Source organism: Streptomyces sp. NPDC039424, assembly GCF_055639495.1.
In genome coordinates this window covers 1-57,671 of record NZ_JBVKAI010000019.1, presented here as the reverse complement: position 1 = coordinate 57,671, position 57,671 = coordinate 1, and the positions used below count along the sequence as shown (strand labels likewise).

Sequence of the window (57,671 nt, the reverse complement as noted above, 5' to 3'; positions counted from 1 at the left end):
TCTCGACGGGCTCATGCCTCATGAGACACGCCAGAGTCTGGAGAAGGACAGTTGACCGTTGAGTCTCCGCCGGAGTCGGCGTGTGCGGCAGGGAACGAAGTTATCAGGAGGGGAAGGGGCGCACCGAGGTCCTATCGGGTGCAACAGGGATGAACCGGCTACGTGCGGCCGTTGTTGTGTCCTCAGCCTTCGACGCTGTCGGTGCGACTCAATAGGATCTCTGTAGGCTCAGCCCACCCCCCCCGTACCACCCTCCTCCACACACCACCCAGGACACCCGCCATGGCGCGACGCAGCACATCAGGCTCGACGGGAAGCCCTACGGGCGCGCGGAATCGGACGCCGCAGGCGGTGCGCTTGCGGCAGCGGACGTTCGGGGACTTCGTGAAGGCGTTCCTGGCGTTCGTCGCGTTGCTGGTGCTGGTGGTCGGTGTGCCGGGCGCGCTCGCGGTGTCGGTGGGCTGGCCGTTGCCGCACAGTGCGCCGTCCCGGGACTGGCTGATGCAGGACATCAGTACGTCGACGTTCCTCCACATCCTCACCGTGATCGTCTGGCTGGCCTGGGCCCAGTTCACCGCCTGTGTGCTCGTCGAGGTCAAGGCCGCGCTCTCCGGCGTCGGGCTGCCGGGGCGGGTGCCCGGTGCCGGGCCCAGTCAGCTGCTCGCCCGGCAGCTCGTCGCCGCGCTGCTGCTCGTGGGGGCCACGGCGGCCAGCCTCACGCCGGGGCTCTCGCAGCTCGGGCACCAGCTGGAGGGCAACCAGAGGGGCACCGTGGCAGCGGCGCAGCAGACGCCGGGCACCCTGTTCACGCAGCCGCGGGAGCAGGCCGCGAGCGCCGCGGCGGCCCTCGCCGAACAGGCCTCCCACGCCGCCGCCCAGGCCGACGCGGGGGGTGGAACCGCCAAGGACGGCGGCACGAAGTACTACCGGATCCAGCCGCCGGAGGGGCGTCACCACGACTCCCTCTGGGAGATAGCCCAGCGGCATCTCGGTGACGGGCGCCGGTACAAGGAGATCTACGAGCTCAACAAGGACCGCGTCCAGCCCGACGGTTCGCGGCTGTCCGAGGCCAGCCTCATCCGGCCCGGCTGGATCATGGAGATGCCCGCCGACGCGCACGGCGGCGAGCTCGTCGAGATGCCCGACGCCAAGCATGTCTCCCCGGACGTGAAGCAGCAGATCCACGACTACGCCAAGTCCGGGGATCACGCCGAAGGATCCGACACCGGCTCCGGTACCGCGCATGTCTCCCTGCCCCATCAGCGGCCCGCCCCGGACGACAGCGCGGATCAGCATCAGCGGCAGCACGAACGGCAGCATCAGCAGGAGCACGCCGGGCCCGCCGCCGAGGCTCACGACGACTCCTTCGGTCTGCCCGAGGCCCTCATCGGTGCCCCCCTGCTGGCCGCCGGTCTCCTCGGCGCCCTGGGGCGCCGGCGGCGGCAGGCGCTGTGGCAGTCGGCGCTCGGGGCGGTCGGCGGGCGGCGCGGCATGGAGCCGCCGACGCCGACCGGAGACGCCCAGGACGTGCAGGACGCGCTGCTGGTCGGCGCCGACCCCGAGGGCGTACGGCTGCTCGACCGGTCGCTGCGCGGGCTGGCCGCCTCCCTCGCCGCCGAGTCGCGCGCGCTGCCCGTCGTCTACGCCGCCTGGCTCAGCCGCGGCGATCTGCACCTCCAGCTCGCCCAGCCGTCGGGCAAGCCGCCGGCGCCGTGGCGGCTCGGGCAGGACCAGACGTTCTGGATGCTGGCCCGGACCGACGCCGAGCGGTACGAGGACATCGACACCGCCGCCCCCTACCCCGGCCTGGTCAGCCTCGGCACCATGGACGACTCGCGGCTGCTGCTCAACCTGGAGGCGGTGCCCGGCATCGTCTCACTGAGCGGGCGCGAGGCCGACCGGGCCGCCGTGTTCGCCTCCGTCGCCGCCGAACTCGCCACCAACGGCTGGTCGGACCGTATGACCATCACGCTCGTCGGCTTCGGTGAGGACCTCACCGCGCTCGCCCCCAACCGGCTGCGCCACCTCGACGGCATCGAGGCGCTGATCGAGACGATGGAGGCCGAGACTCGGCAGCGGCGGGGCGCCCTGGGCGCTGCCGGGCACGACTCCGTGCTCACCGGCCGCACCGGGCCCGCCCAGCACACCCGTTGGGCCCCGCACCTGGTGCTGCTCGCCGCCCGGCCCTCCGCCGAGGACGCCGTCAAGCTCGCCGAACTCGCCGCCGACGCCAGCCGCCTCGGCATCGGCTACCTGGTCGGCACCGAGACCGACGGCGATCTGCCCGGCGCCGCCTGGGAGATGGAGATCACCGGCCGGGGCAAGCTGCTCGCCCCGCTCCTCGGTCTGGAACTCGACGCCCAGCTCCTGCCCGCGGCCCAGCAGCGCGCGGTGGTCGAGCTGTTCGTCGAGGCCGACCCCGACCGCGACCCGGACGGCCCCACCAACACCCCGCCGTTCCTCGTCGACATCAGCGAACAGGGGCGGCCCGCGGTGTACGCGCGCCTGGTGGGGCCGTACGAGATCATCGGCCTCGACACCCCGGACGGCGACCGCAGCCCGCTGCTCCACGAGGCGCTCGCCCTGCTGCTCCTGCACCGCGAGGGCGTCCACCCGCGGGTGCTGGCCTCCGCGCTGTGGCCGCGCGGCGTCACCGAGGACGTCCGGGACGCGCTGGTGGAGCGGCTGCGGGTCTGGCTCGGCACCGACCCGGACGGCGGCCCCCGCCTCCGCGCCGACGGGACCGGGCGGCTCACGCTCGCCAAGTCGGTCGTCTCCGACCTCGACGTGCTGCGCTCCCTCTACCACGAGGCCACGCAGGGCAAGGGCGTCGACAGCCGGGCCGTACGCGGACGGCTGCTCACCGACGCGCTGGTGCTGGTCCGGGGCCCGCTGCTCGCCGACCGGCCCGAGGGCCGCTACCGCTGGCTCACCCACGAGATCGTGGACGCGCAACTCCCGCTGCTGGTCGCCGACATCGGGCTCGCACTGTCCGCGTTCCACCTGGAGAAGGACCGTGCGGAGAAGGCCATCGAGGCGCTGAACGCGGCCCTGCGGACCGCCCCGGACGACGAGCGGCTGTGGAACGAGCTGCTGCGCGCCACCCATGCCACCGGTGACCCGGCCCGCCTGCGCACCCTCGCCGCCGACCTCCTCGGCCGCAGCGGGGCGCGCGGTCTGCCGCCGCGCACCGAGGCGCTGCTCGACGAGCTGCTCCCGACGTGGCGCGACGGCGCCGCCGCGGCCGGATGACCGACCCGCTGCTCGTGGTCGCCGCCGCGCTGTGGGGCGCGGCGGCGGGCACGCTGCTGCCCCGGGCCGCCTACCGCTTCTCCGTCCCGCCGGAGGAGGAGTGGCGGGACCGCTGCCCGGGCGGGCATCCCGTCGCGGGGTGGATCGGCCGGGCGCGGTGTACGGCCTGCGACCGGTCCGAGCCGGCGTACGGCCCCGGCGCCCCGCTCCTCGCCACCGTCACCGCCGTCGTCTGCGCCGCCCTCGCCGCCGCCACCGGAACCCGGCCCGAACTCGGCGTCTGGCTGCTGCTCGCGCCCCTGGGAGTGCTGCTGGCGGTGGTGGACCTGAGGGTGCAGCGGCTGCCGGACATGGTGACGCTGCCGCTCGCGGGCGCCGCCCTCGGGCTCCTCGCCCTGGTCGCCCTCGTGCCCGAGCACGCCGGCGACTGGCTCACCGCGCTGCTGGGCGCCCTCGCGCTCGGCGCCGGGTACTTCGTGCTGTGGCTGGTCAACCCGGGTGCCATGGGCTTCGGCGACGTGAAGCTGGCGCTCGGGATGGGGGCCGTACTGGGCTGGTACGGCTGGCCGACGGTGATGCTGGGGACCTTCGCCGGGTTCCTGTTCGGGGCGGTGTACGCAGGGGTGCTGGTCGTCGCGCGGCGGGCGGGGCGCAAGACGATGATCCCGTTCGGGCCGTTCCTGATCGCGGGGGCCTTCGCGGGGGTCCTGATCGGCGCGTACACGGCCTGACGTCGGCCCGGCGAAGGCGCTGGCGTAGGCTGGTTCGGTCCGTCCACAACCCTTACGAAAGGGACGCCCCGGTGACCGAGAAGGCCGACCTCCAGTCAGTGCTCGACCGTGCCGCCGCCGGTGGGCGGATCACCCCCGAGGAGGCCCTCGACCTCTACCGCGACGCCTCGCTGCACGCGCTGGGTGCCGCCGCCGACGCGGTACGGCGCCGGAAGTACGCCGGGACCGAGCACATCGCGACGTACATCATCGAGCGGAACATCAACTACACGAACGTGTGCGTCACGGCGTGCAAGTTCTGCGCCTTCTACGCGGCTCCCAAGGACACCGCGAAGGGCTGGACCCGCGACCTCGACGACATCCTGCGCCGGTGCGCCGAGACCGTCGAGCTGGGCGGCACGCAGATCATGTTCCAGGGCGGCCACCACCCGGACTACGGCGTCGAGTACTACGAGAAGCACTTCGCGGCGATCAAGGAAGCCTTCCCCCAGCTGGTCATCCACTCCCTCGGCGCGTCCGAGGTCGAGCACATGGCCCGGATCTCCAAGGTCTCCGTCGAGGAGGCCATCACCCGCATCCACACGGCCGGCCTCGACTCCTTCGCGGGCGCCGGTGCCGAACTCCTGCCGGAGCGCCCGCGCAAGGCGATCGCCCCCCTCAAGGAGTCCGGCGAGCGCTGGCTGGAGATCATGGAGACCGCGCACCGGCTGGGCGTGGAGTCCACCTCGACCATGCTGATGGGCACCGGCGAGACCAACGCCGAGCGCATCGAGCACCTGCGGATGATCCGGGACGTGCAGGACCGTACGGGCGGCTTCCGGGCCTTCATCCCGTACACCTACCAGCCCGAGAACAACCACCTGAAGGGCCGCACCCAGGCCACGCTCTTCGAGTACCTGCGGATGATCGCGATCGCCCGCCTCTTCCTCGACAACGTCCAGCACATCCAGGGCTCCTGGCTGACCACCGGCAAGGAGGTCGGCCAGCTGTCGCTGCACTACGGCGCCGACGACCTCGGCTCGATCATGCTGGAGGAGAACGTCGTCTCCTCCGCCGGCGCCAAGCACCGCTCCAACCGTATGGAGATCATCGACCTGATCCGCAAGGCGGGCCGGGTGCCGGCGCAGCGCTCGACGACGTACGAGCACCTCGTCGTCCATGACGACCCGGCGAACGACCCCGTCGACGAGCGCGTGATGTCGCACATCTCGTCGACGGCGATCGCGGGTGGCACGGCCCACCCGGAGTTGAAGCTGCTGGCTTCCAACTGAGCTCGTCGTGCTGACGATTCACGCGGCGGACCGGGTGCGGTGCGTCTGGGACGAGCAGGAGCCGGTCGAGGACGGTGCCGTCGTCGTGTCGGGGACGCGGGTCGAGGCCGTGGGGACGCTCAGCGAGCTCATGGAGCGGTATCCGGGTGCGCGGGTGCGGCGCTGGCCCGGTGTCCTCGGGCCCGCGCACGTCCACCAGGGCCCGTTGCCGGACGCCCCGACGCCACGTGAACGCGTTCACGAGGTGCTGAAGCTCGGGGCGGTGGCGGTCCTGGCGGAGCACGTCGACTCGCCCGAACTGCGGGCCGCCGCCGAGCGGAACGACGTGGCCGTGCTGACCTGGGCGCGGCCGACCTGGATCGGCGAGACCACCCGCGCCGACTTCGCCGTCTTCGACGACACGGGCGTGTGCATCGCGACCGTCTGCGGGGGGCGGCTCGTCCACCGGCGCCGTTAGGGTCTGCCGGACACGGCCTGGCCCGCGAACGCCTTCCCGAACGTCCCCGAACCCTGCTTCACCCCGCTGCAGTCGGTGGCCGCGTCGTCGGACGCGGAGTCGTCGTCGCACTGCTGGTCCCGGAACGTCGACCACATCGACACCCACGCGACCTCCTTCTCCTCGGCGAACTTCCGTACCTGGGCGGCGTCGGAGAGCGTGAACGTCTCGTTGTCCACGTCGTTGACGCCGATCATCGAGGTCAGCGCCATGCCCCGCCAGGCGTTCGCGTCGGACAGGCCGAAGACCTTCTTCAGCTGGGTGTGGGCGGCCCTGGCCGAGGTGAGGGCGTAGTCGCCCATGTCACCGGCGTACGACTCGCCGTAGTTCATCGTCATGAGGTTGACGGTGGAGACCTGGACGTCGTACTCGTTCGCGGACTGCAGCAGTGCCAGTCCGTCGTCGTCCAGCCCCGAGGGCATCACCGGGAGGGTGAAGGAGACCTCCAGGTCGGGGCGGTCCTGCTGGAGCCGGGCGATCGCCTCGGAGCGCAGGTCGACCGAGTCGGAGTCGGTCAGTTGGTCGCCCTCGATGTCGAAGTCGGCCTGGGTGGAGCCTGCCGCGTCCAGGGCCTCGGCGTAGGCGGCGGCCAGCTTCGACGCGCTGGCGCAGGTCGCGGCCAGCTCCTTGCCGGAGGCCCCGCCGAAGGAGACCCGGACGGTGGCGCCGTCCTGCTTGAGCCGCGAGACGCGGGACTTCACCGCCGAGCCGTCGAGCGCGTCGGCGCCGTTCCACTTCGGCACGCATGCGCTGCCGCTCGCGATCACGAAAGCGAGGTTGTACGTCGTGGGGGAGCCGGCGGAGTCGTTGGCGGAGGCATCGGTGGCGCTGACGTAGGGGGCGTACGAGGTACTCGAACCGGTGGTCTTCCCGGTGTTCTCCGTGGCCTCGGGCGCTGCCGCCGAGGTGCCGCCGGTCCCGCCGGAGCACCCCGTGGCGGCCAGTGCAAACACGCAGACGAGCCCGGCCACCGGTGTCAGGAAACTCCTCATTGCGTGTTACCCGCTCTCGTGATTTGTGTCTCAGGCTCGAAACAAAGTCCCATTCCAAAGGAAAACGTCTCACACGAAGCCGATGTTCAATGGTTTGACGAATGCACAGGAAATCCATGGGGAGTGTGGAACGAATCGGGCCAATCGGGGTTGTCAAAAGGGATGTTCGGCTTGTTTCCCTCTCGGGAGGCTCGCGCAGGCGTTCATAGAAACTCTCAGCAAAAAGACAGGTTGAGCCGTTTCTCATGGGCGCCTCACAAGGAGGCGGATTGTCAACACATAAAGCCTCCCTAATATTCGGGGAATGCAATCCGAGCCTGCCATCGAAAGCCCCGCCGCTGGGCGTGGTCGCCGCCGCAAACGCGGCAACGGGTCCGCCGAGGGGCCCGTGTTCGTTGACACCTCCGGACGCCGGTCGAAGGTGCTGCGCCGCGTCGGCCTCCTCCTCGGTGTCGTCTGCCTCGCGTACGCGGGTGTGCTCGGTGCCGCCTTCATGGGCTGGGGCACCTCGCTCACCCCGTCCTCGCTGCTGCCCTTCGGAGGCGGCCAGAACGGCCGGACACCGGGCGGCTTCCAGCCGCAGGGCGGCATCGGCCGCCCGGCCGGTCTGCCGAGCGACCGCCCGTCGGCCCCGCCCACGGGCACCGCCACCCCGTCCTCGAGCGCGTCCGCGTCAGCGGCCGCCAACTGACCGGAACGGCAGGCCTGCCATGACCACTCCGACGCCCGCACGCCGCCGCCGACGAGCCCCCACCCGCATGGAGCGGGCGGCGGGCCGGGCCGCTGCGCTGCAGAGACCGCGCGTCATCCTCGCTCTGCTGCTCCTGATGGCGCTGACCTGCGTGATGCTGCTCGACGGCTATCTGCGCGCGGAGGTCGGCGGCGACCAGCGGGTGCGCTCCGGCGCCGGCTCGGGCAAGGTGCCCGACAAGATCCTCGACGGCGGCCCGATCCTCACCTTCCGGGGCGGCCGGGCGACCACCGTCTCGGTGCCGGACAAGACCATCGCGCTGACCTTCGACGACGGGCCGAACCCGACCTGGACGCCGCAGGTGCTGAAGATCCTGCGGGAGAACGACGTGCCCGGCACGTTCTTCCTGGTCGGCTCGATGGTGTCGCGCTACCCCGGCATCGTGAAGACCATGGTCGAGCAGGGCAACGAGGTCGGCATCCACACCTTCACGCACGTCGACCTGTCGTACCAGAGCGACGCCCGCGTCGACCGCGAGATGGAGCAGACGCAGCTCGCCCTCGCGGGCGCGGCCGGCATCACGACCACGCTGTTCCGCGCGCCGTACTCCTCGGAGACGGACGCCATCGACAACTACAGCTGGCCCGTCTACAAGAAGCTCGGTGAGGAGGGCTACACCAGCGTCTTCGTCGACACCGACAGCGACGACTGGAAGAAGCCGGGCGTCTCGAAGATCGTGCAGTGGGCCGCCCCGAAGGGCACCAAGGGCGCGTCCGTGCTCTTCCACGACGCGGGCGGCGAGCGGTCGCAGACGATCAAGGCGCTGCCGCAGTACATCAAGAAGATGAGGGCGAAGGGCTACACCTTCACCACCATCAGCGGCGTCATCCAGAAGCAGAACGCGGCGGAGCGGCGGGCGGCGGGCGGACAGCCTGCGGGTGCGGCAGAAGCCGGTGCGACCGGCGCCAGTGCGACCGGCGCCCCGCCCGGCACCGGCACCGCGCCGAACGGCGTGAGCGCCACCGCCCGCCTCCAGGCCGCCCACCGCACGGCCACCGGCATGACCCTCTACGAGGGCAAGGCCCTCATCGTCGCCGTCGCGGTCGCCGAGTGGACGGTGCCCACGCTGTCGGTCGGGCTGGCCGTCGTGGGCGTCGCCGTGATGGGCCGCTTCGGGATGATGCTGATCCTCGCCCGGCGCCACTACAGACAGCGCAACAAACGCCGCTTCAGCTGGGGTGAGCCGGTCACCCGGCCGGTCAGCGTGATCGTCCCGGCGTACAACGAGAAGGAGTGCATCGCCAACACGCTCAAGTCGCTGGCGCAGAGCACCCATCCGATCGAGATCATCGTCGTCGACGACGGTTCCACCGACAACACGTCCGAGATCGCCGAGTCGTTGGGCATGCCGAACGTCCGGGTCATCCGGCAGGAGAACGCGGGCAAGCCCGCCGCCCTGAACAACGGTGTCCGCAACGCCAGTCACGACATCGTCGTGATGATGGACGGCGACACCGTCTTCGAACCGGACACCGTACGGCTGCTGGTGCAGCCGTTCGCCGACCCGGAGGTCGGCGCGGTCGCGGGCAACGCCAAGGTCGGCAACCGCGACACGGTCATCGGCGCCTGGCAGCACATCGAGTACGTGATGGGCTTCAACCTCGACCGGCGCATGTACGACCTGCTGCGCTGCATGCCGACCATCCCCGGCGCGATCGGCGCGTTCCGCAGGGAGGCCGTGCTGGAGGTCGGCGGCATGAGCGAGGACACCCTCGCGGAGGACACCGACATCACCATCGCCATGCACCGCGCGGGCTGGCGGGTCGTCTACCAGGAGCACGCCAGGGCCTGGACGGAGGCGCCCGGTTCGCTCAAGCAGCTGTGGTCGCAGCGCTACCGCTGGTCGTACGGCACCATGCAGGCGCTGTGGAAGCACCGCAAGTCCCTGACCGACAAGGGGCCTTCGGGGCGCTTCGGCCGGGTCGGCATGCCGCTGGTGGTCATCTTCCAGATCGTCACGCCCGTCTTCGCTCCGCTCATCGACGTGTTCACCGTCTACTCGATGATCTTCGTCGACTTCCAGGCGGCGCTCCTCGCCTGGTTCGCGGTGCTCGGCGTCCAGCTGACGTGCGCGGCGTACGCCTTCCGGCTGGACCGCGAGAAGTACCGCTACCTGCTGATGATGCCTCTGCAACAGCTGGCCTACCGCCAGATGATGTACCTCGTCCTCATCCACTCCAGCATCACCGCCCTCACCGGTGGCCGTCTGCGCTGGCAGAAGCTCAAGCGCACGGGTGAGGTCGGGACGCCGGCGGGGGTGAGCTGATGGGCGCGCACAGCAGAGGAGTGATCCGTCCGGTCCCGGCGGCCGACACCGCCACCGCGCGACTGCCCCGGGTGGAATCCCCGTCCCCGGTCCCATCGCCAACCCCGGCCCCGGATCCCGCTCCGTCCTCGTCCCCGCCCCCGGTCCCGTCGCCGAAGGCCGCGGGCGCGGGCCGGGACCGTTACTTCGACACCCTCCGCGCGGTCGCCCTGGTCCGCGTCGTCACGTACCACACCTTCGGCTGGGCCTGGTGCGGCATGGTCTTCCCCTCCATGGGGGTCATGTTCGCCCTGGCCGGCACCCTGATGGCCAAGTCCCTGGAGCGCCCCGCGCTCAAGGTGCTCAGGAGCCGGCTGCGCAGACTCCTGCCGCCCTTCTGGTTCTGGGGCGCCTTCGTGGTGCTGGCGATGCTGGTCCACGACTGGATACCGGGCTGGGAGATCGTCTACTGGATCGTGCCGCTCGGCGACCCGCCGGGCAACGCCTGGGGCGAGCAGGCCTGGGAGATCCTCTGGTACCTGCGCACCTATCTCTGGTTCGTGCTCCTCTCTCCGCTGCTGCTGCGGATCTTCCGGCTCGCCCCCGTCCCGGTGGTGGTGCTGTCCCTCGTGCCGGTCCTGGTGCTGAACTTCGTCTGGTCCGGCCCGGAGGGCCGGCTGGGCAGCGCCCTGTGGGACCTGTCGACGTACCTCTTCTGCTGGATCCTCGGCTTCGCCCACCGCGACGGCGTGCTCCAGCGGATGAAGCCCGTCCTGGTGGCCGCGCTGTCCCTCGCCGCGCTCGGGTACGGCGGCTGGTACGCCCTCTCCCACCAGGCCGACTTCGGCACGTACGACCTGGACGAGAACCCGCTCGCCCAGGCCTTCTGGTCGGCCGGTTTCGTGATGCTGCTGATGTGGGCCAAGGCGTACTTCCGGATCGACTTCGCCTGGCTCACCCGGTTCAAGCGGCTGGACCGGACCGTCACGGTGTTCAACGCGCGCGCGGTGACGATCTACCTCTGGCACGAGATCGCGCTGATCCTGGCCGTCCCGCTGATCGACCAGTTCTGGAACGTGCCCGCCTTCGAGAAGTACCTGCCGCTGGAGAGCCAGTGGTTCATGTTCGGCATCGGCTGGATCCTGATCGGGGTCTTCGTCCTGTCGTGCGGCTGGGTGGAGGACGTGGCGGCGAAGCAGAAGCCGAGGCTCGTCCCGGGAGGGCGTACTGCAAGAATGACGGGGTGACCCGCGCTTCCCTGAACAAGCAGCCGCACGAAGTCGCCTCGATGTTCGACGACGTGGCGGAACGGTACGACCTGACGAACGACGTGCTGTCGCTCGGCCAGGACCGGGTGTGGCGCAAGGAGGTCGCCAAGGCCGTCGACGGCCGCCCGGCGCAGCGGATCCTGGACCTGGCGGCCGGTACGGCCACCTCGTCCCTGCCCTTCACGCGCACGGGTGCGTACGTCGTCCCCTGCGACTTCTCCCTGGGCATGCTCCAGGTCGGCAAGAAGAAGCACCCGTGGCTGCCGCTCACCGCGGGCGACGCCACGCGGCTGCCGTTCCGCGACGACGTCTTCGACGCGGTGACGATCTCCTTCGGGCTGCGCAACGTCCAGGACACGGACGCGGCGCTGCGCGAGTTGTACCGGGTGACGAAGCCGGGCGGCCGGGTGGTGATCTGCGAGTTCTCGCACCCCACCTGGGCTCCGTTCCGCACCGTCTACACCGAGTACCTGATGCGCGCCCTGCCGCCGGTCGCCCGGGCGGTCTCCTCCAACCCCGACGCCTACGTCTACCTCGCCGAGTCCATCCGCGCCTGGCCCGACCAGCCCGCGCTGGCCGAACGGCTGCGCAAGGCGGGCTGGTCGAGGGTGGCGTGGCGCAACCTGACCGGCGGGGTGGTGGCCCTGCACCGAGGCTTCAAGGACAGCTGAACCCGGCGACGGCGTACGGATCGCCCGGTTCGTCCAGCTCGCGTTGCAGTCCGCCCCTGGGCGGCCTGGGGATGCGCGGCTCGCGGACCCCCCCGCCGCCGTCTCCCTCACCGAAGTCGAACCACACGTACACCATCGAGTCCCGCGGCACCTCGGCGCCGGGCTGCGGGTACTGGCGTACGACGTAGTCGACGACGACGCGGGGGAAGTCCGGCCGGTCCGGCGCGTTGAGGAACAACCCCCACGCCTGGGCGGTCTCACGCGCGTCCACGGCCATCAGACCGACGAGACGGGGCACGCGCACTTCGGGTGTTTTGGGTGTTATACGCACAGATGTCACCCCCAGCGGTACTGGAAGGGTAACCCCGCCGCACCCCGCCCGGAAGCGTCAGGTGGCTTTCTGTGACAGTCGACTACTCTCAGTCACCATTTGCGAGGCTGAGCCGGTAGCAGAGCGCGGGCTGGTCCAGTCTGGGGTGGGTGTAGGTCTCGGCGGGTTCCATGCCGAGGCGCCGGGCCACCGCGATGGACCGCTCGTTGCCGGGAACGATCATGGCCACCACACCCGGCACACCCGCCGCGCGCAGCCGGTCCAGGGTCTCGCGCGCCGCCGCGGTGACGTACCCCTTGCCCCAGTGCTCCCGGCCGAGCCGCCAGCCGATCTCTATCTCGCCCTGCGGGCCCCACTCCCGCGGCCACGGCTGGGCCCCCGTGAAGCCGATCACCTCACCGGACTCACCGAGCATGGACCACAGGCAGAAGCCCCGCTCGGCGTCGTGCCGGCGCTGGCGCGCGGTGAGCTCCTCGTAGACCGACAGCGCCGCGGACCTGCCGCCGTAGAACTCCATGACCTCCGGGTCGTCGAAGACCCGGTGCCATGTGAGCGCGTCCTCGTGGGTGGGGACGCGCAGTCGTACCGCGGGGAGAGGTCGGTTCACGGAGGGCAGCCCTTCAGCCGGGTGATCAATTCTGCTGAATAGACTGCCCATGTCCAGTGCCGGTCGGCACGTACATTACGAACCTTGGGGAGAACCCGCCGTGACCGAGCCCCTCTCCGACAACAGCGCCGATGTGATCGTCGTGGGCGCGGGGCCAGCCGGCTCCACCACCGCGTACCACCTCGCCAGGGCCGGACTCCACGTACTCCTGCTGGAGAAGACCGAGTTCCCGAGGGAGAAGGTCTGCGGCGACGGCCTCACCCCGCGCGCCGTGAAGCAGCTCGTGTCGATGGGCATCGACATCTCCGAGGAGGCCGGCTGGCTCCGCAACAAGGGCCTCAGGATCATCGGCGGCGGCAGCCGGCTCCAGCTGGACTGGCCCGATCTTGCCTCGTTCCCCGACTACGGCCTGGTCCGCAAGCGCGACGACTTCGACGAGCAACTCGCCCGCCAGGCCCAGAAGGCGGGCGCGCGGCTGTACGAGCGCTGCAACGTCTCCGGCCCCGTCATCGACGACCGCACCGGCCGCATCACCGGTGTGACGGCCAAACTCGGCGAGGACAAGCGCGAGGTCACCTTCCACGCGCCGCTCGTCGTCGCCGCCGACGGCAACTCCACCCGCCTGTCCCTCGCCATGGGCCTGCACCGCCGCGAGGACCGTCCGATGGGCGTCGCGGTCCGCACGTACTTCACCTCCCCGCGCCACGAGGACGACTACCTGGAGTCCTGGCTGGAGCTCTGGGACCGCCGCGGCCCCCAGGACCGCCTGCTGCCCGGCTACGGCTGGATCTTCGGCATGGGCGACGGCACGTCCAACGTCGGCCTCGGCGTGCTGAACACCTCCGACTCCTTCAAGGAGCTGGACTGGCGCGAGGTCCTCAAGGCCTGGTGCGCCTCCATGCCGGAGGACTGGGGCTACACGCCGGAGAACATGACCGGCCCGATCCGCGGCGCCGCCCTCCCGATGGCCTTCAACCGCCAGCCGCACTACACCAAGGGCCTGCTGCTGGTCGGCGACGCCGGCGGCCTGGTGAACCCCTTCAACGGTGAGGGCATCGCCTACGCCATGGAGTCCGGCCAGATCGCCGCCGACGTCATCGTCCAGGCCCACGCGCGCTCCACCCCGGGCCAGCGCGAACTGGCCCTGCAGCGCTACCCGCGCGTCCTCAAGGACACCTACGGCGGCTATTACACGCTGGGCCGCGCCTTCGTGAAGCTCATCGGCAACCCGAAGGTCATGCAGATCGCCGCCCAGCGCGGCCTGACCCACCCGCTCCTGATGAAGTTCACCCTGAAGCTCCTGGCCAACCTCACCGACCCGACGGGCGGCGACGCGATGGACCGGATCATCAACGGACTGAGCAAGGTGGCGCCGAAGGCGTGAGCGTCTTCGAGGCCCGGCTCAGGGCCTCCGCGTCGGCGGCCCGGCGGGCATGCACGTCCTCCCGCCGGGCCGCCACTTGCCGCAGCGCTTCCTTCCGCTCCCGCACTGAGCCGCGAACCCCCGCAAATCGCCCTTGACTTGGTTAGTCACGTTCGAACCGGGCATTCCGGGACACTCTGAAGGGCCGCGGCCCCCGAGCGGCTGCGGCCCTTCACACGATGGGGTGGAGTGCGGTCAGAGCACCCGCACGGCGCCGGTCGGCGGGTCGTACGACAGCGGCTTCTCGGCGACGCCGGTGGACGGGTTCTGCGCGCCGACGAACATGCCGTCGCCCACGTACACCGCCACGTGGTACGCGCTGCCCGCGCTGCCCCAGTAGAGGATGTCGCCCGGCTGCAGGTTGCTCAGCGAGACCTGGGTGCCGGCCGTCGACTGGTCCTGCGAGACGCGCGGCAGGCTGATACCCACCTGCTTGAACGCGGTCTGCACCAGGCCCGAGCAGTCGTAGGCGGACGGACCGGTGGCGCCGGAGACGTAGGCCTTGCCGATCTGCGCCTTGACGAAGCTGATGACCGCCGCGGCCGAACCGGTGGCCGTGGACGTGCTCGTGGAGGTGCTGGAGTCCGCCGTGGTGGCGGCAAGGGTGGTCCGCTCGGAGCTGCGCGTGGCGCGCTCGGCGGCGGCCTTGCGGGCGGCCTCCTGGGCGGCCTTCTTCTTGGCCTCCGCCTTCTGCTTCGCCTCAGCGAGGTCCGCCTTGGCCTGCTTCGCGGCCTTTGCGGCGGCAGCGTCACGCTCGGCCTGCAGCTCGTAGTTCGCGGCGGCCTGCTGCGTGGCGTCCGCGGACTGGGCGACCTGAGCGGCCACATCGGCCGTCAGCGTGGGCAGTTCAAGGGTCTGCGTCACCGGCTCGGCGGCGTTCGCCGCGCCGGACGCCCCGGCGACTGCCAGGGTGCTGAGGACGCCACCGGCAACTCCGGCCCGCATCGCGATTTTCGACGCGCTGCGGCGGGGCTTCCGGTGGCTGCGTATGTGAGCGGTGTGGGACATGGGAACAAGCGGTACCAGGGACTCCTTCATATCTTCAAGAAACGTGTGCTGCGCCACAGTTGTTCAATCGAGGCCCCAAAGTCCGGGTGCGTCCTTCTTTATTGACGCCGTAACGGACATTGCGGACGCAGCTGATCAAGCCCATGATCACGGGTTTTCGTGATTACGCCCGAATTGCCCTCCGCTTACCATCCGTTGCGGTCAGTGGCCAAGCCCGGTTCTTGGAGGGCTCTCATGAATGTGGCGGAGGTCACGGAACGGTCACCGCGAGGGCCGCGTCTCGCGCGTGGATCACGGCCGGGTCACGCTCGCCGGACTTCGTGAACGCGTGCACGCGTCCACATCCCACCCCGCGCCTCCCTCTGATGTGTGAACGGGACCCACTAGCAGGACGCCAAGTCCGGCGCGAATTTGCATGCAAGGGAAGTCTCTTGATATTGAGACGCACCCTCCGGCCTGCGACGACGATCGAAAATGTCACCTCTGGTGATCACTCGAACGCTTCCGGTGCGAAGATCACCGCTCATCCGACTTCATGATCCTTCGTCAGGTGGTGGAGATCACAAAGCTTGTGTAATACGCCGTGTCGCAGATCACAGAGCGACAGGCATAAGATGCGAGGCAGTCGGGCTTGTGACCTGCTTCACATGTTCTCGATCTTCGCCCGGGACGAGCGGGGTTCGTGGGACCGGTGAGGCCGGTGGGTCCGATGCCATCGCCAGCAGTCAGTGCCGACTGAGAGGAGCGAGGAGCGGTGAACGCGTATGCGCCCATCCTCGTACTGGGAGCCCTCGGGGCAGGCTTTGCGATCTTCTCCGTGGTCATGGCCACGCTGATCGGTCCGAAGCGGTACAACCGCGCCAAGCTCGAGGCCTACGAGTGCGGTATCGAGCCGACCCCCACGCCGGCCGGCGGCGGGCGCTTCCCCATCAAGTACTACCTGACGGCGATGCTCTTCATCGTCTTCGACATCGAGATCGTCTTCCTCTACCCCTGGGCCGTCACCTTCGACGCCCTGGGTGTTTTCGGGCTCGTGGAGATGCTGCTCTTCGTGCTCACCGTCTTCGTCGCCTACGCGTACGTGTGGCGGCGCGGCGGCCTGGAATGGGACTGAGGGGCCTTAGGACATGGGACTCGAAGAAAAGCTGCCGAGCGGATTCCTGCTGACCACCGTCGAGCAGGCCGCGGGCTGGGTGCGCAAGGCGTCCGTCTTCCCGGCCACATTCGGCCTCGCCTGCTGCGCCATCGAGATGATGACCACCGGTGCCGGCCGCTACGACCTGGCGCGCTTCGGCATGGAGGTCTTCCGCGGCTCACCGCGGCAGGCGGACCTGATGATCGTCGCGGGCCGCGTCAGCCAGAAGATGGCCCCGGTGCTCAGGCAGGTCTACGACCAGATGCCCAACCCGAAGTGGGTGATCTCCATGGGTGTCTGCGCCTCCTCCGGCGGCATGTTCAACAACTACGCGATCGTCCAGGGCGTCGACCACATCGTGCCGGTCGACATCTATCTGCCCGGCTGCCCGCCCCGGCCCGAGATGCTGATGGACGCGATCCTCAAGCTCCACCAGAAGATCCAGTCCTCCAAGCTCGGCGTGAACGCCGAGGAAGCGGCCCGCGAGGCGGAGGAGGCGGCGCTCAAGGCCCTGCCCACCATCGAGATGAAGGGGCTGCTGCGGTGAGCGACGCGAACGGCACCAACGGCGCGAACGGGGTGAACCCCGAGAAGGACCTCGCCGCCTCCAACCTCCCCGGCCAGCGCGGCCAGGGCGGCGAGGAGATCCGCGTCCAGCGCGGCATGTTCGGCGCCAACAACGGCGGCGACACCTCCGGCTACGGCGGCCTGGTCCGCTCGGTCCGGCTCCCGGGGCCGGCGACCCGGCCCTACGGCGGATGGTTCGACGAGGTCGCCGACGAGCTGGAGGGCGCGCTGGAGGAGCAGGGCCTGGTGCCCGGCAACGCGATCGAGAAGACGGTCGTCGACCGCGACGAGCTCACCTTCCACATCGAGCGCGAGCACCTGCTGCGCGTCGCCCGGACCCTGCGCGACGACCCCGCCCTGCGCTTCGAGCTGTGCACCGGCGTCAGCGGTGTCCACTACCCGCACGACAAGGGCCGCGAGCTGCACGCCGTCTACCACCTGCGCTCGCTCACCCACAACCGGCTGATCCGCCTGGAGGTCAGCGCCCCCGACAGCGACCGGCGCATCCCGTCGCTGGTCTCCGTCTACCCGACGAACGACTGGCACGAGCGCGAGACGTACGACTTCTTCGGGATCGTCTTCGACGGTCACCCGGCCCTGACCCGGATCATGATGCCGGACGACTGGCAGGGCCACCCGCAGCGCAAGGACTACCCCCTCGGCGGCATCCCCGTCGAGTACAAGGGCGCCCAGATTCCGGCTCCGGACCAGCGGAGGTCGTACTCGTGAGCACGCAGCCAGCAGCCGAGTCCGCCGCCTCGGCACGTGAGACCACCGAGGGCACCGTCTACACGGTCACCGGTGGCGACTGGGACGAGGTCGTCCAGTCCGCGGCCCGCGCCGACGACGAGCGCATCGTCGTCAACATGGGTCCCCAGCACCCCTCCACCCACGGGGTGCTCCGCCTGATCCTGGAGATCGACGGCGAGACGGTCACCGAGGCCCGCTGCGGCATCGGCTACCTCCACACCGGCATCGAGAAGAACCTCGAGTACCGGACCTGGACGCAGGGCACCACGTTCGTGACGCGCATGGACTACCTGACGTCCTTCTTCAACGAGACCGCCTACTGCCTGGCCGTCGAGAAGCTGCTCGGCATCGAGGACCAGATCACCGAGCGCGCCAAGATCATCCGGGTGCTCCTGATGGAGCTGAACCGGCTGTCCTCGCACCTGGTGGCCATCGCCACCGGCGGCATGGAACTCGGCGCCACCACGATCATGATCTACGGATTCCGTGATCGTGAAATGATTCTCGACATCTACGAGCTCATCACGGGCCTCCGGATGAACCACGCGTACATCCGCCCCGGCGGACTCGCGCAGGACCTGCCGCCCGGCGCGGTGGACCACATCCGCGAGTTCGTGAAGAAGATGCAGAAGAACCTCCCGGAGTACGACAAGCTCGCCACCGGGAACCCCATCTTCAAGGCCCGTATGCAGGACGTCGGCTACCTCGACCTGGCCGGCTGCATGGCCCTCGGCGCCACCGGCCCGATCCTGCGCGCCACCGGCCTGCCGCACGACCTGCGCAAGACGCAGCCGTACTGCGGCTACGAGACGTACGACTTCGAGGTCCCGACCGCCGACACCTGCGACTCCTACGGCCGTTTCCTGATCCGCATGGAGGAGATGCGCCAGTCGCTGCGGATCATCGAGCAGTGCCTGGACCGGCTCCAGTCCGGCCCGGTCATGGTCGCCGACAAGAAGATCGCCTGGCCCGCACAGCTCGCCCTGGGACCGGACGGGCTCGGCAACTCCCTCGACCACATCAAGAGGATCATGGGTACCTCGATGGAGGCCCTGATCCACCACTTCAAGCTGGTCACCGAGGGCTTCCGGGTCCCGCCGGGACAGGTGTACGCGGCCGTCGAGTCGCCCAAGGGCGAACTCGGGGTGCACGCCGTGTCCGACGGCGGCACGCGCCCCTACCGGGTCCACTTCCGTGAACCGTCCTTCACCAACCTGCAAGCCATGGCGGCGATGTGCGAGGGCGGCCAGGTCGCCGACGTCATCGTCGCCGTCGCGTCCATCGACCCTGTGATGGGAGGCGTCGACCGGTGACCACCAGTTCTTCCGAGCGGGGCGTCAGCCTGGGTATGCCCGAACTGCCCGCGCCCGGCTACCCGGACGACGTCCGCGCCCGGCTCGAGTCCGACGCGCGCGAGATCATCGCGCGCTACCCGGACTCCCGGTCCGCCCTGCTGCCGTTGCTGCACCTGGTGCAGTCGGAGGAGGGCCATGTCACGCGCACCGGGATGCGGTTCTGCGCGGACATGCTGGACCTGACCACGGCCGAGGTCACCGCGGTCGCCACCTTCTACACCATGTACCGGCGCAAGCCCTCCGGTGACTACCAGGTCGGGGTGTGCACCAACACGCTGTGCGCGGTGATGGGCGGCGACGCGATCTTCGAGTCGTTGCAGGAGCACCTGGGCGTCGGCAACGGCGAGACCACCGACGACGGCAAGGTCACCCTGGAGCACATCGAGTGCAACGCGGCCTGCGACTTCGCGCCGGTCGTGATGGTGAACTGGGAGTTCTTCGACAACCAGACCCCGGCGAGCGCCGCGCGCCTGGTCGACGACCTCCGCGCGGGACGGCCCGTCGAGCCCACGCGCGGGGCACGCCTGTGCACCTTCAAGGAGACCGCCCGGATCCTGGCGGGCTTCCCCGACGAGCGGCCCGGGGCCGTCGAGGAGAGCGGCAGCGCGGGACCCGCTTCGCTGGTGGGCCTTCGCCTGGCAAGGGGAGAGGCCGCACCCGCGCGGGTGGTGCATCCGCGGGACGGCGGACCGCACGACGAACCGCAGGACCGGGCGGTGCACGAACCGTCGCCGGCCGAACACCTCAGTTCACACGACGCGCCGCAGGACACATCGGCCTCCGACCCGGCCCACCCGGCAGGGCCTACCGCCGAGGAGGGGGAGTGATGACCGTGGTCCCCGAACTCAAGGACACCAGCCCCGAGAAGCTGCTCGCACCCGTGCTGTCGGCCTTCTGGGACGAGGACAGGTCGTGGACGCTGGACGTCTACCGGAGGCACGAGGGGTACGAGGGGCTCCGCAAGGCGCTCGCCATGTCGCCGGACGACCTGATCGCGTACGTCAAGGAGTCCGGTCTGCGCGGGCGAGGCGGCGCGGGGTTCCCGACGGGGATGAAGTGGCAGTTCATTCCCCAGGGTGATGGAAAACCGCACTATCTAGTTGTCAACGCCGACGAATCGGAGCCCGGGACCTGCAAGGACATCCCGCTCCTCTTCGCGAACCCGCACAGCCTCATCGAGGGCATTGTGATCGCGTGTTATGCCATCAGGTCGTCTCATGCCTTCATCTATCTGCGTGGTGAAGTCGTCCCTGTTCTGCGGCGGTTGCACGAGGCCGTGCGCGAGGCCTACGCGGCGGGCTACCTCGGCGAGAACATCCTGGGCAGCGGACTCGACCTCACACTCACCGTGCACGCCGGCGCCGGCGCGTACATCTGCGGTGAGGAGACCGCACTGCTCGACTCGCTCGAAGGCCGCCGTGGTCAACCGCGGCTGCGTCCCCCCTTCCCTGCCGTCGAGGGCCTCTATGCGTGCCCGACTGTTGTGAACAACGTCGAGTCCATCGCGTCGGTTCCCGCCATCCTGAAAAACGGCAAGGAATGGTTCAGGTCGATGGGCAGCGAGAAGTCCCCGGGCTTCACGCTCTACTCGCTCAGCGGCCATGTAGCCACCCCCGGCCAGTACGAGGCCCCGCTCGGCATCACACTCCGCCAGCTCCTCGACATGAGCGGCGGGATGCGTCCCGGGCACCGGCTGAAGTTCTGGACACCGGGCGGCTCCTCGACGCCGATGTTCACCGACGAGCACCTCGACGTCCCTCTTGATTACGAAGGAGTGGGTGCCGCGGGTTCCATGCTCGGCACCAAAGCTCTGCAGTGCTTCGACGAGACGACCTGCGTCGTGCGGGCCGTCACCCGCTGGACCGAGTTCTACGCCCACGAGTCCTGCGGCAAGTGCACGCCCTGCCGCGAAGGAACGTACTGGCTGGTGCAGTTGCTGCGCGACATCGAGGCCGGCAAGGGCGTCATGTCCGACCTCGACAAGCTGAACGACATCGCCGACAACATCAACGGCAAGTCCTTCTGCGCCCTCGGCGACGGCGCCGCCTCGCCGATCTTCTCCTCGCTCAAGTACTTCCGCGAGGAGTACGAGCAGCACATCACCGGCCGGGGCTGCCCCTTCGACCCGGCGAAGTCCACGGCCTGGGCCGACCGCCCGGAGGTGACCGCATGACCGTGACCACCAGCGCTCCCGCGGGAGGGGGAGAGGCGGCGGTCCCGCCGGAGGACCTCGTCACGCTGACGATCGACGGCGCCGAGATCAGCGTGCCCAAGGGCACCCTGGTCATCCGCGCCGCCGAGCAGCTCGGCATCGAGATCCCGCGCTTCTGCGACCACCCTCTCCTCGCCCCGGTCGGCGCCTGCCGCCAGTGCATCGTCGAGGTCGAGGGCCAGCGCAAGCCCATGGCGTCCTGCACGATCACGTGCACGGACGGGATGGTGGTGAAGACCCACCTCACCTCACCGGTCGCCGAGAAGGCCCAGCACGGGGTGATGGAGCTCCTCCTCATCAACCACCCGCTGGACTGCCCGGTCTGCGACAAGGGTGGCGAGTGCCCGCTGCAGAACCAGGCGATGTCGCACGGCAACGCCGAGTCCCGCTTCGGCGGGCGGAAGCGGACGTACGAGAAGCCGGTCCCGATCTCCACGCAGGTGCTGCTCGACCGCGAGCGGTGCGTGCTGTGCGCCCGCTGCACCCGGTTCTCCAACCAGATCGCGGGCGACCCGATGATCGAGCTGCTCGAACGTGGCGCGCTCCAGCAGGTCGGCACCGGCGAGGGCGACCCCTTCGAGTCGTACTTCTCCGGCAACACCATCCAGATCTGCCCGGTCGGCGCGCTGACCTCGGCGGCCTACCGCTTCCGCTCGCGGCCCTTCGACCTGGTCTCCTCGCCCTCCGTCTGCGAGCACTGCTCGGGCGGCTGCGCGACCCGCAGCGACCACCGGCGCGGCAAGGTCATGCGGCGGCTCGCCGCCAACGACCCCGAGGTCAACGAGGAGTGGATCTGCGACAAGGGGCGCTTCGCGTTCCGGTACGCGCAGCTGAAGGACCGGCTCGACACGCCTTTGGTGCGCAACGCCGAAGGCGCGCTGGAGCCTGCGTCCTGGCCGGAGGCGCTGCAGATCGCCGCCCAGGGTCTCCTGGCGTCGCGCGGCAGGACCGGTGTCCTCACCGGCGGCCGGCTGACCATCGAGGACGCCTACGCCTACAGCAAGTTCGCGCGCGTGGCCCTCGACACCAACGACATCGACTTCCGCGCGCGCGTGCACAGCGGTGAGGAGGCCGACTTCCTGGCGGCCCAGGTGGCGGGCCACGGCCGTGACCTCGACGGTACGGGCGTCTCGTACGCCTCCCTGGAGAAGGCGCCCGCCGTCCTGCTGGTCGGGTTCGAGTCGGAGGAGGAGGCGCCCGGCGTCTTCCTGCGGCTGCGCAAGGCCTGGCGCGGCCACAAGCAGAGGGTGTTCTCGCTGGCCACGCACGCCACGCGCGGCCTGGAGAAGGCGGGCGGCACGCTGCTGCCGGCCGCTCCCGGCACCGAGACCGAGTGGCTGGACGCGCTGGCGAGCGGCGAGGGCCTGGAGGACTCCGGGGCGCAGGCCGCCGAGGCGCTGCGCACCGAGGGTGCGGTGATCGTCGTCGGCGAGCGGCTGGCCTCGGTCGCCGGTGGTCTCACCGCCGCCGTACGGGCCGCCTCCGCGACCGGCGCCCAGCTGGTGTGGATCCCGCGGCGGGCCGGTGAGCGCGGTGCCGTCGAGGCGGGCGCGCTGCCGTCGCTGCTGCCGGGCGGGCGTCCGGCGACCGACCCGCGCGCGCGTGAGGAGGTCGCCGCGGCCTGGGGGCTGGCCGAACTGCCGCACCGCTACGGCCGTGACACCGGCCAGATCGTCGAGGCCGCCGCGAGCGGTGAGCTCCAGGCGCTGCTGGTCGCGGGTGTGGAGGTGGCCGACCTGCCGGATCCGGCACGCGCGCGTGAGGCGCTGTCCGAGGCCGGTTTCGTGGTGTCGCTGGAGTTGCGGCCGAGCGAGGTCACCGAACGCGCCGACGTGGTCCTGCCCGTCGCGGCGGTCGCCGAGAAGGCGGGCACCTTCCTCAACTGGGAGGGCCGGGTGCGCTTCTTCGATGCCGCGCTCAAGCCCGACCAGATGACCCGCAGGATGGCGCCGACCGACTCGCGTGTGCTGCAGATGCTGGCCGACGCCATGGACGTACACCTGGGTCTGCCGGATCTGCGGACCGTGCGCGCGGAGCTGGACCGGCTGGGCGCCTGGGACGGGCCGCGGGCCTCCGAGCCGCTGGAGACGGCGGGTGTGCTGCCGCGTCCGGCCGCCGGTGAGGCCGTGCTCGCCGGGCACCGGCTGCTGCTCGACCAGGGTGTGCTCCAGGAGGGCGACGAGGCGCTCGCCGGGACCCGGCACGCGGCACGCGCGCGTGTGTCGGCCGCCACGGCCGCCGAGGCGGGCGTCGAGGACGGCGGTCTGATCGCCGTGACCGGTCCTTCGGGAGTGGTGGAACTGCCGCTCCAGGTCACCGAGATGCCCGACCGGGTGGTCTGGCTCCCGCTGAACTCCGTCGGCGGCGGAGTCGCCTCCGACACCGGGGCACAGCCCGGCTCCCTCGTCCGCATCGGCCCGGCGGCGCTCGCCGGTGAGGCCCCCAAGGAGGTGGAGGCATGAGCCCGTACCTGGCCGCTGAAGACCTCTCGATGTTCGGCCGCGACCCCTGGTGGCTGGTCGTCGTCAAGGCGGTGTTCTGCTTCGCCTTCCTGATGGTGACCGTGCTGTTCTCCATCGTCTGGGAACGCAAGGTCGTCGCCTGGATGCAGCTGCGCATCGGCCCCAACCGGCACGGTCCCTGGGGCATGCTCCAGTCGCTCGCCGACGGCGTCAAACTGATGCTCAAGGAAGACATCATCGTCAAGCGCGCGGACAAGGTGGTGTACGTCCTCGCGCCGATCGTCGCGGCCATCCCGGCCTTCATGGCGATCGCGGTGATCCCCTTCGGGCCGGCCGACAACGAGATCTCGATCTTCGGCCACCGCACCACGATGCAACTGACCGACCTGCCGATCGCGATGCTCTACATCCTCGCGGTCGCCTCGGTCGGCATCTACGGCATCGTGCTCGCGGGCTGGAGCTCCGGCTCCACCTATCCGCTGCTCGGCGGCCTGCGCTCCTGCGCGCAGATGATCTCGTACGAGATCGCGATGGGCGCCGCGTTCGCCTCGGTGTTCCTCTACTCGGGGTCGATGTCGACGTCGACGATCGTCGAGCAGCAGCAGGACCGCTGGTACATCGTGCTGCTGCCGGTCTCCTTCATCCTCTACATCGTCACGATGGTGGGGGAGACCAACCGCGCCCCCTTCGACATGCCGGAGTCCGAGGGCGACCTGGTCGGCGGCTTCAACACCGAGTACTCGTCGATCAAGTTCGCGATGTTCATGCTCGCCGAGTACGTCAACATGGTGACCGTCTCGGCCGTGTCGACCACGCTCTTCCTCGGCGGCTGGCGGGCCCCGTGGCCGATCAGCGCCTTCTGGGAGGGCGCGAACCACGGCTGGTGGCCGCTGCTCTGGTTCGTGATCAAGGTCCAGCTGCTGCTGTTCTTCTTCATCTGGCTGCGCGGCACGCTCCCGCGCGTGCGCTACGACCAGCTGATGAAGCTCGGCTGGAAGGTCCTCATCCCGGTCTCGGTGACATGGCTGATGCTCGTCGCCACCGTGCGGACCCTCAGGAACGAGAACTACGGCTTCGCCGACATCGCCCTCTACGTCGGCAGCGGTGTCCTGGCCCTGCTCCTGCTGTCCTTCGTCGCCGACATGTTCCGCGACAAGGCGAAGACGGCCGAGCCGCCCGCCGCCGAGCCCGCCGGGTTCGACCCGCTGGCCGGCGGATTCCCCGTGCCGCCGCTGCCGGGGCAGGAGCTGCCGCCGGTGCCCAGGCGCCGCTCGCACCGCGAGCGGGAGCTGATTGTCAGTGGTGGGACGGACACTGTCAGTGACGGATCTACGGATGGAAAGGAGGCGTCCGATGGCTGAGGAGCCCAAGGAGCCCGGGCAGTCGAAGCCCGGCTTCCAGAACCCCGTGGCCGGCTTCGGCGTGACCTTCAAGGCCATGTTCAAGAAGCGGCTGACCGAGCAGTACCCGGAGCAGAAGAAGACCACGGCTCCGCGGTTCCACGGACGGCACCAGCTCAACCGCCATCCGGACGGCCTGGAGAAGTGCGTGGGCTGCGAGCTGTGCGCCTGGGCCTGCCCCGCCGACGCCATCTATGTGGAGGGCGCCGACAACACCGACGAGGAGCGTTACTCGCCGGGCGAGCGGTACGGCCGCGTCTACCAGATCAACTACGCCCGCTGCATCCTGTGCGGCCTGTGCATCGAGGCGTGCCCCACGCGCGCGTTGACGATGACGAACGACTTCGAGCTCGCCGACTCCAGCCGCGCCAACCTCATCTACACCAAGGAGCAGCTGCTCGCCGGGCTCGAAGAGGGCATGGTCGACTCACCCCACGCCATCTACCCGGGGATGGACGAGCAGGACTACTACCAGGGTCTGGTGACGGAGGCAGCGCCCGGCACCGTACGGCAGGTGGCCCTCTCCAAGGGCGAGGTGCCCCAGGAGGCCTCCTCGACCTTCGGTGAGGACGAACCGGCGTCCAAGAAGGTGATCGGCCGATGACCGCGCAGCTCGCCGCCTACTCCACCTCCACCGGAGAGGCCTTCCAGTTCTGGGTCCTGGGCACCGTCGCCGTGATCGGCGCCCTGTGCACCGTCTTCATGAAGAGGGCCGTGCACAGCGCGCTGTGCCTCGCCGGAACCATGATCGTCCTGGCGGTGTTCTACCTCGCCAACGGCGCCTACTTCCTGGGCATCGTGCAGATCGTCGTCTATACCGGCGCGATCATGATGCTGTTCCTGTTCGTGGTGATGCTCGTCGGTGTCACGGCCGCGGACTCGCTGAAGGAGACCATCAAGGGTCAGCGCTGGCTGGCCCTCCTGTGTGGAGCCGGCTTCGGCGTCCTGCTGTTCGCGGGCATCGCCAACGCCTCTCTGAGGGAGTTCGACGGCACCGGTCAGGCGAACGCGAACGGAAACGTGGAGGGCCTGGCGGCCCTCATCTTCACCAAGTACGTCTTCGCCTTCGAAATCACCGGCGCCCTGCTCATCACGGCCGCCGTCGGCGCCATGGTGCTCACCCACCGGGAGCGCACCGAGCGCGCCAAGACCCAGCGGGAGCTGTCCGAGCAGCGGGTGCGCGAGGGGAAGTACATCCCGCCGCTGCCCGCGCCCGGCGTGTACGCCCGGCACAACGCCGTCGACATCGCGGGCCTGCTGCCCGACGGCACCCCGTCCGAGCTCACGGTCAGCAAGACGCTGCGCGAGCGCGGCCAGATCCGTGACGTGTCGGCGGAGGCGCTCAACGACCTGCGGGCCCTGGAACAGCGCGCCGAGGAGCGTCTGGAACGGACCCCGATCGAGCCGGCGAACTTCAAGCGGGCCGAGGAGGCGTCGAAGTGAACCCCGTCAACTACCTGTATCTCGCGGCACTGTTGTTCACGATCGGCGCGACCGGGGTGCTCATCAGGCGCAACGCGATCGTCGTGTTCATGTGTATCGAGCTGATGCTCAACGCCTGCAACCTCGCGTTCGTCGTCTTCTCCCGGATGCACGGCAACCTCGACGGCCAGATCATCGCCTTCTTCACGATGGTCGTCGCCGCCGCCGAGGTCGTCGTCGGTCTGGCGATCATCGTGTCGCTGTTCCGCAGCCGCCACTCGGCCTCGGTCGACGACGCCAGCCTGATGAAGCTGTAAGGGGTCGGGAGAATCGTGGAGAACCTGATCGCGCTGCTGATCGCGGCGCCCCTGCTCGGAGCGGCCGTCCTGCTGGTCGGAGGCCGGCGCCTGGACGCCGTCGGCCACTGGATCGGCACGCTCCTGTCGGCCGTCTCCTTCGTGTTCGGCCTGATCCTCTTCGCCGATCTGCTCGGCAAGGACGCCGAGCACCGCACCCTGATCCAGCACCTGTACACCTGGATCCCGGTCGAGAGCTTCCAGGCGGACGTCACCTTCCGCCTCGATCAGCTGTCGATCACCTTCGTGCTGCTGATCACCGGCGTCGGCTCGCTGATCCACCTGTACTCGGTCGGGTACATGGAGCACGACGAGCGCCGCCGCCGATTCTTCGGCTATCTGAACCTGTTCCTCGCGGCGATGCTGCTGCTCGTCCTCGCCGACAACTACCTGCTGCTGTACGTCGGCTGGGAGGGCGTCGGTCTCGCCTCCTACCTGCTGATCGGCTTCTGGCAGCACAAGCCCAGCGCGGCCACCGCGGCGAAGAAGGCCTTCCTGGTCAACCGCGTCGGCGACATGGGCCTGTCGATCGCGATCATGCTGATGTTCACCACCTTCGGGTCCTTCGCCTTCGACCCGGTGTTCAGCCACGTCGGCGACACCTCCGAGGGCAAGCTCACCGCCATCGGCCTGATGCTCCTGCTCGCCGCCTGCGGCAAGTCCGCCCAGGTGCCGCTGCAGTCCTGGCTCGGGGACGCGATGGAGGGCCCGACCCCGGTCTCGGCCCTCATCCACGCCGCGACGATGGTGACCGCGGGCGTCTACCTGATCGTCCGCTCGGCGGCGATCTTCAACGCGGCGCCCGACGCACAGCTCGTGGTCACCGTGGTCGGCGCCGTCACGCTCCTGTTCGGTGCGATCGTCGGTTGCGCGAAGGACGACATCAAGAAGGCGCTGGCCGGCTCGACCATGTCGCAGATCGGCTACATGGTGCTGGCGGCGGGCCTCGGCCCCATCGGCTACGTCTTCGCGATCATGCACCTGGTGACGCACGGCTTCTTCAAGGCCGGGCTGTTCCTCGGAGCCGGTTCGGTCATGCACGGCATGAACGACGAGGTCGACATGCGCAAGTACGGCGGCCTGCGCACGTACATGCCGGTCACCTTCGTCACCTTCGGCCTCGGCTACCTCGCCATCATCGGCTTCCCGGGCCTGTCCGGCTTCTTCTCCAAGGACAAGATCATCGAGGCGGCCTTCGCCAAGGGCGGCACCGAGGGCTGGATCCTCGGCGGCACGGCCCTGCTCGGCGCGGCCATCACGGCGTTCTACATGACCCGCGTGATGCTGATGACGTTCTTCGGCGAGAAGCGCTGGCAGCCGGACGAGAACGGCGACGAGCCGCACCCGCACGAGTCGCCCAAGGTCATGACGATCCCCATGATCGTGCTGGCCGTCGGATCGGTGTTCGCCGGTGCGGCCTTCAGCATCGGCGACCGCTTCCTGCACTGGCTGGAGCCCGTCACCGGTCACGAGGAGGGCGACTCGCCGATCGGTGCCGGGGTGGTCACCGGCGCCACGATGGTGGTGCTGCTCCTCGGCGTCGCACTCGCCTACGCGCAGTACGGCCGCAGGCCCGTCCCGGTCGTCGCCCCGCGCGGGTCGCTGCTCACCCGGGCCGCCCGGCGCGACCTGCTCCAGGACGACTTCAACCACGTCGTCCTGGTGCGCGGCGGAGAGCACCTCACGCGCTCCCTGGTCTACGTCGACCACACTCTGGTCGACGGGGTCGTCAACGGCACGGCGGCCGGATTCGGCGGCCTGTCCGGGCGGCTGCGCCGGCTGCAGAACGGCTTCGCGCGCTCCTACGCGGTCTCGATGTTCGGCGGTGCCGCACTCCTGGTCGCCGCGACCCTGCTGATGAGGGCGGTCTGATACCGATGTCCTTTCCTCTGCTGACAGCGACGGCGGCGCTCCCGGCCGTCGGGGCGGTCGCCACGGCCGCCGTACCGGCCGCGCGGCGCGACGCCGCCAAGTGGCTGGCGCTGCTGGTCGCGCTCGCCACGCTCGCCCTGGCGGTCGTCGTCCTGGTCCGCTTCGACCCGGACGGCGCCCGCTACCAGCTCACCGAGTCCCACGCCTGGATCAAGGACTTCGGGGTGAGGTACGAGCTGGGCGTGGACGGCATCGCGGTGGCCCTCATCGCGCTGACCGCCTTGCTGATCCCGTTCATCGTCCTCGCGGGCTGGCACGACGCCGACCCGCTGGAGACCGGCAGCCGCCGCTGGCGGCCGACGCAGGGCTTCTTCGCGCTGATCCTGGCCGTCGAGGCGATGGTGATCATCTCCTTCGAGGCCACCGACGTCTTCGTCTTCTACATCTTCTTCGAAGCCATGCTGATCCCGATGTACTTCCTCATCGGCGGCTTCGGGGACCATGCCCACGAGCACGGCGAGGAGGCGGCGTCGACGCAGCGGTCGTACGCGGCGGTGAAGTTCCTGCTCTACAACCTGGTCGGCGGCCTGATCATGCTGGCCGCGGTGATCGGCCTGTACGTGGTCGCCGGGAACTTCTCGCTCACGGAGATCGCGCAGGCCCGCGCCAACGGCTCGCTGCACATGGCGACGAGCACCGAGCGCTGGCTGTTCCTGGGCTTCTTCTTCGCCTTCGCGGTGAAGGCGCCCCTGTGGCCGCTGCACACCTGGCTGCCCAACGCCATGGGGGAGGCCACCGCCCCGGTCGCCGTGCTCATCACGGCGGTCGTCGACAAGGTGGGCACCTTCGCGATGCTCCGGTTCTGCCTCCAGCTGTTCCCGGAGGCGAGCAAGTGGGCGACGCCCGTCATCCTCGTACTGGCGCTGATCAGCATCGTCTACGGGGCGCTGCTGGCGGTCGGCCAGCGGGACATCAAGCGGCTGGTGGCCTACGCGTCGATCTCGCACTTCGGCTTCATCGTCATGGGCATCTTCGCGATGACCAGCCAGGGCCAGTCCGGGGCGACGCTCTACATGGTCAACCACGGCATCTCCACGGCCGCGCTGATGCTGGTCGCGGGCTTCCTGATCTCCCGGCGCGGCTCGCGGCTCATCGCGGACTACGGCGGTGTGCAGAAGGTCGCGCCGGTGCTCGCCGGCACGTTCCTGATCGGCGGCCTGGCGACTCTCTCGCTGCCGGGGCTCGCGCCGTTCGTGAGTGAGTTCCTGGTGCTGGTCGGCACGTTCGCGCGCTACCCGGCGATCGGGATCATCGCCACCTTCGGCATCGTCCTCGCCGCGCTCTACACCCTCGTCCTGTACCAGCGGACGATGACGGGCCCGGTGAAGCCGGAGGTCTCCGCGATGCCGGACCTCCGCGCGCGTGAACTGCTGGTGGTGGCTCCGCTGGTCGTGCTGCTGATCTTCCTGGGCGTCTACCCGAAGCCCGTGACGGACATCGTCAACCCGGCGGTCGAGCAGACCATGTCCGACGTACACAAGAAGGACCCCAAGCCCGAGGTGGAGGCGGCCAAGTGAGCGCAGCAGCCGTCCACAGCCTGTGGACAACCGCGGCCGACCCGATCTCGAAGATCGACGCGCCGAAGATCGAATACGGACAGCTTTCGCCGACCCTGATCGTCGTCGGTGCGGCGATCGTCGGGGTGCTGGTCGAGGCGTTCGTCCCGCGCAAGTTCCGCTACTACGCACAGGTGTTCGTGTCCGCCGTCGCGCTGTGCGCCGCCTTCGCCGCGGTCGTCGCCCTCGCGGCGGACGGGTACGGCACCACCAAGGCGCACATCGCGGCGATGGGCGCCATCGCGGTCGACGGGCCGTCGCTGTTCCTGCAGGGCACGATCCTGCTGGCCGGTCTGGTCGGCCTGTTCACCTTCGCCGAACGGCGGCTCGACCCGGCGGCACACGGCAACCGGGTGGACTCCTTCGCGGCGCAGGCCGCGTCGGTGCCGGGCAGCGACAGTGAGAAGGCCGCCGTGAAGGCGGGCTTCACCACCACCGAGGTCTTCCCGCTGCTGCTGTTCGCGGTCGCCGGCATGCTGGTGTTCCCCTCGGCCAACGACCTGCTGACGCTGTTCGTGGCCCTGGAGGTCTTCTCGCTGCCGCTGTACCTGCTGTGCGCGCTCGCCCGCCGCAAGCGGCTGATGTCGCTGGAGGCCGCGGTCAAGTACTTCCTGCTCGGCGCGTTCGCCTCGGCGTTCACCCTGTTCGGCATCGCGCTGCTGTACGGCTACGCGGGCTCGGTGTCGTACGCGACGATCGCGCAGGTCGTCGACGGCACGGTCACCAACGTCGACCCGGCGCTGGCCAACACCATGGGCAACGACGCTCTGCTGCTGATCGGCACCGCGATGGTGGTGATGGGCCTGCTGTTCAAGGTCGGCGCGGTGCCCTTCCACATGTGGACGCCCGACGTCTACCAGGGCGCGCCGACCCCGGTGACCGGCTTCATGGCGGCGGCGACCAAGGTGGCGGCGTTCGGCGCGCTGCTGCGACTGCTGTACGTCGTGCTGCCCGGCCTGCGCTGGGACTGGCGGCCGGTCATGTGGGCCGTCGCGATCGTGACCATGCTGGGCGGTGCGATCGTCGCGATCACGCAGACCGACATCAAGCGGCTGCTGGCGTACTCGTCCATCGCGCACGCCGGGTTCATCCTCGCGGGTGTTATCGCGACCTCGGAGGACGGTGTCTCGTCCGTCCTCTTCTACCTGGCCGCGTACTCGTTCGTGACGATCGGCGCGTTCGCTGTGGTGACCCTGGTGCGGGATGCCGGCGGTGAGGCGACGCACCTGTCGAAGTGGGCGGGGCTGGGCCGCCGGTCGCCGCTGGTGGCGGCCGTGTTCGCGGTGTTCCTGCTGGCCTTCGCGGGCATTCCGCTGACCTCCGGGTTCGCCGGGAAGTTCGCCGTGTTCAAGGCGGCGGCGGAGGGCGGCGCGGCCCCGCTGGTCGTGGTCGGTGTGATCTCCTCGGCGATCGCGGCCTTCTTCTACATCCGCGTGATCGTGCTGATGTTCTTCAGCGAGCCCAGCCCGGAGGGCCCCACGGTGGCCGTGCCGTCACCGCTGACGATGGCGGCGATCGGCGTGGGCGTGGCGGTGACGCTGGTGCTGGGTGTGGCGCCGCAGTACTTCCTGGACCTGGCGAACCAGGCGGGAGTGTTCGTGCGCTGACCGTATGCGTGGGGCCCCGGTTCTCCCTGTGGGAGCCGGGGCCCTCGTACGCCCGGGCCTGTGGATAACTCCGGCCCTGTCGGTGCGGGCGCCTATCGTGGACGCAGTGGTCGAGGGACGACGTACGGGGGACAGGTCGATGGGCGGGACGGGCGGGATCGGCGAGATGCCAGGGACGACGGACAGCGAGACGCTGGCCACACTGCACCGGGTCTTCGGATACGAGGCCTTCCGCGGCGAACAGGAAGCGGTCATCGAGCATGTGGTGGCGGGCGGCGACGCCGTCGTCCTCATGCCGACCGGTGGCGGAAAGTCGCTGTGCTACCAGATCCCGGCCCTGGTCAGACCGGGTACGGGCATCGTGGTCTCGCCGCTCATCGCCCTGATGCAGGACCAGGTCGACGCGCTGCGCGCGCTCGGCGTGAACGCCGGGTTCATGAACTCCACCCAGGACTTCGACGAGCGGCGCGTGGTCGAGGCGGAGTTCCTGGCCGGGGAGCTGGACCTGCTGTACCTGGCCCCGGAGCGGCTGCGGCTGGACTCCACCCTCGACCTGCTCTCCCGGGGCAAGATCGCGGTCTTCGCCATCGACGAGGCGCACTGCGTCTCCCAGTGGGGCCACGACTTCCGCCCCGACTACCTCTCCCTCTCCCTCCTGGGCGAGCGCTGGCCGGACGTCCCCCGGATCGCGCTCACGGCGACGGCCACGCACGCGACCCACCAGGAGATCACGCAGCGGCTGAACATGCCGGCGGCGCGCCACTTCGTCGCCAGCTTCGACCGGCCCAACATCCAGTACCGGATCGTGCCCAAGGCCGACCCCAAGAAGCAGCTGCTCGCCTTCCTGCGCGAGGAGCACGCGGGGGACGCGGGCATCGTGTACTGCCTCTCGCGGAACTCGGTGGAGAAGACCGCGGAGTTCCTGACCCGCAACGGCGTCGAGGCGGTGCCCTATCACGCGGGCCTGGACGCGGGCACGCGCGCGGCGCACCAGGCCCGGTTCCTGCGTGAGGACGGTCTGGTCGTGGTGGCGACCATCGCCTTCGGGATGGGCATCGACAAGCCGGACGTGCGGTTCGTCGCCCACCTCGACCTGCCCAAGTCGATCGAGGGCTACTACCAGGAGACGGGCCGCGCGGGACGGGACGGCCTGCCGTCGACGGCCTGGATGGCGTACGGGCTCAATGACGTCATACAGCAGCGCAAGCTCATCCAGTCCGGCGAGGGCGACGAGGCGTTCCGCCGCCGGGCCGCCGCCCATCTGGACTCGATGCTCGCGCTGTGCGAGACCGCCCAGTGCCGCCGCGGCCAGCTGCTCGCCTACTTCGGCCAGGACCCGGACCCGGCGGGCTGCGGCAACTGCGACACCTGCCTGGTGCCGCCGGAGACCTGGGACGGCACGATCGCCGCGCAGAAGGTGCTCTCGACGGTGGTGCGGCTGCAGCGGGAGCGCGGGCAGAAGTTCGGCGCGGTGCAGATCGTGGACATCCTGCTCGGCAAGCGCACCGGCAAGGTGATCCAGTTCGACCACGACCAGCTGTCCGTCTTCGGTATCGGCGAGGAGCACACCGAGGGCGAGTGGCGGGGTGTCGTCCGGCAGCTGCTGGCCCAGGGGCTGCTCGCGGTCGAGGGGGAGTACGGCACGCTGGTGCTCACCGAGGCGAGCGGGGCGGTGCTGCGGCGGGAGCGGGAGGTGCCGCTGCGCAAGGAGCCGAAGAAGCCGGTGACCTCCCGGCCGGGGTCGGCCTCTTCCTCCTCCTCTTCCGGGCGGGGTGAGCGCAAGGCCAAGGCCGCCGCGGCCGAGCTGCCCGACGAGCTGCTGCCCGCCTTCGAGGCCCTGCGCGCCTGGCGCGCGGAACAGGCGCGTGAGCAGGGCGTTCCGGCATACGTCATCTTCCACGACGCCACGCTGAGGGAGATCGTCAGCAGATGGCCGGGGTCGGTGGCCGAGCTGGGCACGGTGAACGGGGTCGGCGAGAAGAAGCTCGTGACGTACGGCGAGGGGGTGCTGGGAGTGCTGGCCTCCCTGGACGGCCCGACCGCCGGTGGCCCGAGTGCCGGTGGCCCGGCTGCGGGCGGCCCGGCTCCGGCTCCGGCGAGCGGCGAGGCACCGGACGACGACTGGCCCGAACTGGACGCCGAGCCGGAGCCGGACGACTGGATATAGCCGGGGCGGTGCGGGGGACCGTCACACCCCCCGCGCCGCGTACGCCCTGACGTCCGCGTCCGAGTCCGTCGTGGCCGTGGCCAGGGCCGCCCGGGCCTCCTCCTCGCCGGCATGCCGGGTCAGCGCCAGGACCGCCGCCTTGCGAACGTCGGCGTTGGGGTCGGCCAGGGCCTTGGCGAGGGCGGGGACCGCGTCGCCGGGGGCCGCGGAGCCGAGCGCGGTCGCCGCGCCCGCCCGGACCTGCCATGCCGGGTCCGACAGGGCGGCCACGGCACGCACGGCGAGCGGAGCAGGGCAGCCCACGGCGGCCAGCGCGCCGAGCGCGGCGCCGCGCACCAGGGGATCGGAGTCGTCGGTGAGCCGGTCCAGCGTGCCGGTGAGCAGTTCCACGGCGCTCGCGGCCAGGGACGCCGAGCTGACGGCGGCCAGCGCCTTGGCCACGGTGACGCGCACCTCCCGAGAGGGGTCGCCCGCCGCACCGGCCAGCGGCTCGACGGCGTCGACCGAGACGAGCGCGCGTACGGCCTCGATCCGGACGGTGATGTCGGGGTCGTCCAGGGCCACGGCGAACACGCCCGCGTCACCCAGGCGCAGGGCGCGCAGCACGTCGAGGGCGGCGGCGCGGACCACGGGGTCGGCCTCGGCGAGCGCACCGGTGAGGGCGGCACCGAGGGCGGGTTCGGGCGGGAGGGTCTCGACCAGCTCGCGCAGCGAGGCCGCGGCGGCCCCGCGGACCTCGGCGTCGGCATCGGCGAGCGCACGGGCCAGTGCCTGCCCGGTGCCGGGGGGAACGGTCTCGGTGAGGACCGAGACCGCCGTCCGGCGCACGGAGGGATCGGGGTCGGCCAAGTAGGGCTCGATCGCGGTGAGTTCGGGCTGCTCCTCGGCGAGCTCCAGCAGCTCCAGCAGCCGGGGCGAGGCGGTCTCCTGCGGGCCGCTGTCCGCGGACTCGGTGACGCGCGCGGAGGTCGGCCCGGTGGCCACCGGCGCCACGTCCCGGGATCCGGCGGTGGCCACGTCCTCCGGATGGACCTCACCGAGATGACGGGACGGGCCGCCGACCGGAGTGAATTCGTCGACCGGAACCAGATACGGAGCCACGGGACGGGCCGTGAACTCCATCGCACCAGAGGGGGACTTGTGCAGATCGAGATGGTGGAACCAGGACGCGTCGTCGCGCTGAGGATGGTCGAGGCGGTCGTGGTAGAGGCCCCAGCGGGACTCCGTACGGGCCAGGGAGGCGCGCGCGGCCATTTCCGCGCAGTCGCGGATGAAGGTGACCTCCGCGCACCGCATCAGCTCGTGCGGTGTGCGGGCGCCCATCGCGGCGACGTCCGCGCGCATCCGCTCGAAGGACTCCAGGGCCAGCGACAGCCGGGCGCCCGACTTGGGCGGGGCCACGTAGTCGTTCACGAAGCGGCGCAGCTTGTACTCGACCTGGGGCTGCGGCGGGCCGTCCGGGTTGCGCAGCGGGCGGTAGATCAGCTCGTGCGCCTCCCGCAGCTGGTCCTGCGGAAGCTCCCCGGTGTACGCCTGGTAGCGGGCCGCGTCCGCTCCGGCCAGGTCGCCGAAGACGAAGGCGCCGATCATGTAGTTGTGCGGCACGCAGGCCAGGTCACCGGCGGCGTACAGGCGGGGGACGGTGGTACGGGCGTGGTCGTCGACCCGTACCCCGGAGGCCGAGTGGCCGCCGCACAGGCCGATCTCGGAGATGTGCATCTCCACGTCGTGGGTGCGGTAGTCGTGGCCGCGCCCGGCGTGGAAGGTGCCGCGGGTGGGGCGCTCGGTGGAGTGCAGGATCGACTCCAGGGCCGAGACCGACTCCTCCGGGAGGTGGCTCAGCTTCAGGTACACCGGCCCCCGGTCGCTGGCCACCTCCGCCGCGAACTCGGCCATCATCTGGCCGGACCAGTAGTCGGAGTCGACGAAGCGTTCGCCGTGCCGGTTGACCTGGTAGCCGCCGAAGGGGTTGGCGACATAGGCGCAGGCGGGGCCGTTGTAGTCCTTGATCAGCGGGTTGATCTGGAAGCACTCGATGCCGGTGAGTTCGGCGCCCGCGTGGTAGGCCATGGCGTAGCCGTCGCCCGCGTTGGTGGGGTTCTCGTACGTTCCGTAGAGGTAGCCGGAGGCGGGCAGGCCGAGACGGCCGCAGGCGCCGGTGGCCAGGATCACCGCGCCCGCGCGGACGGTGACGAAGGCGCCGGTGCGCGTGTTGAAGCCGACCGCGCCCACGGCACGCCCCTCGGCGGTCAGCACCCGTACCGGCATCACCCGGTTCTCGATCCGGATCCGCTCGCGCATCTCGCGCCGCCGCAGCTGCCGGTACAGCACCTTCTTGACGTCCTTGCCCTCCGGCATGGGCAGCACGTACGAGCCCGAGCGGTGGACCTGGCGGACGGCGTACTCGCCGTACTCGTCCTTCTCGAACTTCACCCCGTACGACTCCAGGCGCTGCACCATCGCGAAGCCGCGGGTGGCGGTCTGGCGGACCGTGGACTGGTCGACGATGCCGTCGTTGGCGCGGGTGATCTCGGCGACGTAGTCGTCGGGCTCGGCGCGGCCGGGGATGACCGCGTTGTTGACGCCGTCCATGCCCATGGCGAGCGCCCCGGAGTGGCGGACGTGGGCCTTCTCCAGCAGCAGGACGTTCGCACCGTGCTCGGCGGCGGTCAGGGCCGCCATGGTGCCGGCGGTACCGCCGCCGATGACGAGGACGTCGCAGGTCAGCTCTTCGGCGTCGGCGAGGGCGGGGATCGCCAGGGGAGTGTCCGTGGGGGTGTCCGGGGTGTCCACCGCGATGCCTTTCAGATGCTCAGTGAGGTCAGGACGTCGCGCCGCAGCGCCACGCGCGCCGGCTCGTCGTGCGCCGTGCGGTCGCGGGGGCGTGGTACGTCGCGTACGGCTGTCAGTCGGCCGGAGTTCAAGAGGGCCACGCGGTCGCCGAGGAACAGGGCCTCGTCCACGTCGTGGGTGACGAAGACGACGGTCGCGCCCGTGCCCCTCAGCACCTCCACCAGCAGGTCCTGCATGCCGGCGCGGGTCTGGGCGTCGAGGGCGCCGAAGGGTTCGTCCATGAGGACGGCCCGGGGGCTGCCGGCCAGGGCGCGGGCCAGTTGCGCGCGTTGGCGCTGGCCGCCGGAGACGCGGTGCGGCAACTGCCGGGACTGCTCGGCGAGCCCGACGCGCGCCAGCCAGGAATCGGCCTGGGCGCGGCGTTCACCGCGTGGCAGGCCCTTGATGGCGAGGGGCAGTTCGACGTTCGCGCGCAGGGTGCGCCAGGGCAGGAGGGCGTCCTCCTGGAAGATCAGGGCGCGGTCGGCGGCGGGGCCCGTCAGGGGACGCGTGTCCTGGGTGACCTCTCCGGCGAGCGGGGACAGCAGCCCGGCGAGCGTGCGCAGCAGCGTCGACTTGCCGCAGCCGGAGGGTCCGACGACGGTGAGGATCTCGCCGGGTGCGATGTCGAGGTCCACCTGGTGCAGCACGGGCGCGCCCGGCCGTCCCAGGGTGGCGCCGTGCAGGGCGAGTCCCGCACCGGCGCGGGAGGGTGAACGGACGTCAGACGAGCTGGTCATGGGGTACGCCCTCCTCGCTCCTGGGGCTGACCGGTACCGGGGCCGCGGCGCCGCGCACCCGCCGTGGGGCACGGACGCCGGGGACGTACGACGTGCGCGGCAGCCAGCGGGTCAGGCGTCGGCCCAGCAGTTCGACGAGGGTGGAGGTGACCCAGCCGAGCACGCCGATGGTGACCATGCCGACGAACACACCCGGGTAGTCGACGACCGTGTAGTCCTGCCAGGTGCGGTAGCCGACGCCGTACTGGCCGGAGATCATCTCGGCGGAGATCACGCAGATCCACGAGACGCCGATCCCGACGGACAGGCCGCCGAAGATGCCGGGCAGTGCGCCCGGCAGGACCACCGAGCCGAGGATCCGCCACCGGCCGCCGCCCATGGTGCGCACCGCCTCTTCCCACACGGGGGTCAGTGCGCGGACCGCGTGCCGGGTGGAGACCAGCACGGGGAAGAAGGCGGCGGTGCAGGTGATGAAGACGATGCCCTGTTCGTTGGAGGGGAACAGGAGGATCGCGACCGGGACCAGGGCGATCGCCGGGATCGGGCGGATCACCTCCAGGACCGGGCCGAGCACGTCCTCGGCGAGGCGCGAGCGGGCCACGAGCACGCCCGTGGCCACGCCCAGGACGGCCGCCAGCGCGAAGCCGGTGAGGATCCGGGTGAGGCTGTCGGTCAGGTCGGTCCAGTAGTCGCTGCCGGAGACCCGGTCGGCGAAGGCGTGGGCCACGTCGGTGACCGTGGGGAACTGCGAGAAGCGCAGCCACAGGTCGACGTCGAGGCTGGTCAGCAGCTGCCAGAGGCCGAGCGCCGCGGCCAGCGACGTCACCCGCAGCGCATACCGGGCGAGTGGGCGCCGGGTCACGAGGCCCGTCCGAGTGCGTCGGTGTACGAGACCGTGCGGGCGCCGGAGTGAGCGGCGATGTACGCCTGGGCGGTCGCCGGGGCGACGAACGGGAGCAGCCGGTCTCCGTCGGCCACCCAGGCCGCCTTGTCGGCGAACCAGAGGGTGCCGGTGGTGGCGTCGGGGACGTAGACGGCGCGAACGTCGGCCTGGTGCTTGGCCACGTAGGAGAGCAGCGCGTTCGGGGACTTGAAGCTGGTGGTCTTCTCGGATCCCTTCTCCCACGCCTCGCTCGCGGCCGGGGCGGGAGCCGCGGCGAGCTGCTCGGCGTAGGAGGCGCCGAGGGCCTTCTTCACGTACTGGTCGTCGACGAAGGAGTCGACGTCGACGTCACCGACGAGCTTCGCGGACTTCAGGACCGACACGTCCTGCTTGAGCGCGGAGACGAGCTGGGGCTTGACGGCGGGGTCGAAGGTGGCGATGCCGTGGGCGCCGTTGTAGAGGTAGACGACCTCGGCGGGCAGGCCGGTGGCCTTGGCGACCTTCTCGGCGGCGGCCACGGGGTGGGTGTTGAGGTAGTCGGTCGCCTCGGCCTGGGCCTTGAGGAAGGCGCCGAGGACGGTGGGTCGCTTCTCGGCGAAGTCCTCGCGGGCGGTGACGCCGTGGAAGGTGGGGAGGTTCAGCTGGGCGCCGTCGTAGAGGGCCTTGGCCTTGCCCTGGTAGGTGAGCAGGCCGGGCCAGGCCACGAACTGGGACAGCGCGTCGACGCTGCCCGCGGAGAGGGCCGAAGCGCCCACGGCGGGCTGCTGGTTGAGCTTCGAGATGCCCTTGTTGGGGTCGATACCGGCCCGCTGCAGGGCCCGTACGAGGGTGCCGTCGGCGGCCGAGCCGATGCTCGTGGAGACCTTCTTTCCCTTCAGGTCCTTCAGGGAGGCGAGTTTCGAATTCGGGGCGGTGACGACGGTGTTGAGGCCGCCGCGCAGGTTGTAGCCGGTGACGGACACCAGGTGGGTGGGGCGGCCGAGCTGCTTGCCGCGGGCCGCGTTGAGCAGCAGCGGGAAGTCGCCCATCGAGCCGATGTCGATCTTCCCCGCGGTCATCTGTGCGGTGATCGGGGCGCCGGTGGCGTAGTCCTGCCAGTCGACCTTGTAGGTGTGGCCGTCGTGGAGGGCGTTGAGCTGCTTCTCGAAGTAGCCGAGGGAGCGCAGGAGGGTGCCCGCGGTGACCGTGTTGATGGTCTTGGACTGGTAGCCGACGGTGACGGTGACCGTGGAGCCGTCACCGGCCTCGGCGTCGCCGCCGCAGGCGGACAGGGGGAGGAGCAGGGATGCCGTGGACAGGGCGATGATCGTGCGTTTCATGGGAGTTCGGGCCTCTCACCGGAGCAGATAGGGCATGTTGACCGTGACGGCTCCGGTGGGGCAGCGGGCCGCGCACGGGCCGCAGTACCAGCACTCGTCGACGTGCATGTACGCCTTGCCGTTGGTCTCGTCGATGGCGAGGGAGTCCAGCGGGCACATGTCCACGCAGAGGGTGCAGCCGTCGATGCACTTCGACTCGTCGATGGTCACGGGCACGTCGGCCCGCTGGGGCGCCAAGGGCATGGCTGTCTCCAGGAAGGTCGAGCTCTTGGGGAGAGGGGGATGGGCAGGGGTGTCAGAGGGAGCGGTGCAGGAGGCCGCTCATGGTGATGCGGTCGCCGCGGAAGCGGATGAACTCCAGGTCGACCGGGCGGCCGTCCGCGAGGTGCGTGAGCCGTTCCAGCATCAGGACGGCCGCGCCGCGCGGGGCCTCCAGGACGGTCGCGGAGTGGGCGTCCGCGTTCACCGCCTCCAGCGTGATCTCGGCGTGGCCGAGGGGCTGGCCGGTGATGGCCTCCAGGAGGCGGAAGACGTCGGTGTTCTCCAGGTCGGCGCCGAGCAGGGCGGCGCCGATGTCGAGCGGGATGTAGGTGAGGTCGAGGGAGAGGGGGAGGCCGTTCAGGCGGCGCAGGCGTTCGATGTAGAGGACGTCGGCGCCGGCCGGGACGCGGAGGCGTTCGGCGACCGGGGCGGGTGCGGGAGCGGGGCCCATGGTGCGGACCTCGTTGGTGACGCGGCCGTGTTCGCGGAGGGTTTCCGCGAGACCCATCAGACGGTCGAGCCCGTGCGGGTACTTCTGGGCGACGACCACCGTGCCCACGCCGGGCAGGCGGTCCACGAGTCCCTCGGCGCGGAGCAGGTCGAGGGCCTGGCGGACGGTGTTGCGGGAGGCGCGGTAGTCGGCGGCGAGGGTGGACTCGTGGGGGAGTGTGCCGTCGGGGTGGGCGCCGGTGAGGATCTGGTGCCGCAGGAGATCGGCGAGCTGCCTGGCCTGGTCCGCACGCAGCCGACGACGCGTGCGGTGGGCGGCGACGGTGGTCGCGGCGCCTTGACCGGCGTGGTCGCGGATGCGGTCGGTGGGTGGCATGTTTCGAACCATACCGAGCTGGTAGGAAAAGTCGTGTTGCCGGAGTGTTGCGCCACCTGACGCCCCGCCGGATACGGCTATGAGCTGGGGTTTTGTGCGCGGAGTGGAGAAGATCTGCCACCGGCCGGGGGCGCGGCATTCCCCCGGCATGCCGGTTCAGGACAGTGCCGTCAGCCCCGGAGCGAACGTGATCAGCAGGGGCAGCAGCGGCACCAGCGCCGCCACCGTCGTGGTCAGCGCGCGCTGCCTGCGGAGCAGCCGCGGTGGGGGCTCCAGGAGACGGTCGACGCGTTCGCCCAGGAGGCGGCGGCTGGAGGCGCAGGAGAGGACGCCGCGGTGCTGGTTGAGCTCGATCAGGGCCAAAGCGGTGGTGAGGTGGCCGCACCGGCGGGAGGCCGTGTCGTCGGCGGCGAGTTCGACCAGGCGGTGGGTCTGGTCGCAGAAGTGGGCGAAGAGCGGGACGCGGGGGAAACCGGTGGCCAGGGCGGTGGACAGGTGCAGCAGCCAGTCGTGGTGGGCGCGGGCGTGGCCGCGCTCATGGGTGAGGACGGCGTCCAGCTGGTGGTCGGTGAGGCGGTGCAGGGCGCCGGTGGTGACGACGAGCTGGGGCGGATGGCCCGGCATCCACCAGGCGTCGGGGTACTCGTCCTCCAGCACCAGCATCGGGCCCCGCGCGGCAGGCAGCCCGGCGGGCAGCTCGGGTGCGCGTTCCCGCAGATGGGCCCTGGTCTGGCCGCGGCGACGGCGGGCCTCGACGAGCTCGCGGGCCAGCATCGCCGTGGTCCACGCGGCCCCGCAGGCGAGCAGCGCGGTGAGCGCGACGGCCCAGAGCGGGGCGACGGAGAGGTCGTACGCGGCGGTCACGGCGGGCGGCGCGGGGGCGAAGACGTGGTCGCGGACGGTGTGGAAGACGGCGGCGGCGCCCAGCACCAGCGCGGTCAGGCAGCACAGCAGCACGGTGGCGACCAGGCACTGCCACACCCACAGGGCGACCACGGGTTCCCGTTCGGTCCACGCCGCCCGGGTCAGCGCGCGCGGCACCGGCACGGCGGCCGTCAGAGCGACGACGCTCAGCAGGAGCAGGCAGACGGTCATGCCGGGGGCTCCGGTTCCTGGTCGGAGACAGGGCGGGAGGGTCGGGCGCGGTGGTTCGGGTGGCGGTTCGGGTGGTGCACGCTGTTACGCCAGTATGACGCCGACGTGGCCCCGGAGTCAGTCGTCGACGGCAAACACCACCCGCCCTCCAGCCTCCCCGCCCCCTATTCCCGCAGTGCCTCCCGCACGGCCGACCAGCACCCCGGCGACCGCGCACAGCCCGAACGCCGGGATGCCGGGACCACGGGAACGTGTGTCAGCTGCTTGCCACGACCTGCCCGCTGACCTCCCCCAGCCCCACCCGGCCCCCGTCCGCCCCGGGCGCCCAGGCCGACAGTGTCACGACGTCCCCGTCCTCCAGGTACGTCCGCTTGCCGTCGGGCAGCTCCAGTGGATCGCGTCCGTTCCAGGTCAGTTCCAGCAGGGAGCCGCGCTGGCGTTCCTCCGGTCCGCTCACGGTTCCCGACCCGTACAGGTCGCCGGTCCGCAGGGAGGCGCCGTTCACGGTCATGTGCGCCAGCTGCTGCGCGGCCGTCCAGTACATGGTGGAGAAGGGCGGCTCGGACACCACATGACCGTTGACGGCGACGGAGATCCGCAGGTCGTAGCCGCCGGGCTCGTCGCCGGAGTCGTCCAGGTAGGGCAGCGGGGGGTGGGTCCGCTCCGGCGGTGCCACCCGCGCGTCCTCCAGCGCGTCCAGGGGGGTGATCCACGCGGACACGGACGTGGCGAAGGACTTGCCGAGGAACGGGCCGAGGGGGGCGTACTCCCAGGCCTGGATGTCGCGCGCCGACCAGTCGTTCAGCAGGCACAGCCCGAAGACGTGCTCGCGGAAGTCGGCCAGCGCCACCGGCCCGCCCCGCTTGGACGGCACCCCGACGACGAAGCCGACCTCGGCCTCGATGTCCAGGCGGACGGACGGACCGAAGACGGGAGCCGGGTCGGCCGGGCCCTTGCGCTGGCCCGACGGCCGTACGACGTCCGTGCCCGAGACCACGACCGTGCCGGAGCGGCCGTGGTAACCGATCGGCAGGTGCTTCCAGTTGGGGGTCAGCGGGTCCTCGGCGTCGGGGCGGAAGATACGGCCCGCGTTCCGGGCGTGGTGCTCGGAGGAGTAGAAGTCGACGTAGTCGGCGACCTCGAAGGGCAGGTAGAGGGTCACCGAGGACAGGGGGTGGAACAGCGGTTCGATCGCCTCCCGGTGTGCGGGCACCGTCACCCAGGCCGTCAGAGCCCGCCGCACGTCCGACCACGCCGTGCGGCCGGCGGCCAGCAGCGGGTTGAGGGTCGGGTGGGCGAGCAGGGAGGCGTACGGCGAACCGAGCGCCCGCGCCGCGGCGCCCGCGTCGAGCACATGGTCGCCGAGCCGGACGCCGACGCGCCGCTCGGTCGAGCCGGCGGGGGAGAAGACGCCGTACGGAAGGTTGTGCGGGCCGAAGGGGTCGCCCTCGGGGACGTCGAAGGGGGGCATGGGGTGCTGCCTCGCTCTCATCCGTGCCATCACTGCAGGCCGTGGCATGTGGTCGCGCCACACGTTACGGCCGAGTCCGGCTCCTGGGCAGTGTCTAAAGAGTTCGCAATGCCCGAATAGGCCTTGTCGGAGGGGCTAATTCCGGCTTAGCGTCCTTTTGGGGGACACGGACGGGGTGGGTCCGGTCCGTAGGGGGGACACGTGGGGGGACCCGTGGCCAGGAATTCCGTCGGTGTGCCTTTCGACATGGACAGGGATGTGCCGGGCCTGATCGTCAAGTTCGGCGACTATCCGCTGCACCACGGCGGCGTCGGCGCGATCCGCAGCCTGGGCCGGCTGGGCGTGCCGATGTACGCGATCACCGAGGACCGTTACACGCCCGCGGCCTCCTCCCGTTACCTCACCCGCGCCTTCGTCTGGCCGACCAGCGGGGCGGAGGACGCGGAGTACCTGGTGGAGGGGCTAAGGAGGATCGGCCGGCGGATCGGCCGCCCCACCGTCCTCATCCCCACCGACGAAGAGGCCGCCGTCCTGATCGCCGAGCACCAGGAGGACCTGAAGGAGCGGTTCCTCTTCCCGCGCGTCGAGCCCGGCCTGCCGCGCCGGCTGGCCAGCAAGCAGGGGCTGCACGAACTGTGCGCGGAACACGGCGTCGCCAGCCCGGAGGCGGTCTTCCCCGAGTCGTACGAGGAGATCGTCGCCTTCGCCGACAGCGCCCGCTACCCGGTGGTGGCCAAGAACCGCGAGGCGTTCGTCCGGCGCGAACGGCCCGCCGTGAACGGCACCACCAGGATCGCCACCCGTGCGGGCCTGCTCGCCCTCGCCCGCGACTGGGGCGAGCACCCCGGCGTGATCCTCCAGGAGTACCTGCCCCGCCAGGACGCCGAGGACTGGATCGTGCACGCCTGCTTCGACGCCGACTCCACCTCGCTCGCCATGTTCACCGGCGTCAAGGTGCGCTCCTGGCCGCCGCACGCGGGCATGACGGCGAACGCGTACGTCGTCGACAACCCGGAACTCGCGGACCTCGCCGCGCGTTTCATCAAACAGATCGGCTTCAGCGGCATCATCGACCTTGACCTGCGCTTCGACCGGCGCGACGGGCAGTACAAGCTCCTCGACTTCAACCCGCGCACGGGCGCCCAGTTCCGGCTCTTCGAGAACGACTCGGGCGTGGACGTCGTACGCGCCATGCACCTGAACCTGACCGGCCGCTCCGTTCCGGAGGGGGAACAGCGGGCCGGCCATCGGTACATCGTGGAGAACATCGACCTCCCCGCCCTCCTCGCCTACCGCCGCAGCGGCTACACGACGCCGCACGCGCCGGCCCGGGCGAGCGGGACGGAGCTGGCCTGGCTCGCGGGTGACGACCCGCTGCCGTTCCTCACGATGCTCGCGCGCTTCGTGCGACCGGGCGCGAAGCACCTCTATCAGCTGTGGCGGACCAACCGCCGCGGCGGAAGCGCCGGTTCGAGCAGCTAGCCCGCCGAGGGCGGCTGTCCGGACGGGTGCACGGTTCACCACCACGAAGTGACGGAAAACGTCCTGGGGAGGGACTTCGTGATTCAACCGGTTGCAGTCATCGGCGCCGGGCCGTTCGGCCTGTCCACCGCCGCCCACCTGCGGGCGCGCGGCATCCCCGTACGCGTCTTCGGCGATCCCATGGTCAGCTGGCGCGACCACATGCCCGCCGGGATGTTCCTCAAATCGACCCCGGCGGCCTCCGACATCGACTGCCCGCAGCCCGGCCACACCCTCGTCGACTACTGCGACGCGGCGGGCATCCGCCGGCTGGTGACCGACGAGGACATCATCCCCGTGGAGACCTTCGTCGCCTACGGCGAGTGGTTCCAGCGGAAGCTGCTTCCCGACCTGGAGCGGGTGCGGGTGGTTTCCGTGGACCGTGGCACGGGCGGCGGCTTCGAACTGAAGCTGGACTCCGGGGAGTCGTTCACCGCCCGCGCGGTCGTGGTCGCCACCGGCCTGTCCGGGCTGGCCCACCTCCCGGCAGAGCTGGCGTCGGCGGCGCCGGACGGCCCCAGCCCCACCGGCCCGGTCTCCCACAGCTCCCAGCACCACGACCTGACCCGGTTCTCCGGCAGGGAGCTGATCGTCGTCGGCGCCGGCCAGTCCGCGCTGGAGACGGCGGCCCTGGCGGCGGAGGCGGGCGCGCGGGTGCGGGTGGTGTCGCGGGGCCGCGGCCGGGTCGCCTTCGGCGCCCCGCCCTGGCACCAGCCGAGGCTGCGCCCCGAGTCCCCCTTCGGCCGCGCCTGGTCCCTCTGGGCGCTGACCTACTACCCGCACCCCTACCGCTACCTCCCGGCCCGTACCCGCCACTACCTGGTCCGCCGCGTCCTCGGCCCGCTCGGCGCCTGGTGGCTGCGCGACCGCTTCGAGGACAAGGTCGAGGTGACGGAGGTCGAGCGGGTGGTCGGCGCGGACGCCTGCGACGGCAGCCCCGTCCTCACCGTCCGCGCCCCCGCCGGTCACACCATCCGGCTCCCCGCCGACCATGTGATCGCGGCCACCGGCTACCGCGTGGACCTCGCGGCCATGGACTTCCTCGGCCACGAACTGCGCACCCGGCTCGCCGTCAGCCGGGGCACGCCCCGCCTGGGCGCGGGATACGTCTCGTCCATCCCCGGCCTGTACTTCACCGGCCTTCCGGCGGCGTCGTCGTACGGCCCGGTGATGCGCTTCGTCTGCGGCACCGGGTTCGCCTCCCCCCGCCTGACGAAACACCTGGCGGCGGCCCACCACTGAGCCACCCTGCCCGGGCTCCGCCCACACCCAGGAAGGCCCGGGCCACCCCAGCCACCAGCCCGCTCGATGTCCTCACCGTCTCGGTCGCCAACGTGTTCAACCGCCCCCACACCACCATCAAGGAGCCCGCGGGCACCACTTGGGGCTGAGAACGGGGGTGAGTCGTGGGGGCGCGGGGTCCGTATTCTCTGATCATGGCCGCACCCCCCGCATATTCACTCGTCGCAACCGACCTCGACGGAACGCTCCTGCGCGGCGACGACACCCTCTCCGACCGCTCCCTCGCCGCCCTCGCGCGGGCCGGGGAAGCGGGGGCCCGGCACCTCGTGGTGACCGGGCGCCCGGCACCCCGGGTACGGCCGCTGCTGGACGACCTCGGTTGCACGGGGCTCGCGGTGTGCGGCCAGGGCGCGCAGGTGTACGACGCCGGAGCCGACCGCCTGCTCTGGTCGATCACCCTGGACCGGGAGCTGGCGGAGACCGCGCTCGGCAAGATCGAGGCCGAGGTGGGGGAGGTGTACGCGGCCGTCGACCAGGACGGTGTGGACGGGCTCACGCTCATCGAGCCCGGCTACCTGATGCCCCACCCGACGCTCCCCGCCGTACGGGTCGAGCGGCGCGCCGACCTGTGGCGCGAGCCGATCAGCAAGGTCCTGCTGCGCCATCACGCCCTGTCCGACGACGAGTTGGCGGCCACGGCCCGTTCGGTCGTGGGGTCGCTGGCGACGGTCACCATGTCGGGGCCCGGGACCGTCGAGCTCCAGCCGTGCGGGGTCACCAAGGCGACCGGGCTGGCGCTGGCCGCCGAGCATCTCGGGCTGAGCGCCGAACGGGCCGTCGCCTTCGGGGACATGCCCAACGACATCCCGATGTTCGACTGGGCCGCCCACGGTGTGGCGATGGCCAACGCCCACCCCGAACTGAAGGCGGTGGCCGACGAGATCACCACATCGAACGAGGACGACGGCATCGCCGTCGTCCTCGAAAGACTCTTCCCCTGACAGGGCCCTGAGGGGCCCTGCGGGTCAGGTCAGTACGCGCCGAACACGTTGTCGATCGAGCCGTAGCGGTGGGCGGCGTAGTTGCAGGCGGCCGTGATGTTCGCGACCGGGTCGTAGATGTTCCACGACGTACCGGCCACGTGGTAGGCGCGGAACGTCGGGTCGATGACCTGCAGCAGGCCCTTGGACGGGATGCCGGCGGCGGCGTTGGAGTCCCAGAGGTTGATGGCGTACTGGTTGCCCGACGACTCGCGGATCACGTTGCGGTAGATGCCGTAGTACGTACCCGGGATGCCCTTCTGGGCCATGACCGCGAGGGACTGGCGGATCCAGCCGTCGAGGTTGTTCGAGTACGTGACCGCGCCGGCGGTGGCCGCGGTGGGGGCGGTGGTGGGGGCCGCGGAGGCGCTGGTCGCGCCGATCAGCGGGAGGGCGAGCACGGCGGCGCCGGTGGTGGCGGCGGCGAGCTTGCGAGCGAGGCGGGCGAAGGGGGCACGGTGCTGAGCGGCAGCAGACATGGCGAAGTTCCTCTCCGTCGCCTGCGAGGTGAGCTGTCGGGTGCGGGCTGGGAGGTGCCCGGCCGTGCCGCCCGAAGGCGACACGACTTAACCCCGAGCCGTTCCGGGACGACGGATGCCGTCCGGACCGGCGACTTACCTGGTTCCCCCGCTCCTGCCGTACGCGAATGAGTTCGTCGAGTGGGTGCGATGGGCGGCGGCAGGATTCGGCGTTCCGCCCGGCGGACCGGAACGTATGCGAGAGCACATGTCCGGAACAAGTGCCAGATGCATACCTCGTCCTAGTTGACCTTGTTCTGGGGCGTATGAGGCACTTGATCCTTTGCGTCTGCCAAGCCTCAACTGGCCAGTGGTGAAAGGTGGAACACCGGGCGGGTCGGTGGGATGCGCCGAACCGGTGACGTGACCCAATTCACGGAATAGCAATAGCGGCAAATAGGGCATGAGGGACGCCGCATTGGGTAAGTGCATCGGGCGTGCAGGTGAGGGTCGATGAGGGTCGAGCTGCTCCAAGCGGCGCAGTCGCGTCGTACTTCCTGGTAAGTCGATAAATATCCACCCTTATCGACCGATCGAAAACATAACGGTGGGCGCCCTCGGTGATCGAAAGCTGACCGGATACGCTGACTCGAGTGAGGGCAGCGACCTATCGACAAACCGCGTAATCGCCAGCAGACACCAGCAGACAGGAGACCCCTCGTGACCGTCGTCGGGCCATTCGGGCTGAGCGTGCGGGACCAGGCTCTGGAAGCCGATGTCCAGGCCGGACTGGCGGCTGTCGAGGAGGGCCTGCTCGAAGCCACCAAGAGTGAGGTCCCCTTCATCACCGAGGCCGCGCAGCACCTCGTACGCGCGGGCGGGAAGCGGTTCCGGCCGCTGCTCGTGATGCTCGCGGCGCAGTTCGGGGACCCGTACGCGCCCGGGATCGTGCCCTCGGCCGTAGTCGTCGAGCTCACCCACCTCGCCACGCTGTACCACGACGACGTCATGGACGAGGCGGCCGTGCGCCGCGGGGTGGAGAGCGCGAACACCCGCTGGGGCAACTCGGTCGCCGTCCTCACCGGCGACTTCCTCTTCGCCCGCGCCTCGCAGATCCTCGCCGACCTCGGCCCCGAGGCCGTACGGGTGCAGGCCGTGGCGTTCGAGCGGCTGGTCACCGGGCAGATCCTGGAGACGGCCGGGCCGCAGGACGGCCGGGACCCGGTCGAGCACTACCTGGACGTGCTCGGCGGCAAGACCGGCTCGCTGGTGGCGGTCTCCTGCCGCTTCGGCGCGATGATGTCCGGGGCCGACGAGACCGTGGTCGACGTGCTGACCCAGTACGGCGAGCGGCTCGGCGTCGCCTTCCAGCTCGCGGACGACGTGCTGGACATCGCCTCCGACTCCCACGAGTCCGGCAAGACCCCCGGGACCGACCTGCGCGAGGGCATCCCCACCCTGCCCGTGCTGCGCCTCAGGGAGCGGGCGGCACGGCTGGGACTGCCCGAGGACATCGCCCTGTGCGACCTCCTCGACTCCGACCTCACCGACGACGCCCGGCACGCCGAGGCCCTGGCCGGCCTGCGCGCCCACCCGGCGCTGGAGCAGGCTCGCCGCGACACCGTGCGGTACGCGGAGGACGCCCGGGCGGCGCTGGCCCCGCTGCGCGAGTGCGACGCCAAGGCCGCGCTCATCCAGCTCTGCGACGCGGTGGTCCACCGGGCGGGCTAGCCACCCCCGTGCCGGTCCCCCCGCCCCGTCCCCTACGGGTCGGTGGAGCTTCCGCCCCTCCGTGTCATACCGCAGGCGTACGTGGAGTTGGCTCCCGGGTCTGACGATTCCTCACGGCCGATTTGGTCAGATGGAAACCACGGAAATCACCACTCCTCACCGATTCGGGTGAGAATGGCGGCACAAGGGTGGGACGAGTGTGAGGACAGCCGCCGCCGACGACGGAGGTAAGGCACACATGGCACCGTACGAATCCGACGAGAGCACGCACGCCGCGGAGGCCGAGGACCCGCGCGCCGGACGCCGCAGGGCGGCCCGGTACGCCGTCCCGGTCGCGGTGGTGGGCGTGGCGGCGGCGACGATCGGGCTGGTCCCGGCACTCGCCGACTCCGGGGACCCCGACCTGCCGAAGATCAGCGCACAGCAGCTCATCGAAAAGATCGCCAAGTCCGACGTGCAGCAGCTGTCCGGCACGGTGAAGGTCAGCACCGACCTGGGCCTGCCGGACCTGGGCGGCCTGGAGAGCGGCCTGCTGTCCGGCGCGGCCCAGGGCGGCGACGGATCGTCGGCGGACCCGACGTCCAAGCTCACCGAGCTGCTCTCGGGCACCCACACCCTGCGCGTGGCGGCCGACGGACCGGACCGGCAGAAGGTCTCGCTGATCGAGCGCGCCGCCGAGTACAGCCTCATACACGACGGCAAGGACGTGTGGGGCTACGACAGCAAGTCCAACGAGGTGTACCACGGCACCGCCGAGCAGAGCGGCAAGGAGCGGGAGAAGACGCCCGCCACACCGAAGGACTTCGCCGACGAGGCCCTGAAGTCCGTCGACGACACCACCTCCGTGACCGTCGACGGCACCGCTCAGGTCGCCGGCCGGGACGCCTACAAGCTGCTGATCAAGCCGAAGCAGTCCGGCACCACGGTCGGCGCGATCAGCATCGCCGTGGACGCGAGGACCGGGCTGCCGCTGAAGTTCACCCTGACCCCGGCGAGCGGCGGCGCGGCCGTGGTCGACGCGGGCTTCACCCAGGTCAGCTTCACCAGGCCGGCCGCCTCGACCTTCGACTTCACCCCGCCCAAGGGCGCGAAGGTCACGGAGGAGGACCACGAGGACAAGGCGCCGCGCGGCGCCGCCCCGAAGTCCGAGGAGGACCTCTTCAAGGGCCTGGAGGGCTTCGACGTCCTGGGCAAGGGCTGGAACTCGGTCGCGGCCCTCGACACCGGTGAGAAGGCGGGGATGCCCTCCGCCTCCGGCGGTGACCTGGGCGGCTTCCTCGGTTCGTTCGGTGACAAGGTGAGCGGCGAGTTCGGCAAGGGCACCGTGTTCTCCACCCGCCTGATCAACGCGCTCATCACGGACGACGGCAAGGTGTACGTCGGCGCCGTGGACAAGGACGCGCTGGTGAAGGCGGCCGACGCGGCGCGGTAGACACCGGCGGCGCAGCAGGTACGCACACGCACGACGAATCGGGGGAGCCGATGGACGAACCGTCCGCCACGGAGCCGGACGCGCCGGGCGCGGGTGACAGCGTCATCCACACCCGCGCGCTCACCAAGCGCTACCGCGGCGGACAGCTCGCCGTCGACGGTCTCGACCTGACCGTCCCGGCGGGCAGCGTCTTCGGCTTCCTCGGTCCGAACGGCTCCGGCAAGACCACGACCATCCGCATGCTGATGGGCCTGATCGCGCCCACCTCCGGCGCGGCGCGCGTCCTGGGGCAGCCCATGCCCCGCGCCGCGCGCACCGTGCTCCCGCAGGTCGGCGCGCTCATCGAGGGACCGGCCCTGTACGGCTTCCTCTCCGGCCGGGACAACCTGCTGCGGTACGACGCCGCCGACCCGACCGCCGACCCCCGCACCCGGCGCGCCCGCGTCGCCGCGGCGCTGGACCGGGTGGGCCTGACGGCCGCCGGGGGCAAGAAGGCCAAGGCGTACTCCCTGGGCATGAAGCAGCGCCTGGGCCTGGCCGCCGCGCTGCTCCAGCCGCGCAGACTGCTCGTGCTGGACGAGCCGACCAACGGGCTCGACCCGCAGGGCATGCGGGAGATCCGGGCGCTGGTGCGGGAGCTGGCCTCGGACGGCACGACCGTGTTCCTCTCCTCCCACCTCCTCGACGAGATCGAGCAGGTGTGCACCCATGCGGCGGTGATGGCCCAGGGCCGCCTGATCACCCAGGGTCCGGTGGCCGACCTGGCGGCCGGGGCGCGCGGGCGGCTCGTGGTCACCACGCCGGACACGGGGGAGGCGGCCCGGGTGCTGAAGGAGCAGGGGGTCGGGGACGTCGTCGTCACCGACGACCGGGTGAGCGGCGAGCCGCCCGAGAGGGACCTCGCCGAGCTGAACGCGGCGCTGGTGACGGCCGGGGTGCGGGTGCGCGGCTTCGGGGTGGAGCGGGCCTCGCTGGAGGACGCGTTCGTGGCGCTGACGGGGGAGGGCTTCGATGTCGCGGGCTGAGGCAGTGGCCGTACGCCGTCCCACTCCGCTGTGGACCTTCGGCCTGCTGCGCAACGAATTGGCCGTCACCTTCCGGCGCTGGCGCACCCTCGCGCTGCTCGGCGTGCTGGCCGCCGTGCCGGTCCTGGTCGGGGTGGCCGTGAAGATCGAGACGGGGGGCGGATCGGGCGGCGGGGGCCGGGGCGGCGGGGGCGAGGGCCCGGCGTTCATCGCGCAGATCACCAACAACGGGCTGTTCCTGGTGTTCACGGCGCTGGCGGCGACGCTGCCGTTCTTCCTGCCGATGGCGGTCGGCGTGATCGCGGGCGACGCGATCGCCGGTGAGGCCAACGCCGGAACCCTGCGCTACCTCCTGGTCGCCCCGGCCGGCCGGACCCGCCTGCTGCTCACCAAGTACGCCACCGTGATGGTCTTCTGCCTGGTCGCCACCTTGGTGGTGGCCGTCTTCGCCCTCATGGTCGGGGCGTTGCTGTTCCCACTGGGCGACCTGACGACCATCTCGGGGACGCGGATCAGTTTTGCCGAGGGTCTGGGCCGGGCGCTGCTGATCGCCCTGGCCGTCGCCGCGTCACTGGTCGGCGTCGCGGCGCTCGGCCTGTTCGTCTCCACGCTGACGGGCAGCGGCATCGCGGCGATGGCGACCACGGTCGGGCTGCTCATCACCGTCCAGATCCTCGACCAGATACCGCAACTGCACGCGATCCAGCCGTACTTCTTCTCCCACTACTGGCTGTCCTTCGCCGACCTGATGCGCGAACCGGTGTACTGGGACGACCTGGTGAAGAACCTCGGCCTCCAGGCCCTGTACGCGGCGGTGTTCGGCTCGGCGGCCTGGGCGCGGTTCACGGCGAAGGACATCACCGCGTAGCCCGCGGCGCTCAGCGGTCCTGGTACGGGAAGCGGGCGAGCGGCGCCTCGCGTGCGAAGAACGTCTTCGCGCGGGCCAGCGCCTCGGTGTCCTTGCGTACGTCCCCGCGCGCGCTGCCGTTGCCGAGCAGCACCCCGCCGAAGCGCATCCCCAGGTACGCGGCCGAGTTGTTGAGCGTGTCGGCGAGCGGGTCCGCCACCGACGGCTCCCGGTCGGCCAGCGCGGCGACGCCCCACAGCGTGCGCCCGGCCATGGCCGCCTTGAAGTCGAGGCCGGGGGTGCGCAGCCAGGCGGACCAGTGGTCGAGGTAGCGCTTGGTGAGGCCGGACACCGAATACCAGTACAGCGGCGAGGCGATCACGATGTCGGTGGCCGCGAGCGTAGCCTCCAGCAGCAGGCCTGTGGTGGTGTCCGCGGGTGGCCGTACGTGGTCGCTGTCGTGCCGCAGGTCGACGAAGTCGGGCAGCCGGTGCTCGGCCAGGCTGATCCACTGCTGCTCGACGCCCTCGGGCAGTTGTTCGGCCGCCGTACGTGCCAGCAGTTCGGTGTTGCCGTCGGTGCGGGCGCTGCCGAGCAGGAACAGGAAGCGGCGGGTCATGGGTCCCCCAGGTGATAGGCGTACTGCGAAAATACAGGCATCTGCATTATATGCGCACGCAATTAATTCTCGGAAGTCCCGTCCGGCTGGTGCGAGGCTGTGACGTCGTGGTGACGCGGGAACGGGGGTACTTCGGAGAGACTCGACACCATGGACGGGCACGACCGGATCGCCACGCCGGGGGAGTGAGGAAACCGATGGCTCGACTGAGCTTCGAGAAGAAGCGGGACCAGCGGAGCGACGTACACCCGGCGGCCCCGGTCGACGTACGGGTGCTGGGCTCGGGCGGCGCGACCGTCGGCGGGGTGGCGGTGGTGGCGGCCCCCGGCCAGGAGGTCCAGCAGGCCGTCCTCAACCACCTCCAGCGCCTCGCGATCAGCCTCGGCCGGCCCGTGCACGCCACGGTCCACGACGACCGCGTCGGCTGCGTCGTCCCCCTGGAGGTGGACGTGGACGGCGCCAGCCGCTTCACCGGCGAGCCGGAACTGCGCGGACGGCCCCGGACCCCCCAGCCGCCCCGGACCGTCGCCCCCCAGCCGCCCAGGCGCGACACGCCCCCGCCCCCGCCGCGTCCGGTACCGGACCCCGAACCGCGATACGTCCCCGAGCCCGACCCCCGGCACACGCCCGCCCGTGGATTCGACGCCGTCGCCGAAGCGGTACTCGGCGACGGTCCGGTGACCGCCACCGCGGAGGGCGCCGCGCTGCTCACCGAGCCGATGACGCGGATCAACGAGGCCGTCAAGGAGGGCCGGATCGCCACGGCGGCGGAAATCGCCGAGCGCACCGTCGCGCAGGCGTCGGGCGCACTGGGCGCCGGCCACCCCGAGGTGCTCCGCCTGCGCGAACTGACCGCCTACATCGCCTACCTGGCGGGCGACCCGCTGCGCGCCTTCCACCTCTCCCTCGACCTGGCCCGCCTCCACCACCGCGCCCACAACGCGGAGGCCGCCTACGGCAACGTCCAGAGCGCGGCCACCGCCTGGCGCGCGGTGCGCGACCCCGAGCACGGCCTGCGTCTGGGGCGGGAACTGATCGACCTGTGGGCGGACCTCGCCGCCGAGCCGGGCCCGGCGGCCGACGACCGGGAGCGGCTGGAGTCCGCCCGCTCCCGCATGGTCCGCCTCACGGACCGCGCCGCCAGGTCGGCCGGCGCCTGACGGGCTACTGCACGCAGAACTCGTTCCCCTCGGGGTCCGCCATCACCACCCACTCCCCGGCGGGCTCCTTCACCTGCCGCAGCACCTGTGCCCCCAGCCCCGTCAACCGCTCGACCTCGGCATCGCGCCGTCCCTCACCGGCGTGCAGGTCGAGGTGGAGCCGGTTCTTGCCGGTCTTCGCCTCCGGCACGCGCTGGAACAGCAGCCGCCGCCCGAGCCCGATGCCGCGCTCCTCGTCGTAGGGGTCGTCGGGGTGCCGTACGGCGATCAGGTCCCGGAAGGCCGGGCGGCCGTGGTACTCCAGGACGGCCTCGCCGGGCAGCGCGCCGAGGTCCAGCAGCCGCTCGACGAGCGCGCTGTTGTCCTCGACCTCGTAATGCAGCGCGGCGGCCCAGAAGTCGGCCTGCGCGTGCGGGTCCGCGGCGTCGACGACGAGCTTGAAGTGCAGCGGGGCGGGTGGTGCTGCGGGCGTCTGCGTCATGCCGACCACATATACCCGACCGGGGCCGGTCAGGAGGCCGGTTCCGCCTCCGGGCCGGCCGTCACGTCCTCGGGCCGCCGCACGACGGGTTCCGCAGGGGCGGCGGCCGGGATCCTGGCGGCCAGCTCCCGGGCCGCCCGGCGCGCGGTGCGCAGCGCGTCCCAGGTGAGCAGCGTCAGCGCCAGCCAGACCAGCGCGAACCCGGCCCAGCGCTCCGGTGGCATGGCCTCGTGGAAGTACAGCACGCCCAGCAGGAACTGGAAGACGGGCGCCAGGTACTGCAGCAGCCCCAGCGTGGACAGCGGCACGCGGATCGCGGCGGCCCCGAAGCAGACCAGGGGCAGCGCGGTGACCACGCCGGTGGAGGCGAGCAGCGCGCCGTGCCCGACGCCTTCGGTGGCGAACGTCGAGTCGCCCCGGGCGGTCAGCCACAGCAGATAGCCGAGCGCGGGCAGGAACTGGATCGCGGTCTCGGCGGCCAGCGACTCGACGCCGCCGAGGTTGACCTTCTTCTTCACCAGCCCGTAGACGGCGAAGGAGAAGGCGAGGCACAGGGAGATCCACGGCGGCTGCCCGTACCCGATGGTGAGGACGAGCACGGCCGCGAAGCCGACGCCGACCGCGAGCCACTGCACGGGCCGCAGCCGCTCCTTGAGGAGCAGCACACCGATCGCGATGGTGACGAGGGGGTTGATGAAGTAGCCCAGTGAGGCCTCGACCACGTGCCCGCTGTTCACGGCCCAGATGTAGACGCCCCAGTTGACGGTGATCACCGCGGCCGCGATCGCCACCAGGCCGAGCCGTCGCGGCTGCCGCAGCAGCTCACCGACCCAGGCCCAGCGCCGTACGACGAGCAGCGCGGCGGCGACGAAGACGAGGGACCACACCATCCGGTGGGCGAGGATCTCCGCCGCGCCGGCGGGCTTCAGCAGCGGCCAGAACAGGGGCACGAGGCCCCACATCCCGTACGCCGCGAAGCCGTTCAGCAGGCCTATCCGGCTCTCGCCCGTCGACGTCCCGGCCACTGGCCCCTCCTTCTCGCGTCCCTGCGTGCAGGTGTCCCTGAGTGCACGCGTGCACGAAGGTAACGCCGAGCGCCCCCGCCTGTCATGCCCGTATCGGCATACGGTCATGACAGGCGGGGGTCGGGGTCGCTCAGCAGTCCTTCGGGGGAGTTCAGCCCTTCAGCGCGGCCGTGATCGCCTCCGCGAGGGGGGTCGTCGGGCGGCCGGCCAGGCGGGACAGGTCGCCGCTGGAGACGACCAGTTCGCCCTTCTCGATCGACGTGTCCACACCGGCGAGGATGGCGGCGAGCGGCTCGGGCAGTCCGGCGCCGGTCAGGATGCCGGCGAGCACCTCGGCGGGCACGGCGTTGTAGGCGATCTCCTTGCCGGTCTGCCTGCTCAGCTCGGCCGCGTACTCGGCGAAGCTCCACGCCTCGTCGCCGCCCAGCTCGTACGTCCTGTTCTCGTGGCCCTCGCCGGTCAGCACGGCCACCGCGGCGGCCGCGTAGTCCGCGCGGGAGGCGGAGGAGACCCGGCCCTCACCGGCGGCCGCGACCACGGCGTTGTGCTCCAGCACCGGGGCGAGGTTCTCGGTGTAGTTCTCGTGGTACCAGCCGTTGCGCAGCAGCGCGTAGGGCAGGCCGGAGGCGAGCAGCGCCTGCTCGGTGGCGCGGTGGTCGTCGGCCAGGGCGGCGGTCAGGGCGCCCGGGGCGCTGGTGTAGGCGAGAAGAGCGACGCCGGCCGCCTTCGCGGCGTCGATCACGACCTGGTGCTGTGCCGGGCGGCCCTTGTCGAACTCGTTGCCGGAGATCAGCAGGACCTTGTCGCCGGCGGCGAACAGGCCGTCGAAGGTCTCGGGTGCGTTGTAGTCGGCGACCGCCAGCTTCACGCCCCGGGCGGCGAAGTCGGCGGCCTTGGCCTCGTCGCGCACGACGGCCGTGATCTGCTCGGCCGGGACCTGCTCCAGCAGCTGCTCCACGACGTGGCGGCCGAGGTGTCCGGTGGCTCCGGTGACGACGATGCTCATGGTTCAGAACTCCCTTGTGGGGGTGTGCGGGACTGGCACTAACCCTAGAAGGAGCGCTAACTCAATGAAAGTACCCACTTTGAAGTAAGGTACTGGTGTCAAAGTAAGTGCCAGGTCGAAGCAAGTGTCAGCGCCGTCGAGAACGCCTGCCAGGCACTACGACGAGGCCCGGGACGCGCGGTCCCGGGCCTCGTCGTAGTGCCGCTTCGGTCAGCCGACGACGGTCCAGGTGTCGCCGCCGGTCAGCAGTGCGGCGAGGTCGCCCTTGCCCTGCCGTTCGAGGGCCGTGTCGAGCTGGTCGGTCATCTGGTGGTCGTAGACGGGGCGGTCGACGGAGCGGAGGACGCCGATGGGGGTGTGGTGGAGGGTGTCGGGGTCGGCGAGGCGGGAGAGGGCGAAGGCGGTGGTGGGGGAGGCGTTGTGGGCGTCGTGGACGAGGATGTCGGCCTCGTTGTCGGGGGTGACGGTGACCACCTTCAGGTCGCCGGTCTGGCGGTCGCGTACGACTCCGCGGGAGTTGTCCGGGCCGAAGCGGATGGGCTGTCCGTGCTGCAGCCGGATCAGTGCCTCTTCGGCCTGTTGCTTGTCTTTGAGCGCGTCGAAGGCGCCGTCGTTGAAGATGTTGCAGTTCTGGTAGATCTCGACCAGGGCGGTGCCGGGGTGGTCGGCTGCGGCGCGCAGTACCTCGGT

49 protein-coding genes, 1 pseudogene and 1 riboswitch are annotated in these 57,671 nt (G+C 70.8%); of the genes and pseudogenes, 32 read left to right on the top strand and 18 right to left on the bottom strand.

What is annotated here, in order from left to right; genetic code table 11:
* Positions 1-282: 282 nt before the first annotated feature.
* The 4 genes from ACZ7L0_RS34340 to ACZ7L0_RS34325 all read left to right on the top strand — a co-directional run bounded on the left by ACZ7L0_RS34340 (position 283) and on the right by ACZ7L0_RS34325 (position 5,711).
* Positions 283-3,252 (top strand): BTAD domain-containing putative transcriptional regulator, encoded by a 2,970-nt coding sequence (locus ACZ7L0_RS34340; RefSeq protein ID WP_471246454.1) that lies wholly within the window; start codon positions 283-285, stop codon positions 3,250-3,252.
* Positions 3,249-3,983: a prepilin peptidase gene (locus ACZ7L0_RS34335; protein WP_471246564.1), complete on the top strand. Its 735-nt coding sequence runs from the start codon at positions 3,249-3,251 to the stop codon at positions 3,981-3,983. Before ACZ7L0_RS34340 ends, ACZ7L0_RS34335 begins: the two co-directional genes overlap by 4 nt.
* A 71-nt stretch (positions 3,984-4,054) precedes the next feature.
* The gene (gene mqnC, locus ACZ7L0_RS34330) at positions 4,055-5,254 is read left to right on the top strand and encodes a cyclic dehypoxanthinyl futalosine synthase (protein WP_471246453.1); all 1,200 of its coding nucleotides are present in this window, start codon (positions 4,055-4,057) and stop codon (positions 5,252-5,254) included.
* A gap of 7 nt (positions 5,255-5,261) precedes the next feature.
* A complete protein-coding gene (locus ACZ7L0_RS34325) occupies positions 5,262-5,711 on the top strand; it encodes an imidazolonepropionase-like domain-containing protein (RefSeq protein ID WP_471246452.1) in 450 nt (149 codons plus the stop codon).
* Here the strand turns inward: ACZ7L0_RS34325 and ACZ7L0_RS34320 are convergent.
* On the bottom strand, positions 5,708-6,742 hold the full coding sequence (locus ACZ7L0_RS34320; RefSeq protein WP_471246451.1) for a chitinase: 1,035 nt from the start codon (positions 6,740-6,742) through the stop codon (positions 5,708-5,710). The two genes, ACZ7L0_RS34325 and ACZ7L0_RS34320, sit on opposite strands and share 4 nt — an antisense overlap.
* A 388-nt stretch (positions 6,743-7,130) precedes the next feature.
* On the opposite strand from ACZ7L0_RS34320, the gene ACZ7L0_RS34315 reads away from it, so the two are divergent.
* The 4 genes from ACZ7L0_RS34315 to ACZ7L0_RS34300 are packed head-to-tail and all read left to right on the top strand — an operon-like array spanning position 7,131 to position 11,677.
* Positions 7,131-7,433, top strand: a complete 303-nt coding sequence (locus tag ACZ7L0_RS34315) for a hypothetical protein (protein ID WP_471246450.1) — start codon at positions 7,131-7,133, stop codon at positions 7,431-7,433.
* A 19-nt stretch (positions 7,434-7,452) separates the two neighbouring features.
* Positions 7,453-9,759, top strand: coding sequence for a bifunctional polysaccharide deacetylase/glycosyltransferase family 2 protein (locus ACZ7L0_RS34310; RefSeq protein ID WP_471246449.1), 2,307 nt, complete (start codon positions 7,453-7,455; stop codon positions 9,757-9,759).
* 20 nt (positions 9,760-9,779) lie between these two features.
* On the top strand, positions 9,780-10,985 hold the full coding sequence (locus tag ACZ7L0_RS34305; protein WP_471246448.1) for an acyltransferase family protein: 1,206 nt from the start codon (positions 9,780-9,782) through the stop codon (positions 10,983-10,985).
* Entirely contained in the window at positions 10,982-11,677 is a 696-nt protein-coding gene (locus ACZ7L0_RS34300) for a demethylmenaquinone methyltransferase (RefSeq protein ID WP_471246447.1), read from the top strand. The genes ACZ7L0_RS34305 and ACZ7L0_RS34300 overlap by 4 nt, the downstream gene beginning before the upstream one ends.
* Here ACZ7L0_RS34300 and ACZ7L0_RS34295 read toward each other — a convergent pair.
* Both ACZ7L0_RS34295 and ACZ7L0_RS34290 read right to left on the bottom strand, forming a co-directional pair.
* Positions 11,664-11,981 (bottom strand): PASTA domain-containing protein, encoded by a 318-nt coding sequence (locus ACZ7L0_RS34295; protein WP_471246446.1) that lies wholly within the window; start codon positions 11,979-11,981, stop codon positions 11,664-11,666. The genes ACZ7L0_RS34300 and ACZ7L0_RS34295 overlap by 14 nt on opposite strands.
* Positions 11,982-12,096: 115 nt before the next feature.
* A complete protein-coding gene (locus tag ACZ7L0_RS34290) occupies positions 12,097-12,615 on the bottom strand; it encodes a GNAT family N-acetyltransferase (protein ID WP_471246445.1) in 519 nt (172 codons plus the stop codon).
* 49 nt (positions 12,616-12,664) lie between these two features.
* On the opposite strand from ACZ7L0_RS34290, the gene ACZ7L0_RS34285 reads away from it, so the two are divergent.
* Entirely contained in the window at positions 12,665-13,999 is a 1,335-nt protein-coding gene (locus ACZ7L0_RS34285) for a geranylgeranyl reductase family protein (RefSeq protein WP_471246444.1), read from the top strand.
* A gap of 234 nt (positions 14,000-14,233) precedes the next feature.
* Here ACZ7L0_RS34285 and ACZ7L0_RS34280 read toward each other — a convergent pair whose 3' ends face one another.
* Positions 14,234-15,046 carry a C40 family peptidase gene (locus ACZ7L0_RS34280; protein ID WP_471246443.1) on the bottom strand — a complete coding sequence of 271 codons (813 nt, stop codon included), beginning with the start codon at positions 15,044-15,046 and terminating at the stop codon, positions 14,234-14,236.
* Between the two features lie 754 nt (positions 15,047-15,800).
* On the opposite strand from ACZ7L0_RS34280, the gene ACZ7L0_RS34275 reads away from it, so the two are divergent.
* The 15 genes from ACZ7L0_RS34275 to recQ all read left to right on the top strand — a co-directional run bounded on the left by ACZ7L0_RS34275 (position 15,801) and on the right by recQ (position 33,967).
* Entirely contained in the window at positions 15,801-16,160 is a 360-nt protein-coding gene (locus tag ACZ7L0_RS34275) for an NADH-quinone oxidoreductase subunit A (RefSeq protein ID WP_007383963.1), read from the top strand.
* 13 nt (positions 16,161-16,173) lie between these two features.
* A complete protein-coding gene (locus ACZ7L0_RS34270; protein WP_007383964.1) occupies positions 16,174-16,728 on the top strand; it encodes a NuoB/complex I 20 kDa subunit family protein in 555 nt (184 codons plus the stop codon).
* Positions 16,725-17,477 (top strand): NADH-quinone oxidoreductase subunit C, encoded by a 753-nt coding sequence (locus ACZ7L0_RS34265; RefSeq protein ID WP_471246442.1) that lies wholly within the window; start codon positions 16,725-16,727, stop codon positions 17,475-17,477. Before ACZ7L0_RS34270 ends, ACZ7L0_RS34265 begins: the two co-directional genes overlap by 4 nt.
* A complete protein-coding gene (locus ACZ7L0_RS34260) occupies positions 17,474-18,811 on the top strand; it encodes an NADH-quinone oxidoreductase subunit D (protein WP_471246441.1) in 1,338 nt (445 codons plus the stop codon). Before ACZ7L0_RS34265 ends, ACZ7L0_RS34260 begins: the two co-directional genes overlap by 4 nt.
* Positions 18,808-19,680, top strand: coding sequence for an NADH-quinone oxidoreductase subunit NuoE (gene nuoE, locus ACZ7L0_RS34255; RefSeq protein WP_471246440.1), 873 nt, complete (start codon positions 18,808-18,810; stop codon positions 19,678-19,680). The genes ACZ7L0_RS34260 and nuoE overlap by 4 nt, the downstream gene beginning before the upstream one ends.
* Positions 19,680-21,026 carry an NADH-quinone oxidoreductase subunit NuoF gene (gene nuoF, locus ACZ7L0_RS34250; RefSeq protein WP_471246439.1) on the top strand — a complete coding sequence of 449 codons (1,347 nt, stop codon included), beginning with the start codon at positions 19,680-19,682 and terminating at the stop codon, positions 21,024-21,026. The genes nuoE and nuoF overlap by 1 nt, the downstream gene beginning before the upstream one ends.
* Positions 21,023-23,527, top strand: a complete 2,505-nt coding sequence (locus ACZ7L0_RS34245) for an NADH-quinone oxidoreductase subunit G (RefSeq protein ID WP_471246438.1) — start codon at positions 21,023-21,025, stop codon at positions 23,525-23,527. The genes nuoF and ACZ7L0_RS34245 overlap by 4 nt, the downstream gene beginning before the upstream one ends.
* Positions 23,524-24,888, top strand: a complete 1,365-nt coding sequence (gene nuoH, locus ACZ7L0_RS34240; protein ID WP_471246437.1) for an NADH-quinone oxidoreductase subunit NuoH — start codon at positions 23,524-23,526, stop codon at positions 24,886-24,888. The genes ACZ7L0_RS34245 and nuoH overlap by 4 nt, the downstream gene beginning before the upstream one ends.
* Positions 24,881-25,531: an NADH-quinone oxidoreductase subunit NuoI gene (gene nuoI, locus ACZ7L0_RS34235; protein WP_471246436.1), complete on the top strand. Its 651-nt coding sequence runs from the start codon at positions 24,881-24,883 to the stop codon at positions 25,529-25,531. The genes nuoH and nuoI overlap by 8 nt, the downstream gene beginning before the upstream one ends.
* A complete protein-coding gene (locus tag ACZ7L0_RS34230; protein WP_471246435.1) occupies positions 25,528-26,370 on the top strand; it encodes an NADH-quinone oxidoreductase subunit J in 843 nt (280 codons plus the stop codon). Before nuoI ends, ACZ7L0_RS34230 begins: the two co-directional genes overlap by 4 nt.
* Entirely contained in the window at positions 26,367-26,666 is a 300-nt protein-coding gene (gene nuoK, locus ACZ7L0_RS34225) for an NADH-quinone oxidoreductase subunit NuoK (protein ID WP_009190046.1), read from the top strand. The genes ACZ7L0_RS34230 and nuoK overlap by 4 nt, the downstream gene beginning before the upstream one ends.
* 15 nt (positions 26,667-26,681) lie before the next feature.
* Positions 26,682-28,577 carry an NADH-quinone oxidoreductase subunit L gene (nuoL, locus tag ACZ7L0_RS34220; protein ID WP_471246434.1) on the top strand — a complete coding sequence of 632 codons (1,896 nt, stop codon included), beginning with the start codon at positions 26,682-26,684 and terminating at the stop codon, positions 28,575-28,577.
* 5 nt (positions 28,578-28,582) lie between these two features.
* Positions 28,583-30,154: an NADH-quinone oxidoreductase subunit M gene (locus tag ACZ7L0_RS34215; protein WP_471246433.1), complete on the top strand. Its 1,572-nt coding sequence runs from the start codon at positions 28,583-28,585 to the stop codon at positions 30,152-30,154.
* The gene (nuoN, locus tag ACZ7L0_RS34210) at positions 30,151-31,800 is read left to right on the top strand and encodes an NADH-quinone oxidoreductase subunit NuoN (protein ID WP_471246432.1); all 1,650 of its coding nucleotides are present in this window, start codon (positions 30,151-30,153) and stop codon (positions 31,798-31,800) included. Before ACZ7L0_RS34215 ends, nuoN begins: the two co-directional genes overlap by 4 nt.
* Before the next feature lie 139 nt (positions 31,801-31,939).
* Positions 31,940-33,967, top strand: a complete 2,028-nt coding sequence (gene recQ / locus ACZ7L0_RS34205; protein ID WP_471246563.1) for a DNA helicase RecQ — start codon at positions 31,940-31,942, stop codon at positions 33,965-33,967.
* A gap of 21 nt (positions 33,968-33,988) precedes the next feature.
* Here recQ and ACZ7L0_RS34200 read toward each other — a convergent pair whose 3' ends face one another.
* The 8 genes from ACZ7L0_RS34200 to fahA form a co-directional block, all read right to left on the bottom strand.
* The gene (locus ACZ7L0_RS34200) at positions 33,989-36,760 is read right to left on the bottom strand and encodes a fumarate reductase/succinate dehydrogenase flavoprotein subunit (protein ID WP_471246431.1); all 2,772 of its coding nucleotides are present in this window, start codon (positions 36,758-36,760) and stop codon (positions 33,989-33,991) included.
* Between the two features lie 11 nt (positions 36,761-36,771).
* Positions 36,772-37,539 carry an ABC transporter ATP-binding protein gene (locus ACZ7L0_RS34195; RefSeq protein WP_471246430.1) on the bottom strand — a complete coding sequence of 256 codons (768 nt, stop codon included), beginning with the start codon at positions 37,537-37,539 and terminating at the stop codon, positions 36,772-36,774.
* Positions 37,523-38,401 (bottom strand): ABC transporter permease, encoded by an 879-nt coding sequence (locus tag ACZ7L0_RS34190; protein WP_471246429.1) that lies wholly within the window; start codon positions 38,399-38,401, stop codon positions 37,523-37,525. The genes ACZ7L0_RS34195 and ACZ7L0_RS34190 overlap by 17 nt, the downstream gene beginning before the upstream one ends.
* Entirely contained in the window at positions 38,398-39,741 is a 1,344-nt protein-coding gene (locus tag ACZ7L0_RS34185; protein WP_471246428.1) for an ABC transporter substrate-binding protein, read from the bottom strand. Before ACZ7L0_RS34185 ends, ACZ7L0_RS34190 begins: the two co-directional genes overlap by 4 nt.
* 15 nt (positions 39,742-39,756) lie before the next feature.
* Entirely contained in the window at positions 39,757-39,984 is a 228-nt protein-coding gene (locus ACZ7L0_RS34180; RefSeq protein WP_031166915.1) for a 4Fe-4S dicluster domain-containing protein, read from the bottom strand.
* Positions 39,985-40,036: 52 nt separating this feature from the next.
* Entirely contained in the window at positions 40,037-40,828 is a 792-nt protein-coding gene (locus ACZ7L0_RS34175; protein ID WP_471246427.1) for a GntR family transcriptional regulator, read from the bottom strand.
* 156 nt (positions 40,829-40,984) lie between these two features.
* Positions 40,985-41,923 carry a M56 family metallopeptidase gene (locus ACZ7L0_RS34170; RefSeq protein ID WP_471246426.1) on the bottom strand — a complete coding sequence of 313 codons (939 nt, stop codon included), beginning with the start codon at positions 41,921-41,923 and terminating at the stop codon, positions 40,985-40,987.
* Positions 41,924-42,179: 256 nt separating this feature from the next.
* On the bottom strand, positions 42,180-43,394 hold the full coding sequence (fahA, locus tag ACZ7L0_RS34165) for a fumarylacetoacetase (RefSeq protein WP_471246425.1): 1,215 nt from the start codon (positions 43,392-43,394) through the stop codon (positions 42,180-42,182).
* 234 nt (positions 43,395-43,628) lie between these two features.
* Here fahA and ACZ7L0_RS34160 point away from each other — a divergent pair, with 234 nt between their 5' ends.
* The 3 genes from ACZ7L0_RS34160 to ACZ7L0_RS34150 all read left to right on the top strand — a co-directional run bounded on the left by ACZ7L0_RS34160 (position 43,629) and on the right by ACZ7L0_RS34150 (position 47,158).
* Positions 43,629-44,876, top strand: a complete 1,248-nt coding sequence (locus ACZ7L0_RS34160) for a carboxylate--amine ligase (RefSeq protein ID WP_471246424.1) — start codon at positions 43,629-43,631, stop codon at positions 44,874-44,876.
* Between the two features lie 78 nt (positions 44,877-44,954).
* Positions 44,955-46,157, top strand: a complete 1,203-nt coding sequence (locus tag ACZ7L0_RS34155; RefSeq protein WP_471246423.1) for an NAD(P)-binding domain-containing protein — start codon at positions 44,955-44,957, stop codon at positions 46,155-46,157.
* Between the two features lie 194 nt (positions 46,158-46,351).
* Positions 46,352-47,158 carry an HAD family hydrolase gene (locus ACZ7L0_RS34150; protein WP_471246422.1) on the top strand — a complete coding sequence of 269 codons (807 nt, stop codon included), beginning with the start codon at positions 46,352-46,354 and terminating at the stop codon, positions 47,156-47,158.
* 29 nt (positions 47,159-47,187) lie between these two features.
* Here the strand turns inward: ACZ7L0_RS34150 and ACZ7L0_RS34145 are convergent, their stop codons facing one another.
* Entirely contained in the window at positions 47,188-47,676 is a 489-nt protein-coding gene (locus ACZ7L0_RS34145; protein ID WP_471246421.1) for a transglycosylase SLT domain-containing protein, read from the bottom strand.
* Positions 47,677-47,679: 3 nt separating this feature from the next.
* A riboswitch (cyclic di-AMP (ydaO/yuaA leader) is annotated at positions 47,680-47,852 on the bottom strand.
* Positions 47,853-48,375: 523 nt separating this feature from the next.
* Between ACZ7L0_RS34145 and ACZ7L0_RS34140 the strand changes: the two genes are divergently transcribed.
* The 4 genes from ACZ7L0_RS34140 to ACZ7L0_RS34125 all read left to right on the top strand — a co-directional run bounded on the left by ACZ7L0_RS34140 (position 48,376) and on the right by ACZ7L0_RS34125 (position 52,711).
* On the top strand, positions 48,376-49,386 hold the full coding sequence (locus tag ACZ7L0_RS34140; protein ID WP_471246420.1) for a polyprenyl synthetase family protein: 1,011 nt from the start codon (positions 48,376-48,378) through the stop codon (positions 49,384-49,386).
* 238 nt (positions 49,387-49,624) lie between these two features.
* On the top strand, positions 49,625-50,818 hold the full coding sequence (locus ACZ7L0_RS34135) for a LolA family protein (RefSeq protein WP_471246419.1): 1,194 nt from the start codon (positions 49,625-49,627) through the stop codon (positions 50,816-50,818).
* Positions 50,819-50,868: 50 nt separating this feature from the next.
* Entirely contained in the window at positions 50,869-51,843 is a 975-nt protein-coding gene (locus tag ACZ7L0_RS34130; protein ID WP_471246418.1) for an ABC transporter ATP-binding protein, read from the top strand.
* Complete coding sequence (locus ACZ7L0_RS34125) at positions 51,830-52,711, top strand: ABC transporter permease (RefSeq protein WP_471246417.1); 882 nt, start codon at positions 51,830-51,832, stop codon at positions 52,709-52,711. Before ACZ7L0_RS34130 ends, ACZ7L0_RS34125 begins: the two co-directional genes overlap by 14 nt.
* Positions 52,712-52,721: 10 nt before the next feature.
* On the opposite strand, the gene ACZ7L0_RS34120 is transcribed toward ACZ7L0_RS34125, so the two are convergent.
* Positions 52,722-53,309: a flavodoxin family protein gene (locus ACZ7L0_RS34120; RefSeq protein ID WP_471246416.1), complete on the bottom strand. Its 588-nt coding sequence runs from the start codon at positions 53,307-53,309 to the stop codon at positions 52,722-52,724.
* A 197-nt stretch (positions 53,310-53,506) separates the two neighbouring features.
* On the opposite strand from ACZ7L0_RS34120, the gene ACZ7L0_RS34115 reads away from it, so the two are divergent.
* Complete coding sequence (locus ACZ7L0_RS34115) at positions 53,507-54,469, top strand: hypothetical protein (RefSeq protein ID WP_471246415.1); 963 nt, start codon at positions 53,507-53,509, stop codon at positions 54,467-54,469.
* Between the two features lie 4 nt (positions 54,470-54,473).
* Here ACZ7L0_RS34115 and ACZ7L0_RS34110 read toward each other — a convergent pair whose 3' ends face one another.
* From ACZ7L0_RS34110 to ACZ7L0_RS34095, 4 genes and pseudogenes are all read right to left on the bottom strand, one after another.
* Positions 54,474-54,950 carry a VOC family protein gene (locus ACZ7L0_RS34110; RefSeq protein WP_471246414.1) on the bottom strand — a complete coding sequence of 159 codons (477 nt, stop codon included), beginning with the start codon at positions 54,948-54,950 and terminating at the stop codon, positions 54,474-54,476.
* Between the two features lie 29 nt (positions 54,951-54,979).
* Positions 54,980-55,975, bottom strand: a complete 996-nt coding sequence (rarD, locus tag ACZ7L0_RS34105) for an EamA family transporter RarD (protein ID WP_471246413.1) — start codon at positions 55,973-55,975, stop codon at positions 54,980-54,982.
* Between the two features lie 151 nt (positions 55,976-56,126).
* Positions 56,127-56,981: an SDR family oxidoreductase gene (locus ACZ7L0_RS34100; protein ID WP_471246412.1), complete on the bottom strand. Its 855-nt coding sequence runs from the start codon at positions 56,979-56,981 to the stop codon at positions 56,127-56,129.
* A 210-nt stretch (positions 56,982-57,191) separates the two neighbouring features.
* Positions 57,192-57,671: pseudogene (locus ACZ7L0_RS34095) on the bottom strand (2-oxoacid:ferredoxin oxidoreductase subunit beta); the annotation flags it as partial.

Bases quoted from the DNA above. Each gene is read 5' to 3' on its own strand.
- ACZ7L0_RS34340 (WP_471246454.1), top strand. From the start codon at position 283: ATGGCGCGACGCAGCACATCAGGCTCGACGGGAAGCCCTACGGGCGCG.
- ACZ7L0_RS34335 (WP_471246564.1), top strand. From the start codon at position 3,249: ATGACCGACCCGCTGCTCGTGGTCGCCGCCGCGCTGTGGGGCGCGGCG.
- ACZ7L0_RS34320 (WP_471246451.1), bottom strand. From the start codon at position 6,742: ATGAGGAGTTTCCTGACACCGGTGGCCGGGCTCGTCTGCGTGTTTGCA.
- ACZ7L0_RS34310 (WP_471246449.1), top strand. From the start codon at position 7,453: ATGACCACTCCGACGCCCGCACGCCGCCGCCGACGAGCCCCCACCCGC.
- ACZ7L0_RS34285 (WP_471246444.1), top strand. From the start codon at position 12,665: ATGTCCAGTGCCGGTCGGCACGTACATTACGAACCTTGGGGAGAACCC.
- ACZ7L0_RS34280 (WP_471246443.1), bottom strand. From the start codon at position 15,046: ATGTCCCACACCGCTCACATACGCAGCCACCGGAAGCCCCGCCGCAGC.
- ACZ7L0_RS34270 (WP_007383964.1), top strand. From the start codon at position 16,174: ATGGGACTCGAAGAAAAGCTGCCGAGCGGATTCCTGCTGACCACCGTC.
- nuoF (WP_471246439.1), top strand. From the start codon at position 19,680: ATGACCGTGGTCCCCGAACTCAAGGACACCAGCCCCGAGAAGCTGCTC.
- ACZ7L0_RS34245 (WP_471246438.1), top strand. From the start codon at position 21,023: ATGACCGTGACCACCAGCGCTCCCGCGGGAGGGGGAGAGGCGGCGGTC.
- nuoH (WP_471246437.1), top strand. From the start codon at position 23,524: ATGAGCCCGTACCTGGCCGCTGAAGACCTCTCGATGTTCGGCCGCGAC.
- nuoI (WP_471246436.1), top strand. From the start codon at position 24,881: ATGGCTGAGGAGCCCAAGGAGCCCGGGCAGTCGAAGCCCGGCTTCCAG.
- ACZ7L0_RS34230 (WP_471246435.1), top strand. From the start codon at position 25,528: ATGACCGCGCAGCTCGCCGCCTACTCCACCTCCACCGGAGAGGCCTTC.
- ACZ7L0_RS34215 (WP_471246433.1), top strand. From the start codon at position 28,583: ATGTCCTTTCCTCTGCTGACAGCGACGGCGGCGCTCCCGGCCGTCGGG.
- recQ (WP_471246563.1), top strand. From the start codon at position 31,940: ATGGGCGGGACGGGCGGGATCGGCGAGATGCCAGGGACGACGGACAGC.
- ACZ7L0_RS34195 (WP_471246430.1), bottom strand. From the start codon at position 37,539: ATGACCAGCTCGTCTGACGTCCGTTCACCCTCCCGCGCCGGTGCGGGA.
- ACZ7L0_RS34185 (WP_471246428.1), bottom strand. From the start codon at position 39,741: ATGAAACGCACGATCATCGCCCTGTCCACGGCATCCCTGCTCCTCCCC.
- ACZ7L0_RS34180 (WP_031166915.1), bottom strand. From the start codon at position 39,984: ATGCCCTTGGCGCCCCAGCGGGCCGACGTGCCCGTGACCATCGACGAG.
- ACZ7L0_RS34175 (WP_471246427.1), bottom strand. From the start codon at position 40,828: ATGCCACCCACCGACCGCATCCGCGACCACGCCGGTCAAGGCGCCGCG.
- ACZ7L0_RS34170 (WP_471246426.1), bottom strand. From the start codon at position 41,923: ATGACCGTCTGCCTGCTCCTGCTGAGCGTCGTCGCTCTGACGGCCGCC.
- fahA (WP_471246425.1), bottom strand. From the start codon at position 43,394: ATGCCCCCCTTCGACGTCCCCGAGGGCGACCCCTTCGGCCCGCACAAC.
- ACZ7L0_RS34150 (WP_471246422.1), top strand. From the start codon at position 46,352: ATGGCCGCACCCCCCGCATATTCACTCGTCGCAACCGACCTCGACGGA.
- ACZ7L0_RS34145 (WP_471246421.1), bottom strand. From the start codon at position 47,676: ATGTCTGCTGCCGCTCAGCACCGTGCCCCCTTCGCCCGCCTCGCTCGC.
- ACZ7L0_RS34135 (WP_471246419.1), top strand. From the start codon at position 49,625: ATGGCACCGTACGAATCCGACGAGAGCACGCACGCCGCGGAGGCCGAG.
- ACZ7L0_RS34130 (WP_471246418.1), top strand. From the start codon at position 50,869: ATGGACGAACCGTCCGCCACGGAGCCGGACGCGCCGGGCGCGGGTGAC.
- ACZ7L0_RS34125 (WP_471246417.1), top strand. From the start codon at position 51,830: ATGTCGCGGGCTGAGGCAGTGGCCGTACGCCGTCCCACTCCGCTGTGG.
- ACZ7L0_RS34120 (WP_471246416.1), bottom strand. From the start codon at position 53,309: ATGACCCGCCGCTTCCTGTTCCTGCTCGGCAGCGCCCGCACCGACGGC.
- ACZ7L0_RS34115 (WP_471246415.1), top strand. From the start codon at position 53,507: ATGGCTCGACTGAGCTTCGAGAAGAAGCGGGACCAGCGGAGCGACGTA.
- ACZ7L0_RS34110 (WP_471246414.1), bottom strand. From the start codon at position 54,950: ATGACGCAGACGCCCGCAGCACCACCCGCCCCGCTGCACTTCAAGCTC.
- ACZ7L0_RS34100 (WP_471246412.1), bottom strand. From the start codon at position 56,981: ATGAGCATCGTCGTCACCGGAGCCACCGGACACCTCGGCCGCCACGTC.